The organism is Buchnera aphidicola (Cinara kochiana kochiana), assembly GCF_900698905.1.
In the GTDB taxonomy this organism is placed as follows: Bacteria; Pseudomonadota; Gammaproteobacteria; order Enterobacterales; family Enterobacteriaceae; genus Buchnera_F; species Buchnera_F aphidicola_W.
This window is the reverse complement of sequence record NZ_LR217707.1, coordinates 288,358-346,028: the sequence shown is the minus strand read 5'-3', so window position 1 is coordinate 346,028 and position 57,671 is coordinate 288,358. Positions and strand designations below refer to the sequence as shown.

General features: G+C 21.3%; 51 protein-coding genes and 6 tRNA genes (2 of these 57 only partly in view). 20 read left to right on the top strand and 37 right to left on the bottom strand.

The genetic code is table 11. The features are described from left to right. The 4 genes in view from cyoB to BUCIKOCA2762_RS01485 are tightly spaced (at most 37 nt apart) and all read left to right on the top strand, a layout consistent with a single transcriptional unit that may run on beyond the window. Window positions 1-1,808, top strand: the 3' portion of a protein-coding gene (cyoB, locus tag BUCIKOCA2762_RS01500) for a cytochrome o ubiquinol oxidase subunit I (protein WP_154028746.1). The gene continues 184 nt to the left of window position 1, outside the view; the window shows 1,808 of its 1,992 coding nt (coding positions 185-1,992); the start codon falls outside the window, past its left edge; the stop codon is at window positions 1,806-1,808. A 27-nt stretch (window positions 1,809-1,835) separates the two neighbouring features. Then, window positions 1,836-2,420: a cytochrome c oxidase subunit 3 gene (locus BUCIKOCA2762_RS01495; protein ID WP_154028744.1), complete on the top strand. Its 585-nt coding sequence runs from the start codon at window positions 1,836-1,838 to the stop codon at window positions 2,418-2,420. 37 nt (window positions 2,421-2,457) lie between these two features. Then, on the top strand, window positions 2,458-2,781 hold the full coding sequence (locus tag BUCIKOCA2762_RS01490; protein ID WP_154028742.1) for a cytochrome o ubiquinol oxidase subunit IV: 324 nt from the start codon (window positions 2,458-2,460) through the stop codon (window positions 2,779-2,781). After that, entirely contained in the window at window positions 2,754-3,704 is a 951-nt protein-coding gene (locus BUCIKOCA2762_RS01485) for a protoheme IX farnesyltransferase (protein WP_154028740.1), read from the top strand. The genes BUCIKOCA2762_RS01490 and BUCIKOCA2762_RS01485 overlap by 28 nt, the downstream gene beginning before the upstream one ends. Here BUCIKOCA2762_RS01485 and BUCIKOCA2762_RS01480 read toward each other — a convergent pair. Together BUCIKOCA2762_RS01480 and nusB are read right to left on the bottom strand one after the other, a co-directional pair. Then, on the bottom strand, window positions 3,685-3,951 hold the full coding sequence (locus BUCIKOCA2762_RS01480; RefSeq protein WP_154028738.1) for a TusE/DsrC/DsvC family sulfur relay protein: 267 nt from the start codon (window positions 3,949-3,951) through the stop codon (window positions 3,685-3,687). The genes BUCIKOCA2762_RS01485 and BUCIKOCA2762_RS01480 overlap by 20 nt on opposite strands. Before the next feature lie 174 nt (window positions 3,952-4,125). Further along, window positions 4,126-4,551 carry a transcription antitermination factor NusB gene (nusB, locus tag BUCIKOCA2762_RS01475; RefSeq protein ID WP_154028736.1) on the bottom strand — a complete coding sequence of 142 codons (426 nt, stop codon included), beginning with the start codon at window positions 4,549-4,551 and terminating at the stop codon, window positions 4,126-4,128. 241 nt (window positions 4,552-4,792) lie between these two features. Here nusB and BUCIKOCA2762_RS01470 point away from each other — a divergent pair. Further along, window positions 4,793-4,869: transfer RNA gene (locus BUCIKOCA2762_RS01470), tRNA-Met, on the top strand. Between the two features lie 16 nt (window positions 4,870-4,885). Here BUCIKOCA2762_RS01470 and recD read toward each other — a convergent pair. The 7 genes from recD to BUCIKOCA2762_RS01435 all read right to left on the bottom strand — a co-directional run bounded on the left by recD (window position 4,886) and on the right by BUCIKOCA2762_RS01435 (window position 16,914). Further along, a complete protein-coding gene (gene recD / locus BUCIKOCA2762_RS01465; protein ID WP_172598360.1) occupies window positions 4,886-6,733 on the bottom strand; it encodes an exodeoxyribonuclease V subunit alpha in 1,848 nt (615 codons plus the stop codon). Continuing rightward, entirely contained in the window at window positions 6,723-10,268 is a 3,546-nt protein-coding gene (gene recB / locus BUCIKOCA2762_RS01460; RefSeq protein WP_154028732.1) for an exodeoxyribonuclease V subunit beta, read from the bottom strand. Before recB ends, recD begins: the two co-directional genes overlap by 11 nt. Window positions 10,269-10,311: 43 nt before the next feature. Then, a complete protein-coding gene (locus tag BUCIKOCA2762_RS01455) occupies window positions 10,312-12,195 on the bottom strand; it encodes an exodeoxyribonuclease V subunit gamma (RefSeq protein WP_172598359.1) in 1,884 nt (627 codons plus the stop codon). A 410-nt stretch (window positions 12,196-12,605) separates the two neighbouring features. After that, window positions 12,606-13,400 (bottom strand): exodeoxyribonuclease V subunit gamma, encoded by a 795-nt coding sequence (locus BUCIKOCA2762_RS01450; protein ID WP_154028728.1) that lies wholly within the window; start codon window positions 13,398-13,400, stop codon window positions 12,606-12,608. Between the two features lie 68 nt (window positions 13,401-13,468). Further along, window positions 13,469-14,404, bottom strand: coding sequence for a small-conductance mechanosensitive channel MscS (gene mscS, locus BUCIKOCA2762_RS01445; protein ID WP_154028726.1), 936 nt, complete (start codon window positions 14,402-14,404; stop codon window positions 13,469-13,471). 222 nt (window positions 14,405-14,626) lie between these two features. Then, complete coding sequence (gene fbaA, locus BUCIKOCA2762_RS01440; RefSeq protein ID WP_154028724.1) at window positions 14,627-15,703, bottom strand: class II fructose-bisphosphate aldolase; 1,077 nt, start codon at window positions 15,701-15,703, stop codon at window positions 14,627-14,629. Window positions 15,704-15,765: 62 nt separating this feature from the next. Further along, window positions 15,766-16,914 (bottom strand): phosphoglycerate kinase, encoded by a 1,149-nt coding sequence (locus tag BUCIKOCA2762_RS01435; RefSeq protein WP_154028722.1) that lies wholly within the window; start codon window positions 16,912-16,914, stop codon window positions 15,766-15,768. 648 nt (window positions 16,915-17,562) lie between these two features. On the opposite strand from BUCIKOCA2762_RS01435, the gene asd reads away from it, so the two are divergent. Beyond that, window positions 17,563-18,675 carry an aspartate-semialdehyde dehydrogenase gene (gene asd / locus BUCIKOCA2762_RS01430; RefSeq protein ID WP_154028720.1) on the top strand — a complete coding sequence of 371 codons (1,113 nt, stop codon included), beginning with the start codon at window positions 17,563-17,565 and terminating at the stop codon, window positions 18,673-18,675. A gap of 25 nt (window positions 18,676-18,700) precedes the next feature. Here asd and tusA read toward each other — a convergent pair whose 3' ends face one another. The 8 genes from tusA to prfB form a co-directional block, all read right to left on the bottom strand. Beyond that, window positions 18,701-18,928, bottom strand: a complete 228-nt coding sequence (gene tusA, locus BUCIKOCA2762_RS01425; RefSeq protein WP_154028717.1) for a sulfurtransferase TusA — start codon at window positions 18,926-18,928, stop codon at window positions 18,701-18,703. 70 nt (window positions 18,929-18,998) lie between these two features. Further along, window positions 18,999-19,733, bottom strand: a complete 735-nt coding sequence (locus BUCIKOCA2762_RS01420) for a hypothetical protein (protein ID WP_154028716.1) — start codon at window positions 19,731-19,733, stop codon at window positions 18,999-19,001. Window positions 19,734-19,999: 266 nt separating this feature from the next. Next, window positions 20,000-22,573, bottom strand: coding sequence for a leucine--tRNA ligase (leuS, locus tag BUCIKOCA2762_RS01415; protein WP_154028714.1), 2,574 nt, complete (start codon window positions 22,571-22,573; stop codon window positions 20,000-20,002). 292 nt (window positions 22,574-22,865) lie between these two features. Then, the gene (gene ybeY, locus BUCIKOCA2762_RS01410; RefSeq protein ID WP_172598358.1) at window positions 22,866-23,252 is read right to left on the bottom strand and encodes an rRNA maturation RNase YbeY; all 387 of its coding nucleotides are present in this window, start codon (window positions 23,250-23,252) and stop codon (window positions 22,866-22,868) included. A 136-nt stretch (window positions 23,253-23,388) separates the two neighbouring features. Further along, window positions 23,389-24,735 (bottom strand): tRNA (N6-isopentenyl adenosine(37)-C2)-methylthiotransferase MiaB, encoded by a 1,347-nt coding sequence (gene miaB / locus BUCIKOCA2762_RS01405; protein WP_154028710.1) that lies wholly within the window; start codon window positions 24,733-24,735, stop codon window positions 23,389-23,391. Window positions 24,736-24,873: 138 nt separating this feature from the next. Beyond that, on the bottom strand, window positions 24,874-26,127 hold the full coding sequence (gene lysA, locus BUCIKOCA2762_RS01400; RefSeq protein ID WP_154028708.1) for a diaminopimelate decarboxylase: 1,254 nt from the start codon (window positions 26,125-26,127) through the stop codon (window positions 24,874-24,876). A 171-nt stretch (window positions 26,128-26,298) separates the two neighbouring features. Then, on the bottom strand, window positions 26,299-27,804 hold the full coding sequence (gene lysS / locus BUCIKOCA2762_RS01395; RefSeq protein WP_154028706.1) for a lysine--tRNA ligase: 1,506 nt from the start codon (window positions 27,802-27,804) through the stop codon (window positions 26,299-26,301). 8 nt (window positions 27,805-27,812) lie between these two features. Further along, window positions 27,813-28,910 (bottom strand): peptide chain release factor 2, encoded by a 1,098-nt coding sequence (gene prfB, locus BUCIKOCA2762_RS01390; protein WP_154028704.1) that lies wholly within the window; start codon window positions 28,908-28,910, stop codon window positions 27,813-27,815. Between the two features lie 220 nt (window positions 28,911-29,130). Between prfB and BUCIKOCA2762_RS01385 the strand changes: the two genes are divergently transcribed. Further along, window positions 29,131-30,111 (top strand): tRNA-modifying protein YgfZ, encoded by a 981-nt coding sequence (locus BUCIKOCA2762_RS01385; protein ID WP_154028702.1) that lies wholly within the window; start codon window positions 29,131-29,133, stop codon window positions 30,109-30,111. A gap of 277 nt (window positions 30,112-30,388) precedes the next feature. Here BUCIKOCA2762_RS01385 and typA read toward each other — a convergent pair whose 3' ends face one another. Continuing rightward, the gene (gene typA / locus BUCIKOCA2762_RS01380) at window positions 30,389-32,200 is read right to left on the bottom strand and encodes a translational GTPase TypA (protein ID WP_154028700.1); all 1,812 of its coding nucleotides are present in this window, start codon (window positions 32,198-32,200) and stop codon (window positions 30,389-30,391) included. A gap of 349 nt (window positions 32,201-32,549) precedes the next feature. On the opposite strand from typA, the gene yihA reads away from it, so the two are divergent. After that, window positions 32,550-33,161: a ribosome biogenesis GTP-binding protein YihA/YsxC gene (gene yihA / locus BUCIKOCA2762_RS01375; protein WP_172598357.1), complete on the top strand. Its 612-nt coding sequence runs from the start codon at window positions 32,550-32,552 to the stop codon at window positions 33,159-33,161. On the opposite strand, the gene polA is transcribed toward yihA, so the two are convergent. From polA to BUCIKOCA2762_RS01360, 3 genes are all read right to left on the bottom strand, one after another. Then, entirely contained in the window at window positions 33,144-35,837 is a 2,694-nt protein-coding gene (gene polA, locus BUCIKOCA2762_RS01370) for a DNA polymerase I (RefSeq protein ID WP_154028696.1), read from the bottom strand. The genes yihA and polA overlap by 18 nt on opposite strands. A gap of 262 nt (window positions 35,838-36,099) precedes the next feature. Continuing rightward, window positions 36,100-37,404, bottom strand: a complete 1,305-nt coding sequence (gene eno, locus BUCIKOCA2762_RS01365) for a phosphopyruvate hydratase (RefSeq protein ID WP_154028694.1) — start codon at window positions 37,402-37,404, stop codon at window positions 36,100-36,102. A gap of 205 nt (window positions 37,405-37,609) precedes the next feature. Beyond that, on the bottom strand, window positions 37,610-39,259 hold the full coding sequence (locus BUCIKOCA2762_RS01360) for a glutamine--tRNA ligase/YqeY domain fusion protein (RefSeq protein WP_154028692.1): 1,650 nt from the start codon (window positions 39,257-39,259) through the stop codon (window positions 37,610-37,612). 188 nt (window positions 39,260-39,447) lie between these two features. Between BUCIKOCA2762_RS01360 and BUCIKOCA2762_RS01355 the strand changes: the two genes are divergently transcribed. From BUCIKOCA2762_RS01355 to zapA, 5 genes are all read left to right on the top strand, one after another. Beyond that, window positions 39,448-39,521: transfer RNA gene (locus tag BUCIKOCA2762_RS01355), tRNA-Met, on the top strand. Between the two features lie 22 nt (window positions 39,522-39,543). Next, a tRNA-Leu gene (locus BUCIKOCA2762_RS01350) sits at window positions 39,544-39,625 on the top strand. Between the two features lie 44 nt (window positions 39,626-39,669). Next, window positions 39,670-39,741: transfer RNA gene (locus BUCIKOCA2762_RS01345), tRNA-Gln, on the top strand. Window positions 39,742-39,895: 154 nt separating this feature from the next. Beyond that, window positions 39,896-40,549 carry a ribose-5-phosphate isomerase RpiA gene (rpiA, locus tag BUCIKOCA2762_RS01340; protein WP_154028690.1) on the top strand — a complete coding sequence of 218 codons (654 nt, stop codon included), beginning with the start codon at window positions 39,896-39,898 and terminating at the stop codon, window positions 40,547-40,549. A gap of 104 nt (window positions 40,550-40,653) precedes the next feature. Next, on the top strand, window positions 40,654-40,947 hold the full coding sequence (gene zapA, locus BUCIKOCA2762_RS01335; RefSeq protein WP_154028688.1) for a cell division protein ZapA: 294 nt from the start codon (window positions 40,654-40,656) through the stop codon (window positions 40,945-40,947). Window positions 40,948-41,012: 65 nt separating this feature from the next. Here zapA and BUCIKOCA2762_RS01330 read toward each other — a convergent pair whose 3' ends face one another. The 5 genes from BUCIKOCA2762_RS01330 to alaS all read right to left on the bottom strand — a co-directional run bounded on the left by BUCIKOCA2762_RS01330 (window position 41,013) and on the right by alaS (window position 45,115). Further along, on the bottom strand, window positions 41,013-41,729 hold the full coding sequence (locus BUCIKOCA2762_RS01330) for a 16S rRNA (uracil(1498)-N(3))-methyltransferase (RefSeq protein ID WP_172598356.1): 717 nt from the start codon (window positions 41,727-41,729) through the stop codon (window positions 41,013-41,015). 97 nt (window positions 41,730-41,826) lie between these two features. Continuing rightward, window positions 41,827-41,900 (bottom strand) — tRNA-Arg (locus BUCIKOCA2762_RS01325). Window positions 41,901-41,916: 16 nt separating this feature from the next. After that, a tRNA-Ser gene (locus BUCIKOCA2762_RS01320) sits at window positions 41,917-42,003 on the bottom strand. Window positions 42,004-42,171: 168 nt separating this feature from the next. Next, on the bottom strand, window positions 42,172-42,357 hold the full coding sequence (gene csrA, locus BUCIKOCA2762_RS01315) for a carbon storage regulator CsrA (protein WP_154028684.1): 186 nt from the start codon (window positions 42,355-42,357) through the stop codon (window positions 42,172-42,174). A gap of 100 nt (window positions 42,358-42,457) precedes the next feature. Continuing rightward, window positions 42,458-45,115 carry an alanine--tRNA ligase gene (gene alaS / locus BUCIKOCA2762_RS01310; protein ID WP_154028682.1) on the bottom strand — a complete coding sequence of 886 codons (2,658 nt, stop codon included), beginning with the start codon at window positions 45,113-45,115 and terminating at the stop codon, window positions 42,458-42,460. 284 nt (window positions 45,116-45,399) lie between these two features. Here alaS and BUCIKOCA2762_RS02080 point away from each other — a divergent pair, with 284 nt between their 5' ends. From BUCIKOCA2762_RS02080 to BUCIKOCA2762_RS01300, 3 genes are all read left to right on the top strand, one after another. After that, window positions 45,400-45,609 (top strand): S4 domain-containing protein, encoded by a 210-nt coding sequence (locus BUCIKOCA2762_RS02080; RefSeq protein ID WP_232036828.1) that lies wholly within the window; start codon window positions 45,400-45,402, stop codon window positions 45,607-45,609. Further along, window positions 45,576-46,364: an RluA family pseudouridine synthase gene (locus BUCIKOCA2762_RS01305; protein WP_331984533.1), complete on the top strand. Its 789-nt coding sequence runs from the start codon at window positions 45,576-45,578 to the stop codon at window positions 46,362-46,364. The genes BUCIKOCA2762_RS02080 and BUCIKOCA2762_RS01305 overlap by 34 nt, the downstream gene beginning before the upstream one ends. Window positions 46,365-46,520: 156 nt before the next feature. Further along, entirely contained in the window at window positions 46,521-46,829 is a 309-nt protein-coding gene (locus BUCIKOCA2762_RS01300; protein WP_154028680.1) for a helix-turn-helix domain-containing protein, read from the top strand. 28 nt (window positions 46,830-46,857) lie between these two features. Here the strand turns inward: BUCIKOCA2762_RS01300 and aroQ are convergent, their stop codons facing one another. Next, window positions 46,858-47,307: a type II 3-dehydroquinate dehydratase gene (gene aroQ, locus BUCIKOCA2762_RS01295; RefSeq protein WP_154028678.1), complete on the bottom strand. Its 450-nt coding sequence runs from the start codon at window positions 47,305-47,307 to the stop codon at window positions 46,858-46,860. A 229-nt stretch (window positions 47,308-47,536) separates the two neighbouring features. Here aroQ and tldD point away from each other — a divergent pair, with 229 nt between their 5' ends. After that, complete coding sequence (gene tldD, locus BUCIKOCA2762_RS01290) at window positions 47,537-48,976, top strand: metalloprotease TldD (RefSeq protein ID WP_154028676.1); 1,440 nt, start codon at window positions 47,537-47,539, stop codon at window positions 48,974-48,976. A 138-nt stretch (window positions 48,977-49,114) separates the two neighbouring features. Here the strand turns inward: tldD and rplS are convergent, their stop codons facing one another. From rplS to BUCIKOCA2762_RS01260, 6 genes are all read right to left on the bottom strand, one after another. After that, window positions 49,115-49,462, bottom strand: coding sequence for a 50S ribosomal protein L19 (gene rplS / locus BUCIKOCA2762_RS01285; protein WP_154028674.1), 348 nt, complete (start codon window positions 49,460-49,462; stop codon window positions 49,115-49,117). Window positions 49,463-49,541: 79 nt separating this feature from the next. Further along, window positions 49,542-50,234 (bottom strand): tRNA (guanosine(37)-N1)-methyltransferase TrmD, encoded by a 693-nt coding sequence (trmD, locus tag BUCIKOCA2762_RS01280; RefSeq protein WP_154028672.1) that lies wholly within the window; start codon window positions 50,232-50,234, stop codon window positions 49,542-49,544. A gap of 29 nt (window positions 50,235-50,263) precedes the next feature. Continuing rightward, window positions 50,264-50,767 carry a ribosome maturation factor RimM gene (gene rimM, locus BUCIKOCA2762_RS01275; RefSeq protein WP_154028670.1) on the bottom strand — a complete coding sequence of 168 codons (504 nt, stop codon included), beginning with the start codon at window positions 50,765-50,767 and terminating at the stop codon, window positions 50,264-50,266. 37 nt (window positions 50,768-50,804) lie between these two features. Continuing rightward, entirely contained in the window at window positions 50,805-51,050 is a 246-nt protein-coding gene (gene rpsP / locus BUCIKOCA2762_RS01270) for a 30S ribosomal protein S16 (RefSeq protein WP_154028668.1), read from the bottom strand. Between the two features lie 79 nt (window positions 51,051-51,129). Further along, window positions 51,130-52,476, bottom strand: a complete 1,347-nt coding sequence (locus BUCIKOCA2762_RS01265) for a signal recognition particle protein (RefSeq protein ID WP_154028666.1) — start codon at window positions 52,474-52,476, stop codon at window positions 51,130-51,132. A gap of 103 nt (window positions 52,477-52,579) precedes the next feature. Beyond that, window positions 52,580-53,734 carry a prephenate dehydratase domain-containing protein gene (locus tag BUCIKOCA2762_RS01260; protein WP_154028664.1) on the bottom strand — a complete coding sequence of 385 codons (1,155 nt, stop codon included), beginning with the start codon at window positions 53,732-53,734 and terminating at the stop codon, window positions 52,580-52,582. A gap of 154 nt (window positions 53,735-53,888) precedes the next feature. Here BUCIKOCA2762_RS01260 and rplM point away from each other — a divergent pair, with 154 nt between their 5' ends. Beyond that, window positions 53,889-54,317: a 50S ribosomal protein L13 gene (rplM, locus tag BUCIKOCA2762_RS01255; RefSeq protein WP_154028662.1), complete on the top strand. Its 429-nt coding sequence runs from the start codon at window positions 53,889-53,891 to the stop codon at window positions 54,315-54,317. Between the two features lie 26 nt (window positions 54,318-54,343). Continuing rightward, the gene (gene rpsI, locus BUCIKOCA2762_RS01250; RefSeq protein WP_154028660.1) at window positions 54,344-54,736 is read left to right on the top strand and encodes a 30S ribosomal protein S9; all 393 of its coding nucleotides are present in this window, start codon (window positions 54,344-54,346) and stop codon (window positions 54,734-54,736) included. A 176-nt stretch (window positions 54,737-54,912) separates the two neighbouring features. Here the strand turns inward: rpsI and cgtA are convergent, their stop codons facing one another. The 4 genes from cgtA to BUCIKOCA2762_RS01230 all read right to left on the bottom strand — a co-directional run bounded on the left by cgtA (window position 54,913) and on the right by BUCIKOCA2762_RS01230 (window position 57,174). After that, window positions 54,913-55,917 (bottom strand): Obg family GTPase CgtA, encoded by a 1,005-nt coding sequence (gene cgtA / locus BUCIKOCA2762_RS01245; RefSeq protein WP_154028658.1) that lies wholly within the window; start codon window positions 55,915-55,917, stop codon window positions 54,913-54,915. A gap of 47 nt (window positions 55,918-55,964) precedes the next feature. Continuing rightward, window positions 55,965-56,228 carry a 50S ribosomal protein L27 gene (gene rpmA / locus BUCIKOCA2762_RS01240; protein ID WP_154028656.1) on the bottom strand — a complete coding sequence of 88 codons (264 nt, stop codon included), beginning with the start codon at window positions 56,226-56,228 and terminating at the stop codon, window positions 55,965-55,967. A 22-nt stretch (window positions 56,229-56,250) separates the two neighbouring features. Next, window positions 56,251-56,562, bottom strand: coding sequence for a 50S ribosomal protein L21 (rplU, locus tag BUCIKOCA2762_RS01235; RefSeq protein ID WP_154028654.1), 312 nt, complete (start codon window positions 56,560-56,562; stop codon window positions 56,251-56,253). Between the two features lie 363 nt (window positions 56,563-56,925). Next, a complete protein-coding gene (locus BUCIKOCA2762_RS01230) occupies window positions 56,926-57,174 on the bottom strand; it encodes a BolA/IbaG family iron-sulfur metabolism protein (protein WP_154028652.1) in 249 nt (82 codons plus the stop codon). 351 nt (window positions 57,175-57,525) lie between these two features. On the opposite strand from BUCIKOCA2762_RS01230, the gene greA reads away from it, so the two are divergent. Continuing rightward, window positions 57,526-57,671 carry the 5' end (the start) of a transcription elongation factor GreA gene (gene greA / locus BUCIKOCA2762_RS01225; RefSeq protein WP_172598355.1) on the top strand. 334 nt of this gene lie beyond the right edge of the window, so only the first 146 of its 480 coding nucleotides appear in the window; its start codon is at window positions 57,526-57,528; the stop codon falls past the right edge of the window.

The window sequence follows — 57,671 nt, the reverse complement described above, 5'->3', positions numbered from 1 at the left end:
TTATATTATCGTTTATTATGTTTTTTAGAGGATTTTCTGATGCTATAATCATGAGATTACAGCAGTTTTTTTCATCTTTACCAGGTCATATAAATATTTTACCAGCCAATCATTACGATCAAGTATTTACTGCTCATGGTGTAATTATGATTTTTTTTGTAGCTATGCCTTTGGTGATTGGTTTAATGAATTTTGTTGTTCCTTTACAAATTGGAGCAAGAGATTTGGCGTTTCCATTTTTGAACAATCTCAGTTTTTGGTTGACGGCCAGTGCAGTTTTTTTAATGATGCTATCTTTGGGGATTGGTGAATTCGCTAAAACAGGTTGGTTAGGATATCCACCATTATCAGGAATTAAATATAGTCCTGGAGTTGGTGTAGATTACTGGATTTGGATTTTACAAATTTCAGGATTAGGTACAATTTTAACTGCTATTAATTTCATAGTAACCATCATTAATTTTCGTGCTCCAGGTATGACAATGTTTAAAATGCCTGTTTTTACTTGGACAGCTTTATGTACTAATATTTTAATTTTAATATCTTTTCCTGTTTTATTTATTACATTAATATTTCTATCTTTGGACAGGTATGCGGGTTTTCATTTTTTTACCAATGATATGGGTGGAAATATGATGCTATATATCAATTTAATTTGGATATGGGGGCATCCTGAAGTTTATATTTTAATATTACCAATATTTGGTATTTTTTCAGAAATAGTATCCACATTTTCTAGAAAATCATTATTTGGATACATATCTTTGATATGGGCTACTGTTGTTATTACAATATTGTCTTTTTTAGTTTGGTTACATCATTTTTTTACAATGGGCTCTGGAGCAGATGTAAATTCTTTTTTTAGTATTACTACAATGATAATTGCGGTTCCTACTGGTGTAAAAATATTTAATTGGCTATTTACAATGTACCAAGGTCGTATTGTTTTTCATTCATCTATGTTATGGACTATTGGATTTTTACTGAGTTTTACATTGGGTGGTATGGCAGGTGTATTGTTATCTATACCTTCAATAGATTTTGTTTTTCATAATAGTTTATTTTTAGTTGCTCATTTTCATAATGTAATTATAGGGGGCGTTGTTTTTGGTTGTTTTGCTGGTATAACTTACTGGTTTCCTAAAATTTTTGGATTTAAATTGAATGAATATTGGGGTAAAGTTTCATTTTTATTATGGATTACTGGTTTTTTTGTGGCTTTTATTCCTCTATATATATTAGGATGTATGGGTATGACTCGTAGATTAAGTCAGAATATTGATTCTGAATACCATAATCTTTTAACTATAGCAACTATAGGTATTTTTATAATTGTTTTAGGTATTATTTCTCAAGTAATTCAATTATTTATATCTATTAAAAACAGAAATTCTAACGAGTATAGAGATTGTAGTGGAGATCCCTGGAATGGAAGAACGTTAGAGTGGTCTACATCATCTCCGCCACCTGTATATAATTTTGCTACTATACCGTTAGTAAAGAAAATAGATAATTTTTGGTATGAAAAAACTAAAAAAAGTATTGATATAAATAAAAATATTTTTGAGCGCATTCATATGCCAAATAATACATCTATAGGAATATTTATTAGCATACTGACTACAATATTTGGTTTTTCCATGATATGGCATATTTGGTGGTTAGTTTTTTTATCATTAATTGGAATTTTATTTATTTTTTTATTTAAATTTTTTACTATAAATGACGGACATATTATTTCAAAAAAAATGATCTATAAGATAGAGCAGCAACGTGATTCTAGAAATAAACAAAATTATGAAAAATAAAATATGAATATTATATAAGGATATTATATGAACGAAAAAAAAAAAAGTATTTCATATTCTTCGTTAGAAAATAAAAATATTTTCGGTATTTGGGTTTATTTAATGAGTGATTGCATTGTTTTTTCGGTATTATTTATTGTACATATTATTATGTCACGACATGGATATAATAATTTTTTAAGAGATAATCATTTATTTTCATGGTTTATAATTTTTTCAGAAACATTAATTTTATTGTTTAGTGCTTTATCATGTAGTTTGGTTAAATATTTTCTGCATATGAATTCTAAAAAATATACTTTAATGTTTTTATTTTTTACATTATGTTTGGGAAGTATTTTTGTATATTTAGAATTTTTTGAGTGTTTGCAAATGTTTAATAAAGGTTTTTATCCTATTTCTAGCGGTTATCTATCTTCTTTTTTTGTATTATTAGGAATACACGGATTACATATTATTTTTGGATTATTATGGATATTAATATTAATGATTCAAATTCTAGTTTTTAACTTGAAAAGTTTTGTTAATACGTCAATTGTTTGTTTTTGTTTATTTTGGCATTTTATAGATATAATATGGATTATATTGATAGCGTGTGTATATTTTAAATAGTAAATTAAATTATTTTAATATTAATGGAGTGTTGATAATGCTAATAATAAAAAAAAATATTTTTATTGATACCATTATGATGTTTATGAGAAAAAAATTTTTTATTGGTTTTTGTTTTTCTGTTTTTTTTATTTTTTTATATTTTTTTATGAAAATAAATTATTTGATTTTTTTTAGTAATTATAAATGGATATTTTGGTTTTTATTGACTATGCATATTGTTATTTATTTTAAATATTTTATAGAAATTTCATTTTCTAAAAAAAATTTTTTTATTATATCATCACTAATATTTATTGGTATAATTATTAGCATTATTACTATAGGATCTTTATGGATTTTCGATCACTTAAATCATTAATATTAAAATTTTTTTTTATTTTTAACAAAAATAATTTAATGAGTATATTAGAGTTAATAAAACCGGGAATTGTTTTGGGGAATTTAATTAGTTTATTTGGAGGATTTTTTTTAGCATCTCGTAGTAATTTAGTGGTATTTTTATTAATAAAAGTTATATTTGGTATTTTTTTAGTAATTTCTGCATCTTGTATTTTAAACAACATTATTGATAGAAATATAGATAAGAAAATGAATCGAACTAAAAATAGAATTTTATGTACCAATATTGATTATAAAATAATAAATATTCTATTTGTGTTAGCATTTTTTTTTATTTCATTAGGTTTTTTTATTTTTTATCAATATATAAATTTTATATCCATGATTATTGCTATGATAGGAGTATTTTTTTATGTATTTATTTATTCTCTTTTTTTAAAAAAAAAATCATGTTATTCAACATTAATAGGTAGTATTTCAGGTTCTGTACCGCCTATTATTGGTTATGTTACAATAAATAATAAATTAAATGGATGTTGTTTAATTTTATTTTTTATATTTATATTTTGGCAAATAGCACATGCTTATTCGATAATTATTTATCGAAATAAAGATTATAATATGGCAAATATACCAACTATTGTTACTGTATATAGTTTTAGATATACAAAAATTTGTATATCTATTTGTATTATGAATATGTTTTTTTGTAATTTATTGTTATATTATTTTTGTTATGTACATTTTTTTTATTTTTTTTGTACAAGTTTCTTCATTTTTTTATGGTTTGTATTCTCTATCGTAGGGAATATGTTTTTTTATTCTTGTAAAAAATGGTCTAGAACTATGTTTTTTATATCTATTTTTGTTATTTTTTTAGTTAGTTTAATGTTATCATTAAATTTTTTAATAACTACATTTTTTAAAAGCAATTATTATTAATAGGAATTCCAGATATTTGACTAGCATTTTTCATAAATCCATTTGGAAAAAGTATAAATAAATCTTGACTTGTTAAATATATGTTTTTTTTTTTCATATATTTGAGTAATATTCTGGTAGATGGTGCAAGATTATATTTTTTATAAAAATTTCTCATACAAAAGATGATTTTCCAATGTATTTTATTTAATTTAATTTTAAGTTTTTTAGCAATATCTTTTGCAAACTGTGTATTCCAATTATTCATTTTATTTTATATAGTATATAGTAAATATTAATTTTTTTAATTTTTTAGAATTTATATGAAATATATTTATATTAATTTTTTGTATAAATTATAGTTATTGTGTTGATAATTTCGATTAAGATGATATATATTATTATTAATTTAATTTTATGAGATTATTTGAATATTATTGAATTATGTTTTGTTAATATTTTTTTTTCTACAAATAATTTTATCTAATACACCGTTTATAAATGTATGACTTTTTTGTGACCCAAATATTTTTGCTAATTCTATACCTTCATTTATAATTACTTTATATGGAATATCTAAACGTTGTGTAATTTCATGAGAGGATAATCGTAATATGGCTTGTTCAATTGGATCGATTCTTTTATTTTTATTGGATATATGAGGATAAATAATTTTATCTAAAAAATAAACATTTTTGATTACTCCTGTAACAATTTCATGAAAATATTTTTTATCTAGTAAATATTTTTTATTTTGTTGCATTACATAGTCTTTAATATCTGATATTATAATATTTTTCGATATTTGCCAAGCATATATTGCTTGTATTGCTAATTCTCGTGCTTTTCTTCTTTTTATAGGAATCATAGTATTATACCTATTATTTTTTATATTGTTGACAATTTAATAAATATTTTCAAGCATTAATTATTAGTAATAACGATTACTAATTGATATTTAATCACTATTCTATAGTAGAGTAAATTAATTTCATATCAATATTTTAATTTTATATATTTTTATATTAATGAGTAGTTGATATAAACAAATTATTTTTTTATAAAATAGTTGTTTATAATGAATATTGTGTTATAATATTAAAATTGATAGCGGGGTGGAGCAGTCAGGTAGCTCGTCGGGCTCATAACCCGAAGGTCGTTGGTTCAAATCCAATTCCCGCAACCATAATATAAAAATATTTTTATATTAATTTTATTGCTTTAATTAAACCTGAATATGTAATATTTTTATTTTTTAACATAAAATTTATAATTTTTTTGTTTGCGTATATAGTAATTTTTTTTTTTGCTCTAGTAACTGCAGTATATAATAATTCTCTAGATAATAGAGAAGAAAAATAATTAGGAATAATGATATTAACAGAAGAATATTCTGATCCTTGTGACTTATGTATAGTAATAGCCCAAGCAGATTCGTAATGTAATATTATTTGTGGATCAATTATTTTAATTGTTTTATCCGGTAGTACAAAAAATACTTTAAATTTATTTTTAATAAACAAACAAATCCCAATGTCTCCATTCATTACTTGTAATGTAATATTATTTTTTTTGATTAAAATTGGTTTACCGTGATAAAATGATTCTTTTTTTTTATTTATAATGTTTTTTTTAAATTTTATTTTTTGATTTTGAATAAACCATTTATCTATAATCTTATTTATTTCCTTAGTTCCAAAAATTCCTTTATTTACTGCACATAAGATTTGATATTTATTAAATTTTTTAATTATTTTTTTCGGATTATAATTATTTTGAACAAATTTATTATATTTATAAGAATATTTTTTTATTTTTTTTAATAAATACAAATAATTTTTTTGTGTTTGTAATGATTTCCATTTTATATCTGTGTATTTTTTTTGATAAAATATAGATATATCATTAAAATAATAATTTTCTAGATTATCTGTTAAATAATTTATTCCTGAATTTTTTTTAAATCTATATTTTTTTTTTAAAATAGCAATATATTTATAAACTATTTTATCTTTTTTTTTATTATATTTATTTTTTTTTATTACTGTATGTGATTTTTTGTATGTATTATGACATATATTTTTTAATACAGATCCAATTTCTATTGATGGTAATTGATTAATATCACCTACAAAAATGATCTTAGTTTTTTTATATATATTATCTATAATTATATTCATAAGATTTAAATCTAACATAGAACATTCATCTATAATAAGAATATCTAAATTTTTATATATTTTTTTATTTTGTAAATTACATTGATTTGTTTCTTTTTTTATTTTAAATAAATTATGTAGCGTTATTCCTTTTTTAGGAAATGATAACGTATTTTTTTTATTTATATTTTCCTTATATAAAATATAATATACGGATTGAGTCAGTTTTGTTGCTGCTTTACCGGTAGGAGCAGATAATTGAATATTTATTTTTTTTTTAGTACTCTTTATTAAAATTAAAATAAAATATGCTAATATACTAGTTTTTCCTGTTCCCGGACCTCCAATTATAAAAAATATATGATTTAATAAAGCATTTTGTATAGTTGTTTTTTGGATATTATCAATTTTTTTAAAACAATATTTTTTAATTAATTTTTTATATTTATTCAAATTATTAAGATTATTTTTTAATTTTTGGTGACGAATAAACTCAATGATTTTATTTTCGATATACCAATATTTATATATATATATTAATTTTTTTTCTAATACTAAAGGGGTTTTTTGTGTTCCATTACTACATAAAATATCGTTAATTACGGTATTAAACCAGTCATTTTTGTTAGCATTAGAGATTAATTGGAATAGTTTATAAAAAATTTTATTTTTTTTTATTAAATAATTGTTATTTTTGAATTCATGGATTGGCATACAGCTATGCCCGTAGTATGCTAAATAACTGAGAAATAATAGTACAAATAATACTTCTGGTGCAGTATTTGAAAAATTTTTGTTAAAACAAAAGTAAAAATCTATACATGAAATTATATTTTTTAATTTTGCATCGTGTATTATTTTAAAAAATTTTTTTTTGTTTTTAGGTGTCATAAAATTTTCCATTTAATAAATTATCTAAATGATATATTAATAAGTACGATGGTTTTATAAAAAAAATGCCATTATTATTTTTTTTATTAAGCGCTCTGATAAATAAATAAAATACTCCTCCAAAATGTAAATTATAATTATAATTTTTTATTTTTTTTGAGAGATAACGATGTATGGCCAAGCTATATATTTGATATTGTATATCATATCTATGTTTTATTATTTCTATTTGAAGATTATTGATATTATAATCATCATAATTAGATCCTAACCAATTAGATTTATAATCAATAATGTAATATTTATTTTCCCATATGAAAATCAAGTCAATAATTCCTGTTAGTACACCTGAAATATTTTCTAAATTAATATTTTTACATTTTTGGGATAATGAATCAAAATTTTTTATAATTATGTTTAATTGATTAATATCAATATATTTTTTAATTGGAATAGTAAATTTTACTTCTTTTAGATGTTCATTTTTTTTTATTTTGTTTAAAGATAAATTTTTATTATCTATTGATTTAGTTAGTATATTGCATATCCATATAAATAACTTATTTATCCATACCTTAGATAATGATAAGAAGTTTAATTTATTGATTATTTTTTTTATATTATTAATTTTGTTAAATTCTATTTTTTTTAAAATATCATGTAAATATATTCCGTATTCTTTTCCTGATGGAAAATTATGTATGTTAAGTTTAGATGATTTATTTTTTTTATTTTGTAATAATAGTTTATTTTCTTTTATTTTTTCTTGAATATAATTTTTTTTATAAATAATATTATATGAGATAATTTTAGAAAAACTAATTTTAGTCCATGGATTTATAATTTTTTTTAATAGTTTTGGTTGTAATATCTTTTTTGTTTTTATACTTTGTATTTTAAAATATTTTTTATTTTTGTTTTTTATATGTTTTATATTAAAAATTTTATTATTTTGTAGAGAATATAATTCTTTTTTTAAATCACATAAACTATATTTTTTTCCTTTCTGTATTAAAAAACCCAGACTACTTTTATGGCAATCGGTATCAATATTATTATTAATGTTGATAGTTTTTTTTTTTTGAATTGCGGCAATACCAATATTACAATGGATAATACTTCTTGTTAAAGCTACATACAATAAGCGTAGATCTTCTGATAATAATTCTTGTTTATGTATAAATAAGTTTTTTTTATTATTTTTTAAATCAATTATTTTTTTTAATTTTTTTTTACAGAAAAATATATTATTTTTTGGTATTTTGAAATTACTAAAAAAAGGAATCCATGTTATTGGATATTCTAATCCTTTTGCTTTATATATAGTAACTATGTTTATAGTTTTTTCTTCTTTTTCAGATATATCAATAATTTTATTATGTTCAATATTATTTTGTAATATTTTTTTTTTAAACCATACAGTTAATAAAAATTTATTTGTAATAATTTGATTTTTTTTTTCTAATATTTCACATATTTTAGTAATTTTTTTTATATTGATTTTATTTTTTTGCGAATATGTATTATTTACCTGAATACTAAAGTCAGTTATTATTTTGTAGATCATATTTGTTATATTAGTAGTGTTCCATATAACATAATAATTTTTTAATTTTAAAAATAAAGATGTATATATTTTTTCTTGATTATTGATTAACTGAATATCAAAAATATTTTTTTTAAATATTCTTGTAACTAATAATTTTTGAAATTTTAATGTATTAGATAAATCAATTATTGAATCAAGAATCCACATAATTTCTTTTGCTTCTACAGTATGAAAAATGTTATTCTTATGAGACGTATAAATAGATTGAAGTCCATTTTTTTTAAGTTCTTTTTTAATAATTTGAGCTTCGTATTTATTTTTTACTAAAATAGTTATATCGTTATGTGTTATATGGCGTATTTTATTGTTATTAAGTTTAATAAAACATGATTTATTAGATTTTTTTGATAACCAGGTATATATTGAATAAGCACATTTTTTTGCAATCCAGCAATAATATTCATCAGTAGTCATGACTTTTTTATGTTGAAAAACAAAATTAAATGCTGGTTGTTTAATATTATCAATAATAAAACATGTTTTTTTGTTTTTTTGATGTATTGTGGAAGGTTGAAAGTCAATTTTATTAAATACAAATGGATTTTTTATTCGAGAAAATAAAGTATTAATTCCAGCTACAATATATTTAGAAGAACGAAAATTTTTCTTTAAAATAAAATGTTTTTTTATTTTTTTTTTAAATTTTAAATATGAAAATATATTAGATCCTCGAAAACTATATATTGATTGTTTTGGATCTCCAAACAAAATCAATGATTTATTAGGTATGTTATTATATAATGTATAAAATATATTAAATTGAATATCATCGATATCTTGGCATTCATCAATTATTGATATGGTGTATTTATTAATAATATTTTTTTTTATTATTGAATTTTTAGATTTAATTTCTTTCCACAAAATTTTATTTAAATCATTAAACTCTAATCTATTTGTTTCTTTTTTTTTATTTTGAACAATTTTTGTAATTTTTTTTACAGCCGTATAGACGAAATATTCAAAGAATAAGTTATAGTTTTTAAAAATTTTTTCAATATTTTTAAAAAAAATATACTTTTTGTCATTTTTAAATAATTTAATATTTTTTATATTACTAAATTTAAAATATTTTAATATTCCGGGAACGGAATAATTATTTTTAATTTTCTGAGACCATTGATTTATTTGTAAAAACCATTTTGCTAGATTTTTTTTGTTATATATTTTTTTGTTTAAATTCATTTTAAAAATTAAATTTTTGATTTTTTTTTTTTTTTCATTCCATATTTTTTTTGTTACATTAATGATCTCTATAATATTATTGAATATAATGCATAAATTTGTTTTTTTATTAAACTTATGTTTAAAACTTATATTTAATTGATTAATCCATGTATTTATATGGTTAAATAATTTATATGGATTTGGCCATTTTTTTAGAATAAGTTTTGTTACATTTTTATTTACATCACATACATATTTTCTCCAAAAATCTTTTGTAGATTCTAATTGTAATTTTTGTATATTTAATAATATTTTATCAGGTATCATTTGTTTGCATAAAAATTTTTGTTCATTTAAAATATGAAAAAAAAAACCATGTAGTGTATATATCATAATTAAATTTATATTTTTTTTTGCTGTTTTTAATAACTGAATAGTTTTTTTAAAATCTTTTACATCATTAATAATTTTTTTTAATTCATGTATTTCGTTTTTTTTATTTATACACATGTCATATAATTGACAAATTTTTTTATATAATCTATTTTTTAATTCATTTTTTGATGCTTCAGTAAATGTAACAATTAATATTTCAGAAATTAATAATGGTCGAGAATATGTTTTTTTGATACCAATATTTAATATTAATCGTAAATATAAAATAATAATAGTAAATGTTTTTCCTGTTCCTGCAGACGCTTCTATTAACGTAATACCATAGTCTGGTATTTTTTTTAAATCTAAATTTATATATTTCATATTATTTTGTATTGATAGATTTATTGATATAATTATAAACACATTATTTAAAATGATATTTTTTAAGATTAGAGTGTTTTAAAATTGGTAACAACCAATAAATACAAGTATTACATATTTTATTCATTTTTATAATATCCATACACGGAATTATCTTATTTACATAAATATTTTTTTTTTCACCGATATAAAAAAAATCACCGTTCCATGTTTTCAAAAAATTTTTTTTAGCAATTAAATGACTTTTGCTGTCTTTCTTAAGTGTATTTATTTTTTTTAAAAATATTGATTGTAACCAAATAATTCCAGATTTTAATATTAAAATAGGTTTTTTAATTCCATCTAAATATCCTTGAATATATTGTTTTAAATATTTTTTGGCTTGTTTTTCTTTAATAGGATCAAATTCTATAATAGAGTTATTTATTCCTAATAATGTACTTTTTTTATAATGTTTTAATGTACAAAAAATTATGTGTTCTATCCATGTTGATATTATTTTTTTATAGTTAATTTTATTAGCAGACCAGCGAATTAAACCAGATTTATTGATTTCTTTAATTTTTCCTAATAATAAATATTTGTTTATCTTTAATTTTATATTCATTTTTTTTGAATAGTTTTTGGTTTTATTGATTTTATTAGCTAATTTTTGTATTTTTTTTTCTTCTATTTTCCATAAAATTTTTCCTAAATATCCGTGAGGTACTTTATTTTGTAATTGAAATTTTTTAAACAATAAATTAGTTTTTTTTTTTAAAATTTTATATTTTAATATTTTTTTATTAATGAAATATTTATCTGTAGGATGTATAGTAAATAATTCATTTTCACTTATTTTTTTTATATTATCATTAATATAATGCATGTGTAATTTTTTTTTAAAAAAATAATTAATAGGATTTTTCCAAAAACTTATTAATTTTTTTATTGATATATTTTTTTTAATAATTATTTGATTTTTTTTATATTTATTTTTTTTGCTTTTTGAAAATTTTTCTGTATTTTCATATAGTAAATATGAATTATATAATTCATCATTATATTTAAAATGAATATTGTTGATAATACTGATATTTTTTTTAAATGTTTGATTAGATTTAATATAAAAATTTTTTTTTATATAATTAATTATATCTACAATATATTGTGATGCATAATTAGTTTGATTTTCTATTTTTGTATTTATATAACTACAAAAAAAATATTTTTGAGACGACATAATTGTTTCAAAAAGAATATTTGGTTTACTTTGAGATATATTTGTATCTATTATATTTAATATATTTGTTTTTTCTATTTTTGGAATGTTTCCTTGCATACATCCTAATACGCAAATCATTTTAAATGGAATTATTCTAATATTATTTAATTTTGCAATATTTATGCTACCTGACATAAAAGTATCTTCATTAAATAAAGAGAAATTATATCTGAGAAATTTTTTAACTATAATAGAAATAGATATTTTTTTTGTATATTGCGTAATAACTCCGTTAGATATAATTTTTTTCCATATTTTTTCTAGCATGAAAAAAAATTTTTTATATTTTATTGGTATATTAAAGAAATCATTAATTATTTGCGAAATAATATTTAACCAATTTTTTAATAATTTTTTATTTAATATTTTGTTTCTAAATTTATTTAAAGTTATTATTAAGTTAATAAAATTACCTAATAATAAGTTACCTTTTTTATGAGATACGCTATATATAGAAATATTGTTCCATACGGAATATGTTTTGTTTAGCCAATACCCAGAAGTAATTCGATCAATTGCATAATTCCATGAATATGTGTGAAGATTAGGAATAGACATTTTTTTAAATTGATGTTTATCAAATCCAAATTGAATTTTTAAATCAGATATAAATTTATAAATAATTTTAATATCACTAGATTTTATAAAAAATTTTTGTCTCAAAAATTTTGTGTTTAAAAGAGATAAAATCCATGAATATTGAAAACAATTATCCTTAACTTTAAATAAATTTTTTATAGTTAAAATAATATTTTTTTTAAGTGTATTTTTTTTATTAGAGTTATAAATGATACGGTTATTTTTTAGTAAGGGATCAAATACTCTATTAATGTATAGAATATATGGTTTTATATTAGTTGCTGTAATCAGTATATCATTTAATTTTAATTTTTGGTCAATATTTAATATATTAATTATACATTTATATAATACTTGGATTTCTTGTAAATATGAACAACATCTATGAATAGAAAAAGAATAATCTTTTTGATATGATATAAATCTAGATTGATTAGATTCCGGTAAATTTTTAAATAAATCTTGTTTTAAAATGTATAAAATAGTTTTTGTATCTATTTTTTGATAAAAAAAAAATTTTTTTTAATATAACTTTTTTTTGTTTTTTTTTTTAATAATGAAATTGCAGAATTTGTATTGTTATTTTTGTTATATTGATATTGAAATAAATATATTGAAGTAAAATTTTGAATTGCGTGCAAAATGATTTGAATAAATGGATTTATAGGATTTTGAGAGAATATAAAAATATTATTAGGAATAAATTTAGAAAAATAGGATTTTTTTTTATCTTTATAGATGTTATTGATTGTTTCGGTTAAATTTTTTTGTTTAAAATTTTTTATTTTTTCTATTATTAAATTCCATAATTTTTTTTGCCATATATGTAAGGGTGATAAAATATTATTTTTTTTTTTTTTTTCCCATTGATATATTAATTTTGGTTGTAAAAAAATATATTTAATAAAAATATTTGCCATTTGAGAACAAAATTCTTCGTTTTTATATAAAATACCAGATTTTTTTAAAAATAATGAATCATTATCATTATCAATGATGGACATCAAAATCCATTTAAGATGTTCTTTTTTAAATATACTGACTTGTATATTATCTGATGTATAATTAATTCTTTCTATTAAATTAATAAAAAATTCTGAAATAATAGAATATTGTACATTCATACAAATATCTATTTTTTGAGAGATACGAATTTCTAGCCATTGTTTGATATAATTATCATGAATTAAAATTGTTTCTTTTTTTAAGATATTTTTATTAGATTTTATTTTTGTACAAATTTTATTAAGAAGAAAATTTATTTGATTTGATTTATATATTTTTAACATAATTTTCCATTAAATGATTTGTATCACGTTTAAGGCGCAGAATTAAGGATTCTGCGCTAATATTTTTATTATATATTATTTTTTCTTTCTTTCTGTATTTTTTTTTTATTTATTTTTAATATTTTATGTATTTTTTTATATAAATAAATATCCATTTTAGAATATGGTATAGTAATGTTATGTTGGTCTAGTGCTTTTTTAAATTTTAACATTAAATCTGAGTATACTGCATTTAATTCTTTTGTATGACACCAGCATTTAACAACAAATTTTAATGAAGATGGAGAGAATTCATTTAATCCAACGAAATTACCCGGATGTTTTAATACACGTTCTTCTTTATCAAGAACTGCTTGTAATACTGAAATTACTAAATCTACATCTGAATCGTATGCAACATTGATAACAAATTGGTTTCTTCGAATTGGCTCGCGAGAATAATTGATAATATTGCCAGCAACAATTCTTCCATTCGGTATTACTATAATTTTTCCATCTAGTGTTTTTAATGTGGTATAAAATATATGTATATTTAGTACAGTTCCAGCAGCATTGCCTAAATTAACATATTCATTGATTCGAAGTGGTCTTAATAGAACTAATAATACGCCTGCTGCAAAATTTGATAGAGATCCTTGTAATGCTAATCCAATTGCCATTCCAGCAGCTCCTATAATAGCGATAATTGAATTTGTTTGTACACCAACTTGCCCTAACGCTATTATACCTGTAAAAATAATAACGATATAGCGAGCTAAAGTAGATAAAAATCCAGAAATAGTGTTATCTATTTGATGTACAGAAAATAATTTTTGAGTTCCATTTGCAAAAAATTGACTAATAAAAAAACCTACAGTGATTACTATAATTGCAAAAGATAAATTTATTAGATAAGATAAAAATGTTTGTTTATTTAATAAAAAACAAAAACCAATATTATTTATATAATCTACTATATGTAATGCTTTTATTATTTGTTTTATAGCAAAAATTTTTTTGCGCATGTTCTATTTTTTATAGATTTTTGAAAATAAATATTTTTATTTGTTATTAATAATAAAAATTAATTTATAATTTTAATTAATTTTACCATACTAGATGGCATTATTTATTAACAAATTTTTTCATAATAAATAATAATTTATATTTATTTTAAATGATAAAAATGATATACAATGATATCATGATTTTATTTTTTCACAATAATAATATATATTTATTAAATTTTATAATGTATTACAAGAATTTAATGTTATAAACATTTTTTTTAAATATTGAATTGAATTTTTTTGTGCTTGTCTTAACCATATTCGGGGATCATAATATTTCTTATTAGGTTGATCTTTTCCTTGATCATTTCCTAATTGGCTATGTAAATATTGTTTATTATTTAAATAAAAATTCAATATTCCTTTCCAGTAATTCCACTGTATATCAGTATCAATATTGAATTTAACAACTCCATAATTAATAGATTTCTTGATATCATGAGTACTGGTGCCGGATCCTCCATGAAAAACGAAATTTAATGGATTTTTGGGTAATTTTTTTATAGTACTAATATATTTTTGTGCTTTTTTTAAAATAGAAGGTTTTAATGATACTTGACCGGATTGATATACACCATGCACATTACCAAATGCTGCTGCAATAAAAAAATTATTACTAATTTTATTTAATTTTTCAAATGTATAAAAAATATCTTTTGTATCAGTATATAATAATTCTTTATTGATATTTGTATTATTGATTCCGTCTTCTTCCCCTCCTGTACATCCTAATTCCATTTCTAACATCATATTTAATTTAGTTATTTTTTTTAAATACTTTGATGAAATATTAATATTGTTTTTAATATTTTTTTTTGATAAATCTATCATATGAGAAGAGAATAATGGACGTTGATTTTTTTTAAAAAATTTTTTACCTTCAGCAATTAGCCCGTCAATCCATGCAAGATGATCAAATTCGCAGTGATCGGTATGTAATATTACTGGCACATTATAATATTGGGACATTAAATGAACATGTTGTGCTCCGGATATAGCTCCTATTATTGCATTGGTATGATTTTTGGGTAATCCTAATCCACTTAAAAATAATGCTCCGCCATATGAAAATTGAATAATAACAGGAGATTTCATTTGTGAAGCTGATTCTAATACACCATTGATTGAATCAGTATTAATGCAATTTATTGCTGGTATAGCGAATTTGTATTTTTTAGCTAATGAAAATATAAATTTTATTTCATCGGCATTTAATACTCCGGGTTTAACAGAATTAAAAATTCTACATGTCATTATTTTATTCCTTATGTATTTTATTTTTAATATTTCAATTAAATAATAGTAAATTATATAATTTATTGTTTTTTAAATTTTTCAAGAATAGGTAGTGTTTTATGCTCTATAAATTCTAAAAATGCACCTCCACCAGTAGAAATATAAGAAATTTTATTATATATATTGAATAAATCAATAACAGCGATTGTATCTCCTCCTCCAGCAACAGAAAAAGCAGTGCTATTTGCAATTGATTTTGCGATTTCCTCTGTTCCTTTTCTAAAATTTGGAAACTCAAATACACCCATAGGACCATTCCACAATATTGTTTTAGCTTGTTTAATAATTTTTTTATATTTTTTAATTGTTTCATTTCCTATATCTAATATTTCTTCATTGGGTAGTATATTTGAAACTGATTTTATTGTTGCGATAGAATTTATAGAATACGATGTACTAACACGAGAATCTATTGGTAAAAATATTTTTTTTGTTTTGTATAAAATTTTTGCTTTATTTTTAAAATTTATTTCGTATAGCGATTTTCCAACAGGATGAAACATAGAAATAAATGTATTAGCAATACCTCCACCTAATAACATTGTGTCTGTAATCTTTAATAATGAACTTAATAATTTAAATTTGGTTGATATTTTTGCTCCACCTATAATTGTGACTATGGGATGTTTTGATTTATTTAATATACTTTTTAATATTTTTATTTCTGAATATAGTAATGGACCTATACATGATTGCTTTACAAAATCACAAATACCATATGTTGATGATTCTATTCGATGAGCTGTGGCAAAAGCATCCATAACAAATATATCGCATAAATTAGCGTATTTTTTAGATAAATCGATATTATTAGTTGTTTCTCCAAGGTTAAATCTAACATTTTCTAATACTACTATTTGATGAGAATCTATATCAATTCCTTTTAAATATTTTTTAATAAAAGTTATATTTACTCCAATTAGTTTTTTCTTTAAATATATAAAAATAGGAAATAAAGAAAATTTTTTATCATATTGTCCTTCTGTTGGTCTACCTAAATGCGAGGCTATTATTATTTTTGCATTTTTTTTTAATGCTAATTTTATTGTTGGAAGTGCTCGATCAATTCGTTCGCTAGATATTATTTTACCTTTATTTAAAGGAACATTTAGATCTAATCTAATGAATACTCGTTTATTTTTTAAGTCGAGGTCTTTCATATGTAACATTCTTTTATCCTTATATTTTATATATGTGAAATATTTTTAATAATAAAAACTATACAGCAAGTCATGAATTTTTAGTCTAGATATAGTATATTCAATTTTTGATTATCCGTCTTATTGGATAAATATGATATATATACTACATATATCATATTATTTCTATATGCGTATATAGTATTATTTAATATTAATTATTATTAATATAATATATGTTATGTTGATAACTTGTTTTTTAAATTTTTTATATTTTATTTATTAAATATAAATAATAATTTGTTATGTTTTTATATAAAAATTTTAAGTAATTTTAATTTATTTGCTTTCATTATATTGGAAAATATAATAAAATTAATAATATAGATGAAACATCTATGTAATTAATATAATTGATTTTCATAATATATTTGATAATATTTTTAATAATATAAATAATATTTATATTGTCAAAATAATATTTTAATATTATGTTTTATTTTATAAATATAAAATTTATAAAATATTATATATTAATATTATAGTTAATATAAAAATTTTTATATTGTAGTTACTCTGGTTACTCTAGTTAATATAATATTAAATATTTGATTTAGTGATATCAATAGATTATATTTAATATTTATTATGTTTATTTTAATATTGAGAATTATTATTATGAAAAAATTAGTAGGTTTTGTTGGGTGGAGGGGAATGGTAGGATCAGTTTTATTGGATCGTTTACAGAAAAATAATGACTTTTTAAATTTTAATTCAGTATTTTTTACTACATCACAGATATATGGTATGCCGCCAAACGTATTGAACCGAGTTTCTTCACGTTTAGAAGATGCATATAATATTGAATATTTAACTACATTAGATATCATTATTTCATGTCAGGGAGAAAAATATACTAAAAAAATTTATACAAAATTACAAGATATTGGGTGGAAAGGTTATTGGATTGATGCATCTTCTTATTTGAGAATGGATAAGAAATCAATTATTGTGTTAGATCCAATTAATTTTAATGATATTCAATTGGGTATAGAGAAAGGTATTAAAACATTTGTTGGCGGAAATTGTACAGTTAGTTTGATGTTAATGGCTTTAGGGGGTTTATTTGCGCAAGATCTTATTAAATGGATTTCTGTATCTACATATCAATCTGTTTCGGGTAGTGGCTCTCAGAGTATGTTAGAGTTATTAAAACAAATAGGTTATGTCTATAAAGATATTTCTGTATATTTATCATCAAAAAAATCTATACTAGAAATAGAAAAAATATTTACTTCTTCGCTAAATAAGATTAATTATTCTAATACGAAATTAAAAGGACCGTTATTAGGAAATTTATTTCCATGGATTGATACATCTATGAATAATGGTCAAACCAGGGAAGAATGGAAAGGTACTGTGGAAACTAATAAAATATTAAATTCTAAAAAGAATATTCTTATTGATGGAGTATGCGTTAGAGTGCCTTCCTTACGGTGTCATAGTCAATCTTTTACGATAAAATTACGCCATGATATTTCTGTAGAATCAATTAAATCTTTACTTTCTTCACATAATTCATGGGTACAAGTTGTAGATAATAACTTTGATTCTACAATGAATGAATTAAATCCATTACAAGTCACTGGTACATTAAATATTCCTATTGGTCGTATTAAAAAGTTAAATATTGGAAAAAAATATTTATCTGTATTTTCTGTAGGAGATCAATTATTATGGGGAGCAGCTGAACCGTTACGCCGTATTTTAAATATATTAATAAATCAATAAATTTTATTATTATTATTATTTTTATTTATTTTGTTTTAATTTCAATTAAATATGTATATGGAATTTTATCGGATGACATAGATAATAATCTATGTTTCATAAATCTACAAAACAAAATAATATCTTTATTACTAAATTTATCATCTGTTAATAAAAAAATTTTTTGTCCTTTTTTTAGTTTTCTTGCAGTTTTTCGTAATGTCATGATTACTTCTGGACATCGTAATCCTAATAAATTTAATGTATATTTCATGATATATTTCTCATGTATATAGTTTTATTAAAAATAAAATATTTATAATTTTTTATATATATAAAATATATTAATCTAAAATAATTGATAGTGTTTTTAGATGCATCCAAATAATTTCTATTTGATTATGATGTACGCATAATTCAATTTTTTTTAATATTTTTAATGCTAATAAGATTATTTTAATATTATTTTTTTTTATTAAAGAAAATAATGATAATTGCATTATTTTCTTTTTATAAATAATAAAATTTTTATAGTTATTTGGTATAAAAAATTTTTTTTTATATAATAAAATTATATAAATTAATGTTTTATAAGCATTTATTAGAATATTAAAATCATATTTTTGTTTTTTTAGTTTTAATAAAATTTTAAGTGCATGAATTTTATTAGTAACTACAATTGATTTAATCCAGTCATAATAATCAAATATTTGAATTTTTTTAAAATAATTATATAAAATATTTAATGTAATTATAGTATTTGGATATAAAAATATTATATTTTCTATTAAATTTGAAAATAAGCTTATATTTATGGGGCTATTTATTAATAAAAAATTTTTTGCAGATGAATTAATATTAATATTATTTTTTTTAATTTTATTATGAATCCATTGATGTATGTTTTTTGTGTATGAAAATGAATTATTTATTATTACTCCTAAATTTTTAGTATAACAAGAAAAAAAATGATTATATGATTTAATATTATTGAGATGAGGAAAATTAAAAATTTTTATATCTTTATTATTAGAATAATGCTTTATTCGATTTAAATTATTTTGTAAATCTTTAGACAAAATAGAATCATATATAGTTATATTTAATAATTGTATTGTAGAAAATAAATTTTGTTGTTTTAATTGATTAAAAACATTTTTCCAATCATTATTATTAGATATTGTTATATTAATTTTTTTGATTTTTTTTTTTTTTTTTAATATAATTAAAAATAATTTCTTTATTTTCTTTTATAAAAATATATTCAGATTCTAATATTATATATGTTAAAATTTTATTTTTATATATATATTTTTTTAAATTAATAGTATCTATAATCATGATATTATTTTTTATTTGTCTCTAAAATAAAGTTAATAACTTTATTGGGTATATAAATCACCTTTTTAATAGTTTTATTATAAAAATGTTTTTTTATTTCTTTTTTAGTTATTATTATGTTGATAACATCCTGTTTTGATAAATTATTTTTAATATTAATAATATTTCTTTTTTTTCCATGGATTTGTACAACAACTATTGAAGTTTTTTTTATAGTAAGATTATTATTAATGGACGGCCATTTTTCGGTATCAATACAATATTTTTTTCCATTTATTTTTTTCCACAATATAAAACAAATGTGTGGTGTAAACGGATATAACATTTTAATAATACTTTCTAAAGATTTTTTTAAGTTTTTATAATTTATTTTATTTTTATTGTACATATCTTCAATATAATTAAAAAATTTCATGATATGCGCAATAGCTGTATTGAATGAATTATCGTTTTTAATGTTATTAGTAACATGAATGATAGTATCATTTAATTTATATTTTATATTTTTTTGATTATATAGAATATCATTAGATGAATTTTTGATATTTTTAATTTTATTGGTATATACGAAGGTCCATATTTTTTTTAAAAATCTATGCATTCCTATTATGCTGCTGGAATTCCATTCCAGTGATTTATGTATAGGTGCAGCAAACATTAAAAATAATCGTAATGTATCAGCACCATATTGATTAACAATTAAGTGAGGATCAATTCCATTATTTTTAGATTTTGACATTTTTATTTTACCAGCATATATAATTTTATGTAAACAATTTTTTTTTGAGATCTTTATAATCTTACCATTTTTATTTCGATCAATATCTAGTTTAGATGGCGATAACCATTTTTTACTTCCATCATCGTTTTGTATATAAAATGAATCTATTATTACCATACCCTGACAGGTTAGTTTTTTTACTGGCTCTGGGGAATTAACGTATCCAAAATCACGTAATAACTTGTGATAAAATCTAAAATATATTAAATGCATCACTGCATGTTCAATCCCTCCAATATACTGGTCTACAGGTAACCAATATTTAGTAGATTTAGTATCTAAAATATCTGTATCAAAATTGGTATTAGTATATCGCGCATAATACCAAGAAGATTCCATAAAAGTATCAAATGTATCACTTTCTCTGGTTACTTTTTCTCCATATATTTTTGTTTTTAGCCATTTATTATATGACTTTAGTGATTGTGTATATTTATCTTGATGTATATATTTGGGTAATATAACTGGTAACTCTGTTTCTGGAACTGGTAATATATTATTTTTGTGATTAATAATCATAGGAATAGGAGTACCCCAATATCTTTGTCGAGAGATACACCAATCTTTTATTTTATAATATTTATATAATTTAGCTATTTTTTTTTTAATAAGTGTTTTGGTAATTTTTTTACGAGCTTGTTTTATCGATAAATTATTAAATTTTGAAGAATTTATTAAAATTATTTTTTTTTCTATATTTTTATTATTAATATTAGAAAATATTAATTTAATTGGAATATTATAGATTTTAGCAAAAGAATAATCTATTTTATTATGACCTGGTACCGCCATAATTGCTCCAGTAGCATAATCATGTCGTACGTAATTTGTTATCCATAATGGTATTTTTTTGTGAGTAATAGGATGTGATACCAATAAATTTGTATTAATACCAAATAAATTATTGCTATTTTTAAAATCAGTATTGAAAAGGTCTATATTTTTTTTTAAAAATTGATTAATTTGACTATTATTTTTAATAATAGTAGAAATTAATGGATGATGTATAGATATAGCAAAAAAAGTTATACCCATTATAGTTTCAGGTTTTGTCGTATATATGTTTAAAAAATAATTTTTATCTTCTATTTTACATTTTATTTTAATACCTTCGGATTTTCCTATCCAGTTTTTCTGCATAGTAATTACTTCTTTAGGCCATTGGTTTAATAATTTTAGATCTTGTAGTAATTCTTCAGCATATGCGGTGATTTTAATAAACCACTGTGATATTTTTTTAAACGTAATTTTAGATCCGCATCTCCAACATTGACCATTTTGAGCTTGTTCATTAGCAAGAACAGTATTATCAACACTACACCAATTTACTACAGTTTTTTTTTTATAAACGAGATTTTTTTTGAATAATTTTATAAAAAATGATTGTTCCCAGCGATAATATTTAGGTTGGCATGTAGTAATTTCTCTACTCCAATCATAACTGAATCCAAGTGATTGTAGTTGTTTTTTCATAATGGAAATATTTTTTAGCGTCCATTTATGGGGTGAAATACCTTTTTTGATAGCTGTTTCTTCGGCCGGTAAACCAAAAGCATCCCAACCAATTGGCTGTAATACGTTTTTTCCTAACATTCTTTGATAACGTGAAATTACATCACTGATTGTATAATTGCGAACGTGACCCATATGCAATTTACCTGATGGATATGGAATCATAGGTAGACAATAAAATTTTTTTTTCGTTTTATCTTCAATTACAGAAAATGTTTTATTTTTTATCCAGTGCTTTTGAACAACAGATTCTATTTTTTTTGGATTATAACTAATATCTTCCATATTTTCCTATCAATAAATTTAATTTTTAAATTTTTAAAAAAATATTTTTATATAAATTTTTGAATGATTAAATAAATTATAAATTTATTTTGGATATTGATTTATATATAATATAATTTTGTATATATACTAATATATCAAATTTTTAATATAATTTTTTATTAAATTTATATCTTTATATTTTATATAAAAATATATATTAATATATTTGTGTATAAATTACATTAACAAAGATACTATGTGTACATAATTGTATTAATAAATATAATTAAACTTAATATTTAATTTTAATTTATATGTGATATTTATATGGATTACGAAATCCTAGTTTTATCATTATTTCTTTTTCAATATTTTGCATTTTGTTTCTTGATTTTTTATTGTTATGTGTATAATGTAATAAATGTAGTGTAGAATGAATGACCATATGCGCCCAATGTTCTAGTCTATCTTTTTTTAGCAATAAAGCTTCTTTATTAATATAATTTGGACATAAAATAATATCCCCTATATAATTATAAAATTTATGTTTTATATTGATGTTTTCTGTAGATGGAAACGATAATACATTTGTGGGTATGTTTTTTCTTCTATATTTTTTATTTAAGTATGTTATTTCTTTTATATCTACTAATCTAATTGTAATTTCTATTTTTTTTGAAAAAAATATTTTTTTCAACCATGATAAAAAAAATTGTTTTTTGGGAAAAAATATTTTTTTTTACATATAACTTGTATATATATTTTCATATTTTTTTAATCAGTTTATTTGTATAAATTATAGTTGATTTTGTTTATTTTAATTTTATTAATTTTTAATTAATATGTCCTTTTAAATATGTATGATAATTGATATCTGTTATTTTTAATGATACAAATTGTCCAATTAATTCACTGTTTCCTTTAAAAAAAATAATTCTATTATTTTCTGTTCTTCCATATAAATTTTGAGTATTATTTTTTGTGTATCCTTCTACTAATACGGATTGAGTTGTACCCAACATTCTTCTTCTCCACTGAAAAGATTGTTGTGCAATTTTTTTTTGTAGTATAAATAGTCGATTTTTTTTTTCTTCTATTGGAGTATTATCTATTAATTTAGAGGCTCGTGTACCTGGTCTTTTAGAATATATAAAGCTATAACTTGTATCAAAATTAATTTTTGAAATCAATTGTAGTGTTTGCTGAAAATCATGATGAGTTTCTCCAGGAAAACCGATAATGAAATCAGAACTTATACTAATTGTAGGTCGAATAGATTTTAGTTTATAAACTATATTTTCGTAATCTTCTACTGAATAACCTCTTTTCATTAATTTTAAAATCTTATTTGATCCGCTTTGTACGGGTAAATGTAAAAAATTCGTTAATTGTGGAATATATCTGTAAGCTTCTATAATATCATCACTAAATTCCATTGGGTGACTGGTAATATATCTGATTCTATCAATTTTCGGGATTTCTGATATAGAATATAATAAATCTGAAAATCTATATTTTTTTTTATTAATGATATCATCTGTACAATATGCATTTACATTTTGTCCTAACAAAATTATTTCTCGCACACCAATTTTAGCTAGTTGTTTAATTTCTGATAATATATCTATTTGATTCCTACTAACTTCTGCACCTCTTGTATAAGGTACAATGCAGAAAGAACAATATTTATTGCATCCTTCTATAATGGTAACGAATGAAGTAAATTTTTTATTTATTTTCGTATTAATGGAATAATTAAATTTTTTTAATGATTGTGTTTCTATATCAATTATTAAAGTTTTATTTTTATAAGATTTCTGAATTAATTTAGGTAGTTTATGTAAAGTTTGAGGTCCAAAAATAATATCAACAAATTTAGCGCGTTTGTAAATTTTTTTTCCTTCTTGAGCAGCTACGCATCCGCCAACTGCTATTAATACACTAGATTTTTTTTGCTTTATTTTTCTCCAACGTCCTAATTGATGAAATAATTTTTCTTGAGCTTTTTCTCTGATGGAGCATGTATTTAAAATTAAAATATCAGATTTTTCTGGTATTTTTGTAATAACATAATTATTATTTTTAGTTAATATATTAGCAATAATGGAAGAGTCATGGTCATTCATCTGACAACCCCATGTTTTTATATATATTTTTTTTTTAATTATATTGATATTCATAAGTAATATTTATATTTAACCAATTATTTTATTTTTAATATATTTTAATTTTTATTATTATAATATAATATCATTATTTTTAATAATTTATATAAAAAATTTAATTAGTTTGTTTATGGATAATTTATTGGTTATTTTTTATATAGATGTTTCCAGCGATAACATTTCTTGTATAGTTTGGCGTCGTCTAATTAATTTAAATTTTTCTTTTATATATAAAATCTCTGGAATAAAAGGTCTACTATTATAATTGGATGACATAGAGGCTCCATAAGCACCAGTATCATGAATAATAATATAGTCTCCAGGACTAACTTGAGGAAGAATTCTAGGAAATATAATGCCTGTTTCTTTTACTGTAAACACGTCTCCTGATTCACATAATGGTCCAGCAATAATACTTTTGATCATAGGTATATTATTTTTATTTTTTATGTTTTGGTACATTACTGATATTTTGTGATAGCTACCATATAAAGTGGGTCTTATTAAATCATTAAATCCTGAGTTTATTAGTACAAATGTATTATTTCCCATATTTTTTACAGTATATACTTTAGCAATTAATATCCCGGATTGACCTACTAAAAATCGACCTGGTTCAATTTCTAATTTAATAGGACATTTTAAAGTAGAAGAGATTATTTTTTTTGTATGATTCCATTTATTGTAGTAATTTTCTATATCTGTTTCTTTATCTTGGTCTGAATAAGGAATTTTTAATCCACCTCCCGCAGATATAAATTTTATTTTTTTATTTAACTGAATAGCATTTTTTTTCATAGATTTACAAACTTGATATAGATTTTCTGTATTAACTCCAGATCCAATATGCATATGCAATCCAATAAGATTTAAATTATATTGATTAATAATTGATAATGCTTCTATAGGGTTCCAGATTCCATGTTTGCTGGTATCACCTCCGGTATTAGTTTTTATATGATGTCCATTACCGAATTTAGGATTAATTCTAATCCAAACAGAGTGACCTGGAGATACTTTTCCTATTTTTTTTAACATATCTACTGATCCAGCATTTACTGGAATTTTTTTTTGAATTACTTCTCTAAGAACTTTATTTTCTAAAATATCTGATGTAAATACTATATCGTTATTATTTGGTTTAAATCCTGCTATAATAGCTCTTTTTATTTCTCCTAATGAAACAGCATCAATTTTAACATTATTTTTTTTCATTAGTTTTAAAATATGTATATTGGAACAAGATTTTTGTGCAAAACGAATAATATCAAATTTTTCTAATTTTTTTATTTGTTTGATGATTATATTGGCATTATAAACCCATATAGGAGTTTTATATTTTTTGATTAAATACATAATATTGTTGTGTGTTAACATTTTTTTTTGTATATTTGGTATATTACACATTTGTATTTTCCATAAGTATTAGTTTATAGTTTTTAATGAGAAATATTATTTGTTAATAATTTTATTGATATTAACTTATTTTTTTATATATATTTTATATATATTTAAAGATAATTTTTTATTTTTATATTTTTTTATTTTAGATTTACTATATAATAGTATTTTTTAATATTATTGTTTTTTTTTTAAAATCGGAAAAAGTATAACATCTTTAATACTTTTTTGATTTGTTAATATCATGATTAATCTATCAATACCTATACCTAAACCAGATGTGGGCGGTAGTCCATGCTCTAGGGCGGTAATATAATCCTCGTCGTAGTAAAAATTTTTTGAAATATTTGTATATTTTTTTTGAGCTAATTGTAATTTAAATCGTTTTTTTTGTTCCTCAGGATCATTTAGTTCAGAAAAACCATTAGCTATTTCATATCCAGCTATAAAAAATTCAAATCGTTCTGTTATTTTTTTATTTGTTGTATTTGTTCTAGCTAAGGGAGAAATTTCAATTGGATATTCAGTTATAAATGTAGGATTAATAATTTTTTTTTCTGTTTTTTTTTCAAAAATTAAATAAATTATTTCTCCAAGAGAATTAGATAATTTAGTATCTAAATAAAGTTTTTTTGCTATTTTTTTAGCATTTTCAACGGTATTAAGGTCAGATGGTTGAATATTTTTATTAAATTTTAAGATTGCTTCAATCATAGTCATTTTTTTAATTGGTTTTTTAAAATTTAATTGATAGTTATCATATTTGATAGTATGTGAATTAAAATTTTTTTTTATTAAAAAAATAAATAAGTCTTCTAAAAGAGACATCATATCTATATAATTGCTATAAGCATCATAAATTTCCATCATAGTAAATTCAGGATTATGTTGGGTAGACAAACCTTCGTTCCTAAAATTTCGATTTATTTCAAAAATTTTATCAAATCCTCCAATAATTAATCTTTTCAAATATAGTTCGGGAGCGACTCTTAAATACATTGTTTCTGACAAAGAATTATGATAGGTAGTAAACGGTTTTGCATTGGCGCCTCCAGGAATTGGATGCATCATAGGTGTTTCAACTTCTAAAAAATCTTTTTTTTTCATAAAAGAACGAATATTGGAGATAATTATTGATCTTTTTTTAAATATTTTTATAGAATTAGTATTAGAGATAAGATCTAAGTATCTTTTTCTATATTTGATTTCTTGATTTTTTAAACCCTGATATTTATCTGGTAATGACCGTAAAGATTTAGTTAGTAAGTATATTTTTTGGCAATAAATAGATAATTCTAATGTATTTGTTTTAAATATGGTTCCTTTGACTCCAATTATATCTCCTAAATCTAATTCTATTATATAAGTAAAATAATAACTTTCTGTAAATAGATTACTTTTTATATATATTTGAATTTCATAATTATTATTTGTTATTACCAAAAAAGTAGCTTTCCCTAAAATTCTCTTTTTTATGATTCTTCCTGAAATTTTCACTATGCGATCTAATTGATTGAGATCATATTTAGTATGATTTTTATATGTATTCAATATTTCTTGAATTTTATTTGTATAATTAAATGTATTAGGAAAATTAAAACCTAATTTACGTAATTGTAATAATTTATTTTTTCTTGTATTAATTTCATTTTTTTTTTTTATATACGGAATAATTTTTGGCATTTTTATTTTTATAATCCCATTTTTAAGCTTGTTTCGATAAATTGGTTTAAATCACCATTTAAAACATTGTGTATATCGTTTCTTTCTATTTTTGTTCTAATATCTTTTATTCTAGAGTCATCTAATATATATGAACGAATTTGGTTTCCCCAACCAATATCTAGTTTATTTTGATTAATGATTTTTTTTTCTATTTTTTTTTTATTTATTTCTAGTTTATACAATTTTGCTTTTAATTGTTTTATAGCTGTACTTTTATTTTTATGTTGAGAACGATTATTTTGACATTGTGTTACTATACCTGAAGGTATATGTGTAATACGTACTGCGGATTCTGTTCGGTTCACATGCTGACCTCCAGCTCCTGATGCTCGATAGACATCAATTCTTAAATTTTTTGATTCAATATTTATATTGATATCATTATTTAATTCAGGATATACAAATACTGAGCTGAACGATGTATGTCGCCTATTACTTGCGTTAAATGGGCTCTTGCGAACTAATCTGTGTATTCCTGTTTCTGTACGAAACCAACCAAATGCAAAGTTACCTTTAATTTTTAATGTAATAGATTTTATTCCTCCAATTTCTCCTGTTGATTTTGTTATGATATTTGTTTTAAATTTTTTATTCAATGAATATTTTAAATACATTTTTAATAACATTTTTGTCCAATCTTGTGATTCTATTCCTCCTGAACCAGACTGTATGTCTATATAACAATTATTTTTATCATGTTTATTATTAAACATAGTATAAATTTCTAATTTATGTAATTTTTTTGTTAATTTTTGATATTGTGTATTTATTTCTTTTAATATTTCTAGATCTTGTTCTTTATTAAATAATTTAATCCAGTATTCTATATCATAGAGTCTATTTATTAATATTTTTATTGTATTTTTTTCTTGAGATAAAAAGTTTTTTTGTTTATATAATCTTGATATTAATTTAGAGTTATTATGGGATGTTAAAGTTTTTATTTTTATATCAATAGATTGAATTTTTTTACTATTATGTACAAAATTAGTATTTTTTTTTAATAAAAATATTTTATTTTTTAATTTTTTTATTTTTTTATTTAATATTAGTAAATCTAACATTTTTTCATCTTTACGTGTATTTTTTATCATTTTTATTAATAAAGTAATGTTTAAATATTATATTATTTTTAAAATATTATTTTTATGATATTTTATATAGTATTTAGTATATGTTTTTATAATATAATTATATTTTTTACAAACATCAATATTTTTATTATAATAAACAATTATTTAATATAAATATATTTCATATTTATTTTAAGGTATATATAATTTTATGAAAAATAATGAGATAGACAATACTATAATTTATCTGAGTAAAAATTTATTCTATAATATATTTATGGAATTGGATAGTTGGTCTTTAATAAATATTACAGGAATAGATAGAAAAGAATATTTAAATAATCAATTTACAATAGATATGAATGTAATTAGCAAACATCAATATAAGGTTGGTGCTCACTGTAATATTAACGGAAAAGTATGGACTTCTTTTTTTATATTTAAATATTATGATTGTTATTTATATATTATACGGTCTTCAGTATATAAAAAACATATATATGAATTAAAAAAATATTCTTTATTTTCTAAAATAGATATTTCTAAAGAAATAAATTTCGTAATATTTGGTTTATTGGGACCAGATAGTTTATTGATTATAGAAAGATTTTTTTTGAAAAAATTTAATAAAAATCAATCATTAATTATTTCAAAAAAAACAATTATTTTAAAAATTAATAAACCTATTAATAGATTTTTAATAATTATACATAAGAGTGAATTATTTAGTTTTTTAAAATTTATAAAACAACACGCTATATATAGGGATAGCAAACAGTGGTTAGGGTTAGATATTGAATCTTATTTTCCGATTATTGATAATGAAATATCCGGTCGATTTATATTGCAATCATTAGGTTTAAAAGAATGGAATGCAATTGATTTTAATAAAGGTTGTTATTATGGTCAGGAAATATTATGTAAATATGAAAATAAAAAAATAAATCAGTTTATTGTTTGTTCTTTAATAGGTGAAAATTGTTTATATAATCTTAAAATTTCTGAAAATATTGATTATTTTGATAATCAAACAGGAAATGTATATCATGTTGGAATAATATTAGCATGGGTTCCTATATTTGATAAAAAAATATTATTACAAATTCGCATGAAGAAAAGATTTTTTAAGTATAAAAATATTTTCTTTTTATCATCTGATCCAGATATTAAATTTAGAATATTTGAATGTTAGAGTATTAAAAATAATGTGATTTAATTATATTATATAAAATTATTTTTGTGTTTTAATATATACGAAATAAGATAATATTAATGAATATTGAAAATTTAGTAATTTATTTTAATATTTTTAATTTTATGTAAAAATCGATTTTACATTAATGTGTCATTTATTGAAATACTTGATTTGAAATATATATTATAAAAAGAATCTTTTTTTATAAAATAAAGATTCTCTTTCGTAATTATCACAATAATAATTTTTATAAAAATTTTTTCGGATAAAACTATTATTTTTTTTTAAATTTTTTTCTATCGCTTTCTGTTAAGTGTATTTTTCTAAATCGTATTGAATAAGGCGTTACTTCAATTAATTCATCATCATTTACAAAATTAAGAGCATATTCTAGAGTAATTTTAATTGGTGTAATTAAAGTAATGGCTTCATCGGTTCCAGAAGCACGCATATTGGTTAATTTTTTACCAATTAAGCAGTTAACAGTTAGGTCATTAGATCTATTGTGTATTCCTACTATTTGACCTTCGTATACTTTTTCACCATGTTGTATGAACATTTTGCCGCGATTTTGTAAGTTATGAATGGAAAAAGATACAGCGGTACCAGTTTTTTTTGAAATAAGAACTCCGTTTTTTCTTTGTCCAAATTGATTTTTTTGAACTGCACCATAATGACTAATAGAAGAAAAAAAAGTACCGCTACCAGAGGTAATGTTCATAAATTCAGATCTAAATCCAATTAGAGACCTACTAGATAATATGCATTCAATTTGAATTCTATTATATTCGTTTGATATAATACTTTGTATTTCGCCCCTTAATTCACCTAACTTCTGTATTAATTGGCCTTGATGTTTTTTTTCAATATCTAATAATACTATTTCAAAAGGTTCAGTTAAAACATTATTTTTTTCTTTAAAAATTACTTTAGGTCTTGAAACTTCTACTTCAAAATTTTCTCTTCTTAACTGTTCAAGTAAAATAGATAAATGTAATTCTCCCCTTCCTGAAACAGAAAAGATATTTGAATTTTTTGTTTCTTCTACTTTTAAAGAAATATTTCGAATAGTTTCTTTTTTTAGTCGTTCTAGAATTTGACGAGAAGTTATATATTTTCCTTCTTTACCACAAAAAGGTGATTGATTTACACAAAATAGCATGTTTACTGTTGGTTCATCTATTTCTAGATTAGGTAAAGGGTGTAAAAATTCAGGATCACAAATAGTATCTGATATCTGAATATCATTTAAACCTGTAATTGCAATTATATCACCAGTATATGCAATTTCTATTTTTTTTTGTTTTAAACCATAAAATTTAAGAATATTATTTATTTTTCCTGTATAAATCTTTTTTTTGTTTCTTAAAACTGAAACTGTTTGATTTGTTTTTAATTGTCCTTGTTGTATTTTTCCAATTCCAATCATTCCAAAATAATTATTAAAATCTAATTGAGATATCTGTATTTGAAGAAAATTTTTTGATGATATATTTGGTGTAGGTGTATATTCTATTATTGCGTTTAATAATGGAATCATATTATCGTGCATTTTATCAGGATGATAACCGGAATGACCTAGCAAAGCTGATGTATATATAACAGGAAAATCTAACTGGTCATCATTAGCTGATAAATCAACAAATAAATCAAATATTTGATTAATAACCCAGTCTGGTCTAATAGTAGGTCTATCCATTTTATTAATTATAATAATTGGTTTTATTTTATATAAAAATGATTTTTTAGTAACATAACGTGTTTGGGGCATTGGGCCTTCGAACGCATCTACAACCAATAATACGGAATCTACCATAGATAATATTCTTTCTACTTCCCCTCCAAAATCTGCATGACCTGGGGTATCGATAATATTGATATGATAATTTTTCCATTTTATAGAAGTATGTTTGGATAATATAGTAATGCCTCTTTCTTTTTCTAATTCATTAGAGTCCATAATTCTATCTATTTTTTCTTCATGTTGTTGAAATGTACCGGATTGTTGTAATAATTGATCTAGTAATGTTGTTTTCCCATGATCAACATGAGCAATTATGGCAATATTTCTAATCATTTTATTCATATGAATACCAGTTTTATTTTTAAAAGTTTATTGTAATGTATATTAAATTTTATTTAATAATAAATATTATTTTTATTAAATAAATAATTATTTGATAAAATATTTTATATATTGAACATAATTTATTTAATATATAAATAAATTTATATTTATTAATAATGAAATATTAAATGTTTTTATAAAAATTATGATTTTAGTACATTTAAAAAATTTATATATAAAATTTAAACATTAATATTTTTAGTGTATAATTATATTTATATTTTACAATATTTTTTAAGACATAAATCATTTTTTTGAAATTAATTATTATTAATTAGTTTTATTTATTAACAAGGAAAATATCTATTTGAATAGTATAAAATTTAATAAAACATTTTTTGTAAAAAGTATTGTTAATTCCGTTAAATTAAAAGAATTTTTTGGAATGGAAGTTGCGTTTTTAGGATACTCTAATTCCGGAAAATCTAGTATACTTAATTGTATTACCAATAATAAAAAATTAGCACGAGTTAGCAAATTACCTGGCAGAACAAGAACAATAAATTTTTTTAGTGTTTTATCAGATTTTAGATTATTAGATTTTCCAGGATATGGATATTCTAAAATAGATCATTTAACTAATACAGTACTTCACAAAAGTTTATTATTTTATTTAAAAAATAGAAAATGCTTATACGGTGTTGTTATAATATCTGACATTCGTGTTGCTCTTAAACCATTAGATTCAATGATTTTAAAAGCATTAAAATATAAATTATTTCCTATTTTATTAGTGTTAACAAAAAGCGATAAAGTTTCTAGACAAAAATTAGCTATAAAGTTATTATACATAAATAATATTTTATTGAAATTTAATCCTAATATTGTTGTATGTAGTTTTTCTAAATTTAAAAAATCGGATATTTTTTTTATACAAAATCAATTATATAAATGGTACAAATTATATAGATGTATTTAACGTGTATGATTTTAGTTCTTTCCAATTTTTTCCTATTTTAATAGAAATATATAAAGGTGTTATTAGTTTTGTGCTATTTTCCATATAATGTTTAATTAAATGTATTAATGGTTTTTTTTTTTCTTCTTTTATTTCAAATATTAATTCATCATGTATATGCATAATTATTTTTGCATCATTACGAAAATTTTTTTTAAATATAGTATGTAATTTAATCATAGATGTTTTGATAATATCTGAAGCAGTATTTTGGATAATTGAATTTATACAAAAACGTTTTGCGTAGTTTTTTACTGTTTTATTAGTTGAATTAATATCAGGTATATATATATTTCTTCCAAACAAAGTAGTTATATATTTATTTTTCTTTGCAATATGATAAATATATTTTATATATTTTTTTATTTTTCTATATGTTAAAAAATAATTCTTAATATATTCGCTAGCTTCTAATATAGAAATATTTAATTGTTGAGATAGTCCAAATGGACTAATTCCGTATAATATAGAAAAGTTTATAACTTTAGCAATATTTCTATGATAAGATTTTATTTGTTCAGATTTTATTTTAAAAATATGTTTAGCTGTTTCAAGATGTATATCTTGATCAAATGACAAATCTTGTATCATTTTTTTGTCTTGCGAATAATGCGCCATTATCCTTAATTCAATTTGAGAATAATCTGCAGTTAATAATAACCATTTTTTTTTTACAATAAATGCTATTCTAATTTTTCTTCCTAATTTAGTTTTAATGGGAATATTTTGTAAATTAGGGTTTCTAGAAGATAATCTCCCAGTTGAAGTAGATGTTTGGTGATATGTAGTATGAATTTTATTTGTTTTTTTGTTTATTAATTGAATTAATTTTGTTAAATAAGTATTTTTTAATTTGCTTAGAATTCTATATTGTAAAATAATTTTTGGTAATTTATGAATTTTAGATAATTCCAAAAGAACTTTTTCATTAGTAGAAATATTACCACTTTTTGTTTTTTGAATATGTGGAAAATTATATTTCTTAAATAGTATATATTGTATTTGTTTATTAGATTTAATATTAAATTTTTCTTGAGTTATATAATATATTTTTTTTTTTAATTTATTTAATGTTTTTATAGTTTTTTTTTTTTGTTTTTTTAATATTTTTTTTTTTTTTAAAACACCATTATTTTCCATAGTTGATAACACTTGTAATAATGGCATATCAATAGAATAAAAGATTTTTTTTTTATCTTTTATACTGAAATAATCTTTAGTCTTTAAATATATTTTTAATGACATTAAAGATTCTTGAGTAATATTATGAATTAATTTTTCTAAATTATAACTTGTATATTTTATAGGATGTGTATTAATAAGATATTTTTGATAGTTTTTATATGTATTACTTAGTTTATAATTATAACATGCGATTGATGTATCGAAATACATTCCATTTAATGTAATATTAAATTTTTTTAATAAATGAAATATATTTTTTAAATTTGTACCTATCTTGCGGTATTTTTCGTCTTCTAAAATAGATTTAATAGTATTTAGAATTATAATTTTATTAATACTTTTAGTATTAGATTTTTTTTGATTAGAAACATACCACCATGTTGTATGATTTTTAGTAGAAATAGACATAGAAAAAATATTATTTTTTTTGTTTACAGTAGCCGTGAACATAGCTATAGAAAATATTTTTTTTTTAATTATTTGTTTTATTAGTTCTGAAAGAACATTTAAATTAATAATTTCAATACATTTATTATGATTTTTTTTTTTTTTGTACATATTAATGATGGGGAATTGATTATTATATATATTTTCAATATATTGGTTAAATTGATAATATTTAAATTTTTGTAATAATAGCGGTATATTTGCTGGATAATATTTAATTGTAGTAATAAAATTATCTATTAAAATATTTTTATTAATTTTTGTTAAATGATATGATAAAAAAGCTATTTTTTTATTTTCTTTTAATTTATTTGTAATATTTTTTATGTTTTTAATAGGTAAATCATAAATTTTTTCGATATTATTGTATATATCTTTAATACTAACAAAGTGTTTTAAAAGAATCATAGCAGTTTTTTTTCCTATTCCGGGTACTCCAGGGATATTGTCAGATGAATCTCCAACTAAACTTAAGAAATCTGCTATAGATGTTGGTGATATTCCATATTTTTTATATACATTATTTTTGTTTAATATTTCTTTTTTAAAATTTCCTGGAATAATAGAAACTTGTTTATTAATTAATTGAATTAAATCTTTATCAGCGCTATATATCAATACATAATATTTTTTTTTACTGAATTGTTTTGATAACGTGCCTATTATATCATCAGCTTCGATGTTATTTATACTTACGATAGGTATACCTAATGCTCTGATTATTTCTTGTAATGGTTGTATTTGTTTTTTTAAATTTTCAGGTATTGGTGGTCTATTATTTTTATATTGTGTATATAGTTTGTGTCTAAAATTTTGTGTTGGAGTATCAAATATAGTTATTATTTTTTTTGGATTGAATATTTTCGTTAATTTATTAAATATTTTAATATAACCATATACTACTCCAGTAGGCTCTCCGTTATTATTTTTTAATTTTAAAAATGAAAAATGTGTTTGATATAGACAATAATGTCCATCTATTAATATTATTGTTTTTTTATCCATGTATATCCTGATTTATTTATATTATATGTATAATATTTTAAATATTATACATATTTATAGTATTTTTATTATTAATATTAATATATAAACTGTTTTATATATTAATAATATTTTATTATAAAGATAAATTTATAGATATTAATTATCTATTTATTTAAAAATATAATTATTTTTTTTATAAATAAAATTTTTAATAGGGGTAAATTCCCCCATTAAAATTACAAATGAACGATTTTATATATTTTAAATAATTTTAATTTGCTTAATCTTTAGTAAATGTATTTAAATTATTTGTTAAAGGGATATTTTCCTGTTTTAAATATTCTTCTATTCTAATTAATCTATTATATTTTGCTGTTCGATCTGATCTACACATAGATCCGGTTTTTATTTGTCCTGCAGATGTTCCTACTGATAAATCAGCAATACTAGTATCTTCTGTTTCTCCAGATCGATGAGATATGATTACAGAATATTTATATTTTTTAGCTAACTGGATAGTTTCTAATGTTTCAGTTAATGTTCCTATTTGATTTAGTTTTATTAAAATTGCATTAGCGATTTTTTTTTTAATTCCGTATTTAAAAATTTTTTTATTTGTAACAAATAAATCATCACCTACTAATTGGATTTTTTTACCTAAAACATGTGTTTGATATATAAAACCATCCCAATCATCCTCATGTTGTCCATCTTCTATAGATAAGATTGGATATTTAGAAGTAAGTTTTTCTAGATAGTGTGTAAATTCTTGTGAAGAAAATACTTTATTTTCATGTATTAATTTATATTTTTTGGTTTGTTTGTCAAATAATTCTGATGCAGCACAATCTATTGCGAATGTAATATCTGTTCCTAATTTATAATTAGATTTTTCTACAGCTAAACTAATCATAGATAATGCTGCTTCGTTAGAGTGTAAATTTGGAGCATATCCTCCTTCGTCTCCAACACAAGTTGAATATCCTTTATCTTGTAAAATAGTTCCTAATGTATGAAAAATTTCCGATCCCATTCGAATAGCTTGTTTGATATTTTTAGCTCCTATAGGTTGGATCATAAATTCTTGAATATCAATACTATTATTAGCATGCATTCCACCGTTAATAATATTAATCATTGGAAGTGGCATAGAAAAATTCTCATTAGACTGATTCAGTTGAGAAATATAAGAATAAAACGGAATATTTTTTTCTAATGCAACAGATTTTGCAAGCGCAAGTGATACAGCCAATATAGCATTAGCTCCAAATTTTGATTTATTTGGGGTACCATCTAATTGGATCATATAATTATCAATTTCTTTTTGATTATCAGATGTTTTGTTAATTAATGCTCTAGAAATATTTTTATTAATATAATTTACTGCTTTTTTTACTCCTTTTCCCGAAAAACGATTTTTATCTCCATCTCTTAATTCTAATGCTTCTTTGGATCCTGTAGATGCTCCGGAAGGAGAAGAGGCTAACCCAATATGTCCACTTTTAAGATGAACTTCAGCTTCAACTGTAGGATAACCGCGTGAATCTAATATTTCTCTAGCAAATATTTTTTTAATTTTTGACATTTTTTATCCTTTTTTATAAAAAATTTTTATAATTATATTTTATTTTTAGGTATAAAATATTATTAATGGGAGTCATTAATATATTTGATATATATTTATTTAAATATAGATATGTATATTTTAATTACTTGTTTTATAGATTGATTGTCATAAGCATGAATATTAATATTTATATTTTTTTTAAAATTATTTAATTTTAATTTTGTTAATTTATTTTAGAAAATTTTCTATATTTATTTTTTAAAGAAACAATTCTATTGAATATGATTGTATCATGTTTACTTTTTTTTTTTGTTTTTATAAAATACCCTATTCTTTCGAATTGATAGGCATGTTTAATTTTTTCACTACTTATAATAGATTCAATATATCCTGTTTTAATTATACATGAGTTATGATTATATGCTTCTATAATATTATTTTCTTGTTCGGCATTTTTATTTTTAAATAAAACATTAAATAAATTAAATTTAACTTTAGTAGAGTTTTTTATAGATATCCAGTGAATTATATTATATTTTTGTTTAATTTTTTTGTTTAAATCACATGTACATAAAATACATGATATTTTATTATTTTTATTTTTTAAAATTTTATTTGCTTGAATTACATAAGAATATTTTAATCGAACTTTTTCTCCTAAAATTAATCCTTTATAATCTTTATTTGGTTTTTTACAAAAATCTTCTTTTTCAATATATATTTCATTAGAAAATAGAATTTTTCTAGTACCCATTTTTTTTATATGAGGATGATTGGGAGCATGCAAATATTCTGTATGATGTTCATTAATATTTGTAATAATCAATTTAATTGGATTAATTACTGCCATTCGTCTAGGAGACGACATATTTAGATCTTTTCTTATACAAGATTCTAATAAGGATAATTCTATCATATTTTGTTGTTTGGTAATGCCAATTTTTTGACAAAACATTTTTATAGAATTTTTTGTATATCCTTTACTTTTTAAGCCTGATATTGTATGTAGTCTTGGATCATTCCATCCATTTACTAATTTAGCGTCTATTAGTTGTTGTATTTTTCTTTTAGATAAAATGGTATTTTCTAAATTTAGTTTAGAAAATTCATATTGTTTAGGAGGTTTTTGGATAAAATTTAATTTTTTCAATATCCATATATATAATTGACGATTATCTATAAATTCTAATGTACATAAAGAATGTGTAATTCCTTCTAAGGCATCTGCAATACAATGGGCAAAATCATACATTGGATAAATATACCATTTTTTTTTTGTTTGGTGGTGTTCAGAAAAAATAATTCGGTACAAAACAGGATCACGTAAAATAATGTATGGAGATTTCATATTTATTTTTGCTCGTAAACACATTGACCCTTCTATAAATATTCCATTTTTCATTTTTTCAAATAATATTAAATTTTCTTCGATAGATCGATTTCTAAATGGACTGTTTTTTCCTTTTTTTTTTAATGTTCCGCGATATTGTTTTATTTCTTTTATATTTAGTTCATCTACATATGCTAAGTTATTTTCAATTAATTGAATAGCATACTGATATAGTTGTTGAAAATAATTTGAAGTATATTTTGGATTTTTATACCATTCAAAACCTAACCATTTTATATCTTTTTTGATTGCATTAATATATTTTATATTTTCTTTTTTAGGATTTGTATCATCAAATCTAAGATTACATGTACCGTTATACTTATTAGCAATATTAGAATTTAAGAAAATAGATTTCGCGTGTCCGATATGTAAATAACCATTAGGTTCTGGAGGAAATCGTGTTCTTATTTTACGATTAGGATTTCTTAATATTGAACGGTTTATTATTTTATTGATAAAATTATTTTTTACATCTGTCATTATTAAAATATCCTTAATAAGTTTATATATAAAGTATGTATATTTTATTAAAAATTTACTGTAATATCACGTTTTTTTAAAAAAAAAATTATTTTTAACAGTAAAAATAGTTTATTTATAAATTTTTATTGTAAAAAAAAAATATTTGTGTAAAATTATTATATAAATATTATTTTAATTAATAATTCGGCTATGTAGCTCAGTTGGTTAGAGCGCAGCACTCATAACGCTGAGGTCACGAGTTCGATTCTCGTTATAGCCATTGAGATTGTTTGTTTATTTTTGCGGAAGTGGCGAAAATGGTAGACGCACCAGATTTAGGTTCTGGCACTGTAAGGTTTGCGAGTTCAAATCTCGCCTTCCGTACGATTAATCTTCATTAATTAAAATTTTTAAAAGATATATTTTTTTGGGGTATAGCCAAGAGGTTACGGCACCGGTTTTTGATACCGGCATCCCTGGTTCGAATCCAGGTACCCCAGATAAAATATCATTGGATTAATAATATTATTCATTAAATATTAATATTTATAATAATATATATTTAGTATATCGAAACATTTATTTATAGTTTCGGATTATTTTACGATTATATCTATATTTTATTTAATAATTTTAATATATTATGGAGAATATATGTTAGATGCGTTAAAAAAATCTGTAGCAAGAGCTGCATTAGATTATATTCCAAAAAATTCAATTATTGGAATTGGATCGGGCTCTACAATAAAATTCTTTATTAAAGAATTGTCAACTATTTCAAGATATATTAAAGGAGCTGTATCTAGTTCTTGTATTTCAGAAAAGTGGTTAAACACGTATAATATTCCTGTTATAGATCTTAATACACTAGATTCATTAGATATTTATATTGATAGCGCTGATCGAGTTAATTATTCTATGGAAATGATAAAAGGAGGTGGCGGAGCGCTTACTAGAGAAAAAATTATTGCGTCTGTTTCTAAAAAATTTTTATGTATAGTTGATAAATCAAAATATATACCTAAATTTGATAATTTCCCTATACCAGTTGAAGTTATACCTATGGCTACACGGAGTGTATCTAGAGAAATTAAAAAATTAGGTGGTATACCGCAATATAGGAAAAATTTTATTACAGATAATGGTAATAATATTATTGATATATACAATCTATGTATTAAAAATCCTGTTAATTTGGAGAAACATATAAATAATATCCCGGGTATAGTTTCTGTCGGATTATTTTGTAACAGAAAAGCAGATTTATTATTAGTCAGTTATATTGATGGAGTAAAAATAATATCTTGATATTGAATTTTATTTAACATTTTGATTAATAAACGACTATATTAATAATAATTTTTATTATTATATAGATTTTTTAAAAATTTACTATTATAAGAGAATAAATTATGTCATCACCATCTATTGATGTAGAGCTTTTAGGGCGTTCTATACGGGTTAGTTGTCCCGATCAAAATTCTGCAGAGTTATATTATGCAGCTGATGTTTTGAATAAACGTTTAGAAGAACTAAAAGAAAAAACGGGTGCTTATAATATAGAACAATTAATTTTTATAACTTCTTTAAATATTTGTCATGAATTAGAATTAGAAAAACAAAAATCTGTTCATTGTATAAAACATATAAAATCTAGAATGTTAGCGTTAAATAAAATGATGGATACTGCTTTAAATAAAGAATAAATATAAAAAATTGTTCTTTTAAGTATTATATTTTAAATAAATAAATTTTTTTAGTAAAATAAATTTTATATATCTCCTAAATGTACTTGTAGTGCTGCAATGGCTACAATACTAGCTGTTTCTGTTCGTAATATTCTAGGTCCTAATTTTACATTTAAAAATTTTTTTTCTTTTGTATATTTTGTTTCGTTATTATTAAATCCTTTTTCAGATCCAATTAATATATAAATATTGTTATATTTATTAGAAACGTCACATATATTTTTTTTTGCATCTATATTGAAAATTATTTTAGTAGATTTTTGAGGTATAGAATTACACCATTGATATATTGTAGATGGTGTGTTTAATTTAGGAATAATATTTCTTTGTGACTGCATACATGCAGAAATAATTAATTTGTTCCAATAACATATTTTTTTTGATATTTTAGTTATAATGGATGGTTTATTGATAATGATAGGGGTGATTGATTTAATCCCTAATTCTACCGATTTTTCTATCGTAAATTTCATTCTTTTAGAGTAACATTGCCCTAAATGAATGTTAGTTGGTGATTCTTTATTTTCTTTTTTTTTTTTAATTATTTTAATAAAAATATTGTTTTTATTGATATCCAATATTTTGGATATAAATATATTATTTGTATTATTAAATATATGAATTAAATCTCCTGCTTGTAATCTTATAACATTTATACAATAATGAATAGTATTTTTTTTTAATGGAATAATTGTGTTAATTTTTATTAATTGATTACAATAAATTCTAGGGACATACACAATATAAAAATCCTATGTCGTAATAATTATTATTTAACTATTTTTATGCAAATTAAATTTTTATTTTTAATAAACATATTATTAATAATATTATTTATGCATCCGGAAGGATTTGAACCTTCAACCTCTCGGTTCGTAGCCGAGTGCTCTATCCAACTAAGCTACGGATGCATAAATAATATTATTGTGGTGAGAGAGGGATTTGAACCCTCGATGCAGATTAGTACATACTCCTTTAGCAGGGGAGCGCCTTAAACCACTCGGCCATCTCACCTATATATAATACATATAATACTAATTTTTATAAAAAGAGTCAAATAGATTTTTTTTAATAAAAATTAATAATTTTTATTGTAATTATTATGATATTACAATCAATAATCAATTGTATTGTTAATACTGTATTTTGTTAATAAACAAAATACAGTAAATATTTTATTTTTTATTTTTTTTTTGTGAATTTTTTTTCTAACTGAATTCTTTTGTAGATTTCTTCTCTATGTACAGATATTTTTTTAGGAGCGTCAATACCTACTCGAATTTGATTTCCTTTAATTCCTAAAATTGTTATTGTTATTTCATCGCCGATTATTAATGTTTCGCCAATTCGACGAGTTAAAATAAGCATTCTTTTAATTCCTTTTTAAAACAAACATTTATTTTTTTTAAAATATGAAGATATAAATAATATAATATATTTGTATATATTTTTAATAAATTTTTATAATTTAAATAACAACATTATTTTTTTTTATATTATTTTTGATTTTATTTATAATTTTTTGTTTAATAGTATTTATATTATTAGAAGTAAACTTATTATTGTTTAATTTACCTTCTACCAGATATTTATTGCCGCCGCCTTGACCGGATAATGTAGAGAATAGTATTTTCATAATATCTAATGCATTAATATCTTTGATTATTTTTTTTGTAATATTAATTAAAAATTGTAATACTGTAATATTTTTACTGATTAATATAATAATTACATGTTTTAATTTTTTTTTAATATTATCGGATATACTTCTAAGGATTTTTTGCTTTATATTAGATAAAGGTTCAATAATAATATGTATATTATTAATAGTATATGCTGTTGATCTCAGGTTTTTGGAAATTTGTAAAATATTTTGATTTATTAATTGTAGATTTTCTTTTTTTATATTATAAATATCATTAAGTGATTTTTTTATTGATTTATAAATATTATTTTGGCTATTTGTAAATAGACGTTTTATCTTGTTCTCTTTTTTTATTTTTTTATTTATATAGTTTATAACGTGTAAGCCGGTTATTGCAGTAATACGTTTTGTTGAATTTCCGATGTTTTTATGCGAAATAATTTTAAAACATCCAATTTGACCGGTAGTATTATGATGAGTACCATTACATAATTCAATGGAAAAGTTATTAATACAAATCATACGAACTATTTTTTTATATTTTTTTGAATGTAAGTATACAGCATTATATGTTTTTGCTTTATTAAAAGGTGTAATAATAGTATTGATTAATATATTTTTTTGTATTTTTTTGTTTATTATTTTTTCTAATTCATAGATATTTTGCTCAGTGATGGTATGGTTATAAATAAAATCGAATCTTAGATATTTATCATCAATATAGGATCCTTTTTGTACTATTTCTGATTGTAAAACTTTATTTAGTGCTGCATGTAATAAATGAGTGGATGTATGATTGGATTGTATTTTTTTTCTTTTTTTTATGTTTATTTTTGCGGTGACTATATCATGTAAATTTAAAATGCCTCTTTCCATTTGCCCTATATGTACAATAAAATTTCCAATTTTTTTTGTATTTTCTACAATAAATATTCCGTTATTATTAATTATTTTTCCTACATCTCCTATTTGTCCGCTTGATTCGCTATAAAAAGGTGTAATATTTAATATTAAAATTCCTATATTTTTTTTAGATAAGTGAGATACAATTTTATTATTATAAATGATTTGAGTAATTTTTGATTTTTTTATATATGTATCATATCCATCAAAAATAGATTTTTTTGTAATTAATGTTAAATATGAATTATCTTTTATTATTTTAACGTTATTATTATTTTTTTTATTTGTTTTTAACTTTATTAACTTATTTATTTTATTTAAATTAATTGAAATCTTGTTTTTTTTACAAATATCTAAGGTTATTTCGATAGGTAAACCAAATGTTTCATATAAATAAAATATTTTTTTTGTACATATTTTATGATTTTTAATTTCTTCTTGGAGTTTATTTAATCCTATCTTTAATATGTAGTGAAACTGTTTTTCTTCATAAAATAATATTTTATTTATAATGTCTATTTTTTTATGAAGATTAAAATCAATATTAATTTGTTTCATACTATTAATGACAAATTTAGATAATTTATAAAAAAATGGTTTATGTAAACCTATAAAATATCCATGACTTAATGCGCGTCTTATTATTTTTCTGAGAATATAATTTCTGCCTTCATTACCGGGAACTATATTTTCAGCAATTAGACAAGTAGATGTACGGATATGATCTGTAATAATTCTTAACGAAATATGATTATTTTTTTTGATTGATAATTTTTTTTTAATAGATTGCATTAGTTGAGTAAAGTTATTTGTTTGATAACTTGAAGAAACTTTTTGTAAAACTGCAGATATACGTTCTAATCCCATACCTGTATCTATTGATGGAGTTGGTAGATCGATTAGTTTATTAGATTTAATTTGATTAAATTGCATAAACACTAAATTCCAAATTTCTACAAAATATTTTTTAAATTGATGATAATCTTTAACTATATCAATTTTTTTGTAATATGATCGTTGATCATAGAAAATTTCTGTACACGGACCGCACGGACCTGAATCTCCCATTCTCCAAAAATTATCAGAATTATATTCTGTATTATTTTTATCATATATTGTAATTAAATGATTAGGTTTAATATTAATTATATTTAACCAAATTTTTTTTGTTTCAATATCACGATAATAGTATGTAACCCATAATTTTTTTTTAGGTATATTAAGCCATTTTTTATCTGTTAAAAACTCCCATGCATAGGTAATAGCAGTTTCTTTAAAATATTCGCCAAAACTAAAATTTCCTAGCATTTCAAATAGAGTATGATGGTAAGGTTTATAACCTACTTTTTTTAAATCATCATGATTACCTCCCGTTCGTATACAATACTGAGCGCTAGCAAAAGATGATGTGCTGCTTTTTTTATATCCTAAATATATATCTTTAAATTGATTCATTCCCGCGTTTGTAAATAATAATGTATTATCTTTTTTAGGAATTAAGGAGCTACTTGGAATAATATTATGATTTTTTTCTTTAAAGAATTGTAAAAATAAGGTACGAATTTTGTCAGTTTTCATATATTTGTATGCCTATAAAATATAAATAGAATAAAATAATATGATTGTGACATATTATAGTATGTATCTATGAATTATATTTTGATATTAAATAATTATTTTATATAAGACATTTTTATTGATTTATATATATAAATAATTTTATATATATAAAATTTTCAATTTTAATTGAAATAATAGATAATAAGTAATTATTATATGATAATATTATCATGTTTTTATGTTAAAATAATATAAATATATTTTATATGTTATTTAATAAATAATAATTTAGTGAGTATAGTATGTGTAATTTGATTAAATTGAATTTTTTGGTTTCTTTGTCTAAATTAAAATATTCTAGATTAGATAAAATTTTAGTTCAGAATACTTCTTTAGTTTCTCGTTCTTGTATAAAAAAATGGATTTTATTAGGATATGTATCTGTCAATAATGTTATCGTTACTATTCCAAAAAAAAAATTTTTTTTAATGATTATATTTCAGTTAATGTAGTAAAAGATTTTCAATTTATTGAAATAAAAAAAGAAAATATATTTTTAGATATTATTTTTGAAGATTCTGAAATAATTATTTTAAATAAACCGTTTAATTTAGTTGTTCATTTAGGTTATGGGCATACTTCAGGCACATTATTAAACGCTTTAATTTTTCATTATAAAAATAATTTTATGTTACCGAGAGCAGGTATAGTTCATCGCTTAGATCGTAATACTTCCGGTTTATTAGTTGTAGCTCGGACAATTTTTGCGTATTATTATTTAATTAATTTATTTAAACAACGTCAAGTAATTAAAGAATATGATGCAATTGTAATTGGCCGTATTGAATATGATGGAACTATTAATGTTCCTATTAAAAGAAATATCCATAATAGAACGATGATGTCTGTAGGTATTGGTGGCAAACCAGCAGTTACATATTATAAAGTAATTACTATTTTTAGAAATTATACACATATTCGTGTTTCTATGGAAACAGGTAGAATGCATCAAATTAGAGTACATATTTCTTCTATTTTACATCCAATATTTGGTGATCATGTATATTCTAGAGGTATTAAACCAAATTTTTTAGGTTATTCTAAATTAACATATAATTTTTTATTAAAATTTTCTAGACCAGCCTTACATGCTAGTATGTTACAGTTTTTGCATCCTTCTACACGTAAATTGCAAAATTGGATGGTTAGTCCTCCAATAGATATGGTACAATTATTACATTCTTTATATTCAGAAGATATGAAATAATATATATAATGTTAATTATTTTAATTTATTTTTTGTTCATATGATATATCTTATATTCTGGTTGATTTTGTAAAAGATTATAGGATATTTAAAATAAAAATATGTTTTATATATATTTTTTCAAAATAAACTCTATAAAATTAACTAAGCAACTATATGTTTAATAATCAAAAAATTTCTAGTCAGTTTATAGTATCAAATATTATTAATGAAAAAGTATTTTATACTCCTTTAATTAATTATATTAAAATCGCTTTAAAAAATTATTTTTTAATCGTCATTGAAAAAACAGAAAATAATTTATATCAAATGTTTTTATCTGAAATTGAAAAACCATTATTTGATAGTATTATGCAATATACACGAGGTAATCAAACAAAAGCAGCTTTAATTTTAGGGATTAATCGCGGAACATTGAGAAAAAAATTAAATTTATATTATCAAAATAATAATTTTACTAGATAAATATTATTTTTATATTTTTATATATATATTATTTTGACAATATCTTTATAGCTGTATGTAGTGCCCATGTATATCCGTCAGGTCCAAATCCAGATATAATACCATTAGATATATCAGATATCCATGAATGTGAACGAAAGTTTTCTCGAGAAAAAATATTGGAAATATGAATTTCAAAAAAAGGAATTTGTATGGCTAATAAAGCATCTCGTATAGATACACTGGTATGAGCAAATGCTCCTGGATTAATTAAGATAAATTGTATTTTATTTTTTTTACTTTCATGTATTTTTTCTACTATTTTATGTTCTGCATTAGACTGAAAGTCATATAGATCAGCGTTTAAACGTTGTCCTATATTTTTTATTTTTTTAATAATTTGAGGTAATGTTTCTGTACCGTATATCTTAGTTTCTCGTGTACCTAATAAATTTAAATTAGGTCCGTTAATTAATAAAATTTGAAACTTATTACTCATTAGCAACCTCGATAATATAAATTTTTAATTAAAATAATATTAATTTTATTATATATATAATAACATTTTATAAAATTATTATGTAGTTATTTTATAGTAATTATTATCAATATTTTTTATATAAAAACAATATAAATAATTTCATTAAATATTTTTAAAAATATTTATAAAAATATTTATATTATTTTATTATTTTTAAATTTATAGCTTTATAAAGAGATTTTTTATAATGATAGATATTTTATTAAATAAGTATAATATTAATAAAAAAAATATTTCTATTTTATTAGATAATATGTTAGATAAAAAAATTGATTTTGGAGATATTTATTTTCAATCAAAAGAACAAGAAATATGGGTTTTAGAAAATAAAATTATTAAAAAGGGTACTTACTTTTTTGATGAAGGAGTAGGAATACGAGCTATAAAAAATACTTCTACTAGTTTTTCATATACGAATTCCATTAAATTAAATAATTTAAATAATTCTATTGATACAGTATGTAAAATGTTGTCTAATGTAAAAACAGGTAATATTATTAATAAACAAGTATATTTACATTCTGTAAATGCATATTCTTCATTTAATTTAATAGATGATAATTATGTTGAAAAAAAAATTTATATTTTAAATTATATTGACAATTTAGCTAGAAGCCAAGATTATCGTGTCATTGATGTTCAGGCTGTATTAACGTGTGAACAAGAAGAAATTTTAGTTGGATCTACTGACAGCATGGTACCAGCTAGTGATGCTCGATCTTTAGTATATATAACTATTGAAATTATAGTTGAGCAAAATAATAAGAGAGAAAAAGGTTTTCATGGCGGGGGCGGTAGATTTAAAATAAATGATTTTTTTAAAAAAAAAACCAATAATGAAATGTTAATAGACTTTTGGACTAAAGAAGCAGTTCGTATTGCGTTAACTACATTATCTGCTAAAATTTCTCCAGCTGGTTCTTTTCCAGTTGTTTTGGGTCCAGGATGGCCTGGTATTTTATTTCATGAGGCGGTTGGACATGGTTTAGAGGGAGATTTTATTCGCAAGAAAACATCTATTTTTACTAAAAAAATTGGTCAAAAAGTTGCTTCTAATTTATGTACAATTGTAGATAACGGAACATTACACGGCAGTAGGGGTTCAGTTAATATCGATGATGAAGGAACACCTGGCCAATATAATATTTTAATTAAAAATGGGGTTTTAAAATCTTTTTTGCAAGATAAATTAAATGCACATGTTATGTATCAAAAAAGTACTGGAAATGGTCGACGAGAATCATATGCTCATTTACCCATGCCTCGTATGACAAATACATATTTATTATCAGGTTCCGATAATCATTTAGATATTATTAATAGTGTAGATTATGGTATATATGCTGTTAATTTTAGTGGTGGTCAAGTAGATATTACTTCTGGAAATTTTGTTTTTTCTACTTCAGAGGCGTACCTTATAAAAAATGGAAAGATTTTTCATCCATTAAAAGGAGCTACGTTAATTGGGTCAGGGATTGAGGTAATGAAGTCTATATCTATGGTAGGAAATAACTTGCAAATGGCTAGCGGATTAGGTAATTGCGGAAAAAATGGGCAAACTGTACCTGTAAATGTTGGTCAACCTACCATTAAAGTAGATAAAATGACTATTAGCGGAACATGTTGAAAAATTAATTAATGATATATTGTGCAGTCAATTTTATTATATTCTGACTGCATAATTTATATAAATAAATTTATTATTTTTAATTATTTGTTTAAATATTTTGTTAATTTAGTATTAACATAATAAATAGTATATAAGTTACTTTAAACGCTCTTTGATTCTTGCTGATTTACCAGTACGGTTACGTAAATAATATAATTTTGCTCTTTTAACTAATCCTTTTTTTATAATTTTTATTTCATGTATATTAGGAGAATGAATTAAAAAGGTTCTTTCTACTCCCTCTCCGTTGGATATTTTGCGAACTGTAAAGGATGAATTAAGATTTCTATTTCTTTTGGCGATTACAATTCCTTCAAAAGATTGTATGCGTTTTTTGTTTCCTTCTAATATCCATATTTTTACGATTATAGAATCACCTGAATTAAATAATGGAATATTTTTTTTTTTATATTGATTTTCGATTGAGTAGATGGAATTATTCATATTTTTAATATCTCATACAATTAATTGATAATAATATTTTTATTAGTTTTATTTTGATATAATTTTTTTATTTTTAACTTTATTTAAATTTATTTTTTAAAAGATGCGGTTTTTTTAAAATGGTATTTTTAATTGAATGTTTTAGTCGCCATTTTTTTATTTTTGCATGATTACCTGATAATAAAATTTTTGGCACAATTTTATTATTAATTTTTTTTGGTCGTGTATAATTTGGATAATCTAATAATTTATTATTAAATGATTCTTCTAATAAAGAATTTTTATTATTTAATGCGCTAGGAATCATGCGAGTAATAGTATCTATAAATACCATGGCAGGAATTTCTCCTCCTGTTAATATATAATCTCCAATTGACCATTCTTCGTCTACTTGAGTTTTTAAAAAACGTTCATCGATACCTTTATAGCGCCCACAAATAAATATTAAATGTTTTTTTTTTATAAAATTTTTGACATTATTATAATTAAGTAATTTCCCTTGTGGAGTTAAATAAATGACTAAAGATGGTTCTTTAAATTTTTTTTTTATATGATTAACTGCGCGAAATAAAGGTAAAAACATAAGTAGCATTCCTGAACCGCCTCCATAGATTTTATCATCTACTTTTTTTCTTTTGTATGTGCTATAATTTCTTAGATCAAAAATATTAATATTAATTATTTTTTTTTTAATAGCTTGATTTATGATTCCATATTGAAATATGTTATCAAACATTTGTGGAAAAATTGTAATAATACTAAATTTTATCATATTCTTGTCTTATTTTGTAATATATATATTTATATATATTGAGTCCAATTAATTACTATTTTTTTATTGTTTATGTCTATTTCTTTAATGATATCCGGTTGTATGAATGGAATATATATATATTTATTTTTTTTAATGGCAAGTATTTTTAATGTATTATAAATTTTGTTTTCTAGTATCTCTGATACTAAGCCTATTTTTTCATTTTTTAGATTAAAAATATGACAATATAAAATATTATGCCAATAATATTCCGTATTTTTTAATATAGGTAATTGATTTGATTGAATTAATATATTTTGTTTAGTAAAATTATATACTTGATTTCTGTTATTTATATTTTTTAATTTTATTATAAAATGATTTATATGTTTTCGGTACATGATCATATCATTTTTATATAAATTTATACGTGATTTTTCTAAAATCCATGGAAAATAATTAAAAATATTTTTTTTTATTTCAGTAAATGAAATTATATGCATCCATCCTAATATTCCGTATGGATGTCCTGTTTTTCCTATTATGATCATAATTTATAATTTAATATTTTTATGTTATTTATTAGAATTATTTTTTTGTAAATTGTTTAAATAACTTTAAAAATCTTTTTGATTGTTTTGCTCCATTGTGTAACCAATATTGAACTCGTTTAATAGATAGAGATATTGTTGTTTCATTTTCTTTGGCAAATGGATTAAAATATCCAACACGTTCAATAAATTTTCCATTACGCGCTGATCTTATATCAGATACTACAATTTGATAAAATGGTTTTTTTTTTGATCCGTGTCGCGCGAGTCTAATTTTTATCATTATGTTTCCTATTTTATTTTCAAAACTGTTATTAAAAATATTATTTATATTTTTATAAGTATGTTAAGTACTATATATATTATTTTATCAGATAATTTTTTATTTTTTCAAATATTTTATTTTTTTTATTTGTTTTTATATTTTTCATTATTTTTTTCATATGTTCAAATTTTTTCAAATAAATATTAATTTCTTGTATAGTATTTCCAGATCCTTTTGATATTCTTTTTTTTCTTGAATATTTTATTATAGATGGGATTTTTTTTTCTTTTTCTGTCATGGAGTTAATCATGGCTTCAATTTTTATAAAAGATTTATCATCAATATTTTCTAAAATAGAATTATTAGAATACATATTAATTGGTAATTTGTTTATTAATGAATTAATCCCTCCTATTTTTTTGATTTGTTTAACTTGTAATAAAAAATCATTTAAATTAAATTTATCTCCTTTTTTATTGGAATTTTTAAGTAAATTTAATTCCTTATTTTTTATTTTATTTTGAATATCATCCATTAAAGATAACATATCTCCCATTCCTAAAATTCTTTTAGCGATTCTTTCGGGATGAAAAATTTGTAAATCATAAATTTTTTCTCCAATACCGATATATTTGATTGGTATTTCTGTGAGAGTGCGTACTGATAATGCGACTCCTCCTCTTGTATCACTATCCAGTTTTGTTAAAATTACTCCAGATAATTTAAACATTTTATTAAATTCGTTAATTATATGAATAGAATCTTGTCCAGTCATTGCATCAATAACAAATAGTGTTTCTTGCGGTTGAATATAATCTTGTATTTTTTTTAATTCTTGTATTTTAAATGGATCAGTGTGTATGCTGCCTACAGTATCTATTAATAGTACATCATATTTTTTTTTTTTTGCTTCGATTATTGCTGATTTAATTATTTTGATAATTTTTTGATTACAGTTAGATTGAAAAAAATTAGCTTTAGTTTTTTGTATTAATCGTTTTAATTGTAAGATAGCTGCTGGTCTATATATATCAATAGATACAACAAGTATTTTTTTTTTATATTGTTTGGATAATAAATAAGCTAATTTGGCTGTACTAGTAGTTTTTCCGGATCCAGGTTGACCGATAATAGTACAGATAGCTAACTGATTTAGAGAAAATTTAAATAAATAGCAATTGTTACCCATCATTAAAGTTAATTCTTGTAATACAATTTTTATTAAATTCTGACTAGGACTAAAGTTTTTATTTATATATATTTCTGATGTTTTTGATTTTATTTTTTTTAAAAATAATCGTACTACTGTTAATGAAACATCTGCATTTAATAACGCTAATTTTATTTTTTGCATTGTTTCTTTTATTTTTTTTTCTTTTAAATGTCCATGGTGTGAAATTTTTTCAAAAATATTAGTTATTTTTTTTGTTAAATTATTGAACATGATTATTAGTAAAAATCCTTTTATATTTAATAAATTTAAATTAATATAATATTATTTTTTATAATAAAAGTATATTAGTTATATTAATAACATATTTATATTATTAATATAATTTTGTTATATTTTTTTCAATAGGATAACATCCTAATATTTTTATATATTTTGTATATTTTTTTATATCTAATAATGTATTTTGTATTATTTCAGACTCAATATATGCTTTTATGTCTAATAAATACGTTGCCTCAATTATATTAGATGTTTTTTTTATCAAAATCATTGTTAGAATTTTAATTTTTCTTTTTTTTAATATTTCTAATATTTTATTTTTATTTATTTTATGGTTAGTTATTTTTATAATAATAGTGATTTTAGCAGACATGGTAGAATTTATTTTTTTTGGGTTTTTTGCTATTAATATAAATCTAGTTATATTGTTATTTATATTGGATATATTAATAGCAATTTTCTTTAAATTATAATAAGAACCACCTATTGAGTTTCCAATTGCAGCTGATGTTTTTTGTTTTTCTGCGGCCAGTTGTTTCATTCCTGCAGATGTACTATTAAAATATTTTTTATTCCATTCTGGAAATTTGTTTATAAAAATACTACATTGCTTAAATGGTTGTATATGACTATATACTTGTTTAATTTGATTAAAAAAACAATTTTTATTTGCAAATAAATGATGTTCAATTTTTACATAAAATTCTTTAATAATGTATATTTTTTTATGTTTTTTTAGTATGTCGTATACTTCTGGAATAATTCCTGATACCCTATTTTCAATAGGGAGTAATGCAAAATTACAATTATCATTTTTGAGGGATTTTATTACAGAATTAAAAGTATTATGTTCATTTGGTATTAATAATTTTTTTTTATTATTAGAAATTCTATTAAAAAGAGCAGATGAATATGAACCGATAGGTCCTAAGTAGGCGCATAAATATTTTTTTTGATTTTTTAATATTTCATTTTTATAGTTTTTTTGGATGATAACAGAATTTTCAACAATTATTTTAAATATTTTTTTAATAAATATTGGATTAATTTTGTTTTTTTTACTATATTGATATAAATTTTGGAATAGTTCTATTTCACGATTTTTATCTCGTACGTTAAATTTATTATATATTTTATTTTTTAATATATTGATTGAAAGAGATTCTCTAGATGAGAGTAGTTTAATTATTTTATAATCAATACAATCAATTTTTTTGCGTAAAAAATTTAATATTCTTTTTTTATCCATGTTATAACATTCCAGTTTTGTTTTTGTTTATATTTATAATAAATAAATATTTTTTAGTATATATGCTATATTTATAATAATAAATATTATTGATTAGATAAAATCAATAAATTTTTTTAATTTTTATAACTATATCTATCAGGTAAAAGATATTATGAAAAGTTTTTCAGCTAATGTTAACAATATTAAGAAATCCTGGTATTACGTTGATGGTACAAATAAAATTTTAGGTCGTTTTGCAACTCAAATATCTTTACGTCTGCGCGGAAAACATAAACCCGAGTATACTCCTCATGTTGATACTGGTGATTATATCATAGTTATAAATGCATCAAAAATAATTGTTACTGGTAAGAAAATTCTTAATAAATTTTATTATCATCATACAGGCTATGTAGGTGGAATAAAAAAATATACTTTGCAATATATGTTGTTACATCATCCCGAAAGAGTTATTGCAAGAGCTGTTAAAGGAATGTTACCCAAAGGTTCTTTAGGTCGATCAATTTTTAAAAAATTAAAAGTATTTCCATTTCACGAGCATAATTTAAATGCACAACAACCAGTTTTTTTAAATATTTAATATATATAAATATTAGGATTTATAGTATGTCTGAGTACATAAATTATGGTACAGGTCGTCGCAAATGTTCTTCTGCGCGTGTATTTTTACGTAAAGGAGCAGGAAAAATTTTTGTTAATAAGCGTGTTTTAAAAGAATATTTTGGTAGGAAAACCGCATGTATGATAGTTCAACAACCATTAGATGTAGTAAATATGTTAAATATATTTGATTTTTATATCACGGTAAAAGGCGGTGGAATATCTGGACAAGCTGGAGCTATTAGACAAGGAATTACTCGTGCATTAATTAATTATGACAACACATTAAGAGATATTTTACGAAAAGAAGGTTTTGTAACACGTGATTCTAGACAAGTAGAGCGCAAGAAATTTGGTTTTCGTAAAGCTAGAAAGAAAACTCAGTTTTCTAAAAGATAATTAATGTTTAAAGTAAAGAAATCCCGGTGTTTTTAATCCGGGTTTCTTTATAATAAGATGTATTGGTGTACGGTATTTGTAACTATAGACTAGTTTAATGAATATATAATTAATAAATTTTTAATAAATTTATATTGATAAGTATTTTTATCGATATAAAAATATTTTTTATTATTTTATTTTTTATATAAATATTTTATTATATCTTTAGATAATTTTTTTGTTCCAATATTATTTTTAGCTGAAATAAAATAATATTTTTGATTATTTTGAATTTTTTTTGTCATATACATCATTATTTTATTAATTTTTTTTTTTGTTAGAATATCAATTTTATTAAAAATTAACCATCTAGGAATTTTAGATAATAACTCATCAAAATTTTTAAGTTCTTTTAATATTATAAATATAATTTTATTTATATTTTTTTTTTTGATTGTTGTTGTGTCAACAATATGTAGCAGTAACCGACAACGAGATAAATGTTTTAAAAATTTTATCCCTAATCCTACACCAGATGATGCGCCTTTTATAATGCCCGGAATATCAGCAATAATAAATTTTCTTTTTTTTATTTTTACTGTTCCCAAAATAGGATTTAATGTACTAAATGGATAATAATCTATTTTTGTCTTTGCATTAGATAATGAGCTAGTTAGGGTAGATTTACCGGAATTAGGAAGACCTAATGTTCCGACATCTGCGATTAATATTAGTTCTAATAAAATAATTTTATATTCTCCGAGAGAACCTTTTGTATTTTTTCTTGGAGATTGGTTAGTAGATGATTTGAAACGAGAATTTCCTAACCCATGCCATCCCCCTTTTGCAATGAGAATTTTTTGATTTTTATCTTGTATATCGGCTACTATAGTATTAGTATCGACATTTAAAATTCTGGTACCTAACGGTACACGAATTAAAACATCCTTTCCTTTTTTTCCTGAACTATTAGCATTTGATCCATTTTTTCCATTTTCAGCACAAAATATTTTTTTTATTCGATAATCAGTTAATGAATTCATGTTTAAATCAGATATTATCCAAACATTTCCTCCATCACCACCATCTCCGCCGTCAGGTCCTCCTTTTGGTATAAATTTTTCTCTCCTAAAACTTATACATCCGTGTCCTCCGTTTCCAGCAGATACATGAATCGTAGCTGAATCAACAAATTTCATGTTATATCTCTCTTTTATAAAATATTTAAAAAATAAATATTTTTATATTATTCTGTTGTGCTTATAACATTTACATATTTTTTTTTTAGTAAACCTTTTTTTGTAAATTTTACTAATCCTTTAATAACAGAAAATAAAGTATGATCTTTACCACATTTCACGTTATAACCAGGATGAAATTTAGTGCCTCTTTGTTTAATTATAATGTTTCCCGGATATACGTGTTCTCCTCCAAATTTTTTGACACCTAATCTTTTTGAGTGAGAATCTCTACCATTTCTAGAAGAACCTCCTGCTTTTTTATGAGCCATTTTATATTCCTCAGTTATATTTTTAATATTTTATATTTTTAATTTTAATTTCTGTATAGTATTGTCTATGTCCTTGACTTTTTTTGTAATGTTTACGACGATTAAATTTTATAATTTTTATTTTTTTATATCTACCGTGATTACATACTAATCCTTCTACAGAAATATTTTGTAGTATTGGTTGTCCAATAGATATTTTTTGATTACTGGATAACAGTATTATTTTTTTAAAAATGATAATTTCTCCAATCTTTATATTTATTTTCTCTAGTCTAATAATTTCGCCAAATTTTACTTTATATTGTTTATTACGATCTAAAAATATAGCATACATAATTTTTTCTCTGTGCGCTTTTAAATTGAAAAAATATTTTTATTATAATATATTTTTTAAAAAATATGTCTTGAATAAATGAATATTTATAAAATATTTAAAAATAAAAATATATTTTTGTATAAATAAAATATATACTTTATATATAAATATGTTTATTTAATTTAGTTAATATTTTATATTAATTTATAAAGATTATATTAATAATTATTAAAATATTTAAAAAATTATCGTATTTTTTAATAAAATATTTTATTTTTAATATAAATATATCATATAGTAGATCACATGTAATAATTATATATGTTTTTTAAGTATTAGCTAATAATAATTAATGTTATCTATTTATAATAGATAATATTTTTATTCCTTAATGTGAGTTTTTTTCCATTCAGATATCGTATATGTATTGATTGTAATAGCATGAATTTTTTTTTTGATAAAATATGGCATTAATATTGTGTATATATGTTTTTGTTTCTCTAAAGAATTCATTCCTATGAAAAAATCTCCTATTGCAGTAATAGAGATATTATTATTATATTTTGATATAAATATTTTTTTTAATTTTAATTTTTTTTTAATTATAGTGCAGATTTTATCTGAATCCATAGTTTTAACTCAATAGTGAAATATTAATTTAATTTATTAATAATTAGTAACTATCTATGATTACTGATTTATAGGTATAATATATATTAACATGAATATATCTTTATATATGTGAATATTTTTAAAATTTAAATAATCATAACATACATTAAATAGATCGATAATAATTTAATTTATTAGATAACAAAATATATATATTACTATATATTATATATAATATATAGTATCTAAATATTCAATAATAATCTATATTGTTGATAATATTATTTATTATAATAATTTTTTTATTATATATATGTATAGATAATTTATATTTAATCATGATATGTTGATATAAAAGGGGGAATAAGATTGTTAAATAAAGTTCCAATGACATTACGGGGTTATAATATATTAAAATCTGAATTAAAAAAACTAAAGTATGTTACAAGACCATCTATTGTAGAGGCAATTTCTAATGCTCGACAATTAGGTGATTTAAAAGAAAATGCAGAATA

Bases quoted from the DNA above. Each gene is read 5' to 3' on its own strand.
- BUCIKOCA2762_RS01495 (WP_154028744.1), top strand. From the start codon at position 1,836: ATGAACGAAAAAAAAAAAAGTATTTCATATTCTTCGTTAGAAAATAAA.
- BUCIKOCA2762_RS01490 (WP_154028742.1), top strand. From the start codon at position 2,458: ATGCTAATAATAAAAAAAAATATTTTTATTGATACCATTATGATGTTT.
- BUCIKOCA2762_RS01485 (WP_154028740.1), top strand. From the start codon at position 2,754: ATGGATTTTCGATCACTTAAATCATTAATATTAAAATTTTTTTTTATT.
- BUCIKOCA2762_RS01480 (WP_154028738.1), bottom strand. From the start codon at position 3,951: ATGAATAATTGGAATACACAGTTTGCAAAAGATATTGCTAAAAAACTT.
- nusB (WP_154028736.1), bottom strand. From the start codon at position 4,551: ATGATTCCTATAAAAAGAAGAAAAGCACGAGAATTAGCAATACAAGCA.
- recD (WP_172598360.1), bottom strand. From the start codon at position 6,733: ATGACACCTAAAAACAAAAAAAAATTTTTTAAAATAATACACGATGCA.
- recB (WP_154028732.1), bottom strand. From the start codon at position 10,268: ATGAAATATATAAATTTAGATTTAAAAAAAATACCAGACTATGGTATT.
- BUCIKOCA2762_RS01450 (WP_154028728.1), bottom strand. From the start codon at position 13,400: ATGTTAAAAATATATAAATCAAATCAAATAAATTTTCTTCTTAATAAA.
- mscS (WP_154028726.1), bottom strand. From the start codon at position 14,404: ATGCGCAAAAAAATTTTTGCTATAAAACAAATAATAAAAGCATTACAT.
- fbaA (WP_154028724.1), bottom strand. From the start codon at position 15,703: ATGACATGTAGAATTTTTAATTCTGTTAAACCCGGAGTATTAAATGCC.
- BUCIKOCA2762_RS01435 (WP_154028722.1), bottom strand. From the start codon at position 16,914: ATGTTACATATGAAAGACCTCGACTTAAAAAATAAACGAGTATTCATT.
- asd (WP_154028720.1), top strand. From the start codon at position 17,563: ATGAAAAAATTAGTAGGTTTTGTTGGGTGGAGGGGAATGGTAGGATCA.
- tusA (WP_154028717.1), bottom strand. From the start codon at position 18,928: ATGAAATATACATTAAATTTATTAGGATTACGATGTCCAGAAGTAATC.
- leuS (WP_154028714.1), bottom strand. From the start codon at position 22,573: ATGGAAGATATTAGTTATAATCCAAAAAAAATAGAATCTGTTGTTCAA.
- miaB (WP_154028710.1), bottom strand. From the start codon at position 24,735: ATGAATATCAATATAATTAAAAAAAAAATATATATAAAAACATGGGGT.
- lysA (WP_154028708.1), bottom strand. From the start codon at position 26,127: ATGTGTAATATACCAAATATACAAAAAAAAATGTTAACACACAACAAT.
- lysS (WP_154028706.1), bottom strand. From the start codon at position 27,804: ATGCCAAAAATTATTCCGTATATAAAAAAAAAAAATGAAATTAATACA.
- prfB (WP_154028704.1), bottom strand. From the start codon at position 28,910: ATGTTAGATTTACTAATATTAAATAAAAAAATAAAAAAATTAAAAAAT.
- BUCIKOCA2762_RS01385 (WP_154028702.1), top strand. From the start codon at position 29,131: ATGAAAAATAATGAGATAGACAATACTATAATTTATCTGAGTAAAAAT.
- typA (WP_154028700.1), bottom strand. From the start codon at position 32,200: ATGAATAAAATGATTAGAAATATTGCCATAATTGCTCATGTTGATCAT.
- polA (WP_154028696.1), bottom strand. From the start codon at position 35,837: ATGGATAAAAAAACAATAATATTAATAGATGGACATTATTGTCTATAT.
- eno (WP_154028694.1), bottom strand. From the start codon at position 37,404: ATGTCAAAAATTAAAAAAATATTTGCTAGAGAAATATTAGATTCACGC.
- BUCIKOCA2762_RS01360 (WP_154028692.1), bottom strand. From the start codon at position 39,259: ATGACAGATGTAAAAAATAATTTTATCAATAAAATAATAAACCGTTCA.
- rpiA (WP_154028690.1), top strand. From the start codon at position 39,896: ATGTTAGATGCGTTAAAAAAATCTGTAGCAAGAGCTGCATTAGATTAT.
- zapA (WP_154028688.1), top strand. From the start codon at position 40,654: ATGTCATCACCATCTATTGATGTAGAGCTTTTAGGGCGTTCTATACGG.
- csrA (WP_154028684.1), bottom strand. From the start codon at position 42,357: ATGCTTATTTTAACTCGTCGAATTGGCGAAACATTAATAATCGGCGAT.
- alaS (WP_154028682.1), bottom strand. From the start codon at position 45,115: ATGAAAACTGACAAAATTCGTACCTTATTTTTACAATTCTTTAAAGAA.
- BUCIKOCA2762_RS02080 (WP_232036828.1), top strand. From the start codon at position 45,400: ATGTGTAATTTGATTAAATTGAATTTTTTGGTTTCTTTGTCTAAATTA.
- BUCIKOCA2762_RS01300 (WP_154028680.1), top strand. From the start codon at position 46,521: ATGTTTAATAATCAAAAAATTTCTAGTCAGTTTATAGTATCAAATATT.
- aroQ (WP_154028678.1), bottom strand. From the start codon at position 47,307: ATGAGTAATAAGTTTCAAATTTTATTAATTAACGGACCTAATTTAAAT.
- tldD (WP_154028676.1), top strand. From the start codon at position 47,537: ATGATAGATATTTTATTAAATAAGTATAATATTAATAAAAAAAATATT.
- rplS (WP_154028674.1), bottom strand. From the start codon at position 49,462: ATGAATAATTCCATCTACTCAATCGAAAATCAATATAAAAAAAAAAAT.
- trmD (WP_154028672.1), bottom strand. From the start codon at position 50,234: ATGATAAAATTTAGTATTATTACAATTTTTCCACAAATGTTTGATAAC.
- rimM (WP_154028670.1), bottom strand. From the start codon at position 50,767: ATGATCATAATAGGAAAAACAGGACATCCATACGGAATATTAGGATGG.
- rpsP (WP_154028668.1), bottom strand. From the start codon at position 51,050: ATGATAAAAATTAGACTCGCGCGACACGGATCAAAAAAAAAACCATTT.
- BUCIKOCA2762_RS01265 (WP_154028666.1), bottom strand. From the start codon at position 52,476: ATGTTCAATAATTTAACAAAAAAAATAACTAATATTTTTGAAAAAATT.
- BUCIKOCA2762_RS01260 (WP_154028664.1), bottom strand. From the start codon at position 53,734: ATGGATAAAAAAAGAATATTAAATTTTTTACGCAAAAAAATTGATTGT.
- rplM (WP_154028662.1), top strand. From the start codon at position 53,889: ATGAAAAGTTTTTCAGCTAATGTTAACAATATTAAGAAATCCTGGTAT.
- rpsI (WP_154028660.1), top strand. From the start codon at position 54,344: ATGTCTGAGTACATAAATTATGGTACAGGTCGTCGCAAATGTTCTTCT.
- cgtA (WP_154028658.1), bottom strand. From the start codon at position 55,917: ATGAAATTTGTTGATTCAGCTACGATTCATGTATCTGCTGGAAACGGA.
- rpmA (WP_154028656.1), bottom strand. From the start codon at position 56,228: ATGGCTCATAAAAAAGCAGGAGGTTCTTCTAGAAATGGTAGAGATTCT.
- rplU (WP_154028654.1), bottom strand. From the start codon at position 56,562: ATGTATGCTATATTTTTAGATCGTAATAAACAATATAAAGTAAAATTT.
- BUCIKOCA2762_RS01230 (WP_154028652.1), bottom strand. From the start codon at position 57,174: ATGGATTCAGATAAAATCTGCACTATAATTAAAAAAAAATTAAAATTA.